At 36.2% G+C, this 57,671-nt stretch carries 59 protein-coding genes, 1 tRNA gene and 2 pseudogenes (2 of these 62 running past the window's edge); 23 read left to right on the top strand and 39 right to left on the bottom strand.

Annotated elements, in window-relative coordinates; translation table 11 throughout:
- Nucleotides 1-365, top strand: the 3' portion of a protein-coding gene (locus F0365_RS10810) for a MarC family protein (RefSeq protein WP_169933699.1). Its footprint begins 259 nt before the window's first position; only the last 365 of its 624 coding nucleotides appear in the window; its start codon lies off the left edge, out of view; the stop codon is at nt 363-365.
- A gap of 256 nt (nt 366-621) precedes the next feature.
- A complete protein-coding gene (locus F0365_RS10805) occupies nt 622-3,807 on the top strand; it encodes an AsmA family protein (protein ID WP_169933698.1) in 3,186 nt (1,061 codons plus the stop codon).
- Between the two features lie 189 nt (nt 3,808-3,996).
- On the opposite strand, the gene F0365_RS10800 is transcribed toward F0365_RS10805, so the two are convergent.
- The 3 genes from F0365_RS10800 to F0365_RS10790 are packed head-to-tail and all read right to left on the bottom strand — an operon-like array spanning nt 3,997 to nt 5,271.
- On the bottom strand, nt 3,997-4,455 hold the full coding sequence (locus F0365_RS10800; RefSeq protein WP_169933697.1) for an OsmC family protein: 459 nt from the start codon (nt 4,453-4,455) through the stop codon (nt 3,997-3,999).
- Nucleotides 4,456-4,465: 10 nt separating this feature from the next.
- The gene (locus tag F0365_RS10795; RefSeq protein ID WP_169933696.1) at nt 4,466-5,044 is read right to left on the bottom strand and encodes a phosphatase PAP2 family protein; all 579 of its coding nucleotides are present in this window, start codon (nt 5,042-5,044) and stop codon (nt 4,466-4,468) included.
- The gene (locus tag F0365_RS10790) at nt 5,044-5,271 is read right to left on the bottom strand and encodes a hypothetical protein (RefSeq protein WP_169933695.1); all 228 of its coding nucleotides are present in this window, start codon (nt 5,269-5,271) and stop codon (nt 5,044-5,046) included. Before F0365_RS10790 ends, F0365_RS10795 begins: the two co-directional genes overlap by 1 nt.
- 107 nt (nt 5,272-5,378) lie before the next feature.
- Between F0365_RS10790 and lptB the strand changes: the two genes are divergently transcribed.
- The gene (lptB, locus tag F0365_RS10785) at nt 5,379-6,125 is read left to right on the top strand and encodes an LPS export ABC transporter ATP-binding protein (RefSeq protein ID WP_169933694.1); all 747 of its coding nucleotides are present in this window, start codon (nt 5,379-5,381) and stop codon (nt 6,123-6,125) included.
- 260 nt (nt 6,126-6,385) lie between these two features.
- Here the strand turns inward: lptB and F0365_RS10780 are convergent, their stop codons facing one another.
- From F0365_RS10780 to F0365_RS10740, 9 genes and pseudogenes are all read right to left on the bottom strand, one after another.
- Nucleotides 6,386-6,685: a type II toxin-antitoxin system RelE/ParE family toxin gene (locus tag F0365_RS10780; protein ID WP_169933693.1), complete on the bottom strand. Its 300-nt coding sequence runs from the start codon at nt 6,683-6,685 to the stop codon at nt 6,386-6,388.
- On the bottom strand, nt 6,679-6,918 hold the full coding sequence (locus F0365_RS10775) for a hypothetical protein (protein WP_169933692.1): 240 nt from the start codon (nt 6,916-6,918) through the stop codon (nt 6,679-6,681). The genes F0365_RS10780 and F0365_RS10775 overlap by 7 nt, the downstream gene beginning before the upstream one ends.
- A 286-nt stretch (nt 6,919-7,204) precedes the next feature.
- A pseudogene (locus tag F0365_RS16470) lies at nt 7,205-7,738 on the bottom strand (REP-associated tyrosine transposase).
- 584 nt (nt 7,739-8,322) lie between these two features.
- Nucleotides 8,323-8,658, bottom strand: coding sequence for a hypothetical protein (locus tag F0365_RS10765; RefSeq protein ID WP_169933690.1), 336 nt, complete (start codon nt 8,656-8,658; stop codon nt 8,323-8,325).
- 278 nt (nt 8,659-8,936) lie between these two features.
- Nucleotides 8,937-9,463: pseudogene (locus F0365_RS10760) on the bottom strand (REP-associated tyrosine transposase).
- Between the two features lie 110 nt (nt 9,464-9,573).
- Nucleotides 9,574-10,149 (bottom strand): hypothetical protein, encoded by a 576-nt coding sequence (locus F0365_RS10755; RefSeq protein ID WP_169933689.1) that lies wholly within the window; start codon nt 10,147-10,149, stop codon nt 9,574-9,576.
- Nucleotides 10,149-10,760: a hypothetical protein gene (locus tag F0365_RS10750; protein ID WP_169933688.1), complete on the bottom strand. Its 612-nt coding sequence runs from the start codon at nt 10,758-10,760 to the stop codon at nt 10,149-10,151. Before F0365_RS10750 ends, F0365_RS10755 begins: the two co-directional genes overlap by 1 nt.
- A gap of 45 nt (nt 10,761-10,805) precedes the next feature.
- Nucleotides 10,806-11,240 carry an RHS repeat domain-containing protein gene (locus F0365_RS10745; RefSeq protein WP_240961606.1) on the bottom strand — a complete coding sequence of 145 codons (435 nt, stop codon included), beginning with the start codon at nt 11,238-11,240 and terminating at the stop codon, nt 10,806-10,808.
- Complete coding sequence (locus tag F0365_RS10740; RefSeq protein ID WP_169933687.1) at nt 11,233-11,994, bottom strand: CDP-alcohol phosphatidyltransferase family protein; 762 nt, start codon at nt 11,992-11,994, stop codon at nt 11,233-11,235. Before F0365_RS10740 ends, F0365_RS10745 begins: the two co-directional genes overlap by 8 nt.
- 117 nt (nt 11,995-12,111) lie before the next feature.
- Between F0365_RS10740 and F0365_RS10735 the strand changes: the two genes are divergently transcribed.
- Nucleotides 12,112-13,182 (top strand): PorV/PorQ family protein, encoded by a 1,071-nt coding sequence (locus tag F0365_RS10735; RefSeq protein WP_169933686.1) that lies wholly within the window; start codon nt 12,112-12,114, stop codon nt 13,180-13,182.
- A gap of 75 nt (nt 13,183-13,257) precedes the next feature.
- Nucleotides 13,258-14,922, top strand: a complete 1,665-nt coding sequence (lnt, locus tag F0365_RS10730) for an apolipoprotein N-acyltransferase (protein WP_169933685.1) — start codon at nt 13,258-13,260, stop codon at nt 14,920-14,922.
- A 435-nt stretch (nt 14,923-15,357) separates the two neighbouring features.
- On the opposite strand, the gene F0365_RS10725 is transcribed toward lnt, so the two are convergent.
- The 6 genes from F0365_RS10725 to F0365_RS10700 form a co-directional block, all read right to left on the bottom strand.
- On the bottom strand, nt 15,358-16,719 hold the full coding sequence (locus F0365_RS10725; RefSeq protein ID WP_169933684.1) for a sugar transferase: 1,362 nt from the start codon (nt 16,717-16,719) through the stop codon (nt 15,358-15,360).
- Nucleotides 16,720-16,777: 58 nt separating this feature from the next.
- The gene (locus F0365_RS10720; RefSeq protein WP_169933683.1) at nt 16,778-17,791 is read right to left on the bottom strand and encodes a glycosyltransferase family 4 protein; all 1,014 of its coding nucleotides are present in this window, start codon (nt 17,789-17,791) and stop codon (nt 16,778-16,780) included.
- A complete protein-coding gene (locus tag F0365_RS10715) occupies nt 17,791-19,164 on the bottom strand; it encodes an O-antigen ligase family protein (RefSeq protein WP_169933682.1) in 1,374 nt (457 codons plus the stop codon). Before F0365_RS10715 ends, F0365_RS10720 begins: the two co-directional genes overlap by 1 nt.
- A gap of 92 nt (nt 19,165-19,256) precedes the next feature.
- Nucleotides 19,257-19,583, bottom strand: coding sequence for a MerR family transcriptional regulator (locus F0365_RS10710; protein ID WP_169933681.1), 327 nt, complete (start codon nt 19,581-19,583; stop codon nt 19,257-19,259).
- A gap of 18 nt (nt 19,584-19,601) precedes the next feature.
- Entirely contained in the window at nt 19,602-19,850 is a 249-nt protein-coding gene (locus tag F0365_RS10705) for a hypothetical protein (RefSeq protein ID WP_169933680.1), read from the bottom strand.
- A 35-nt stretch (nt 19,851-19,885) separates the two neighbouring features.
- The gene (locus F0365_RS10700; RefSeq protein ID WP_169933679.1) at nt 19,886-20,866 is read right to left on the bottom strand and encodes a M23 family metallopeptidase; all 981 of its coding nucleotides are present in this window, start codon (nt 20,864-20,866) and stop codon (nt 19,886-19,888) included.
- 154 nt (nt 20,867-21,020) lie between these two features.
- Between F0365_RS10700 and alaS the strand changes: the two genes are divergently transcribed.
- Nucleotides 21,021-23,642, top strand: a complete 2,622-nt coding sequence (alaS, locus tag F0365_RS10695; RefSeq protein WP_169933678.1) for an alanine--tRNA ligase — start codon at nt 21,021-21,023, stop codon at nt 23,640-23,642.
- Between the two features lie 423 nt (nt 23,643-24,065).
- Here the strand turns inward: alaS and F0365_RS10690 are convergent, their stop codons facing one another.
- Nucleotides 24,066-24,899, bottom strand: coding sequence for a formate/nitrite transporter family protein (locus F0365_RS10690; RefSeq protein WP_169933677.1), 834 nt, complete (start codon nt 24,897-24,899; stop codon nt 24,066-24,068).
- A gap of 244 nt (nt 24,900-25,143) precedes the next feature.
- Here F0365_RS10690 and F0365_RS10685 point away from each other — a divergent pair, with 244 nt between their 5' ends.
- Nucleotides 25,144-26,061 (top strand): GSCFA domain-containing protein, encoded by a 918-nt coding sequence (locus tag F0365_RS10685; protein WP_169933676.1) that lies wholly within the window; start codon nt 25,144-25,146, stop codon nt 26,059-26,061.
- Entirely contained in the window at nt 26,062-26,685 is a 624-nt protein-coding gene (locus F0365_RS10680) for a DUF4230 domain-containing protein (RefSeq protein ID WP_169933675.1), read from the top strand. It abuts the gene before it with no gap.
- Here the strand turns inward: F0365_RS10680 and F0365_RS10675 are convergent, their stop codons facing one another.
- The 4 genes from F0365_RS10675 to F0365_RS10660 all read right to left on the bottom strand — a co-directional run bounded on the left by F0365_RS10675 (nt 26,686) and on the right by F0365_RS10660 (nt 28,701).
- The gene (locus tag F0365_RS10675; protein WP_169933674.1) at nt 26,686-27,024 is read right to left on the bottom strand and encodes a hypothetical protein; all 339 of its coding nucleotides are present in this window, start codon (nt 27,022-27,024) and stop codon (nt 26,686-26,688) included.
- A gap of 121 nt (nt 27,025-27,145) precedes the next feature.
- Nucleotides 27,146-27,619 carry a sensor of ECF-type sigma factor gene (locus F0365_RS10670; protein ID WP_169933673.1) on the bottom strand — a complete coding sequence of 158 codons (474 nt, stop codon included), beginning with the start codon at nt 27,617-27,619 and terminating at the stop codon, nt 27,146-27,148.
- A complete protein-coding gene (locus tag F0365_RS10665) occupies nt 27,616-28,122 on the bottom strand; it encodes a hypothetical protein (RefSeq protein WP_169933672.1) in 507 nt (168 codons plus the stop codon). The genes F0365_RS10670 and F0365_RS10665 overlap by 4 nt, the downstream gene beginning before the upstream one ends.
- Before the next feature lie 30 nt (nt 28,123-28,152).
- Nucleotides 28,153-28,701 (bottom strand): RNA polymerase sigma factor, encoded by a 549-nt coding sequence (locus F0365_RS10660; RefSeq protein ID WP_169933671.1) that lies wholly within the window; start codon nt 28,699-28,701, stop codon nt 28,153-28,155.
- A 117-nt stretch (nt 28,702-28,818) separates the two neighbouring features.
- Here F0365_RS10660 and F0365_RS10655 point away from each other — a divergent pair, with 117 nt between their 5' ends.
- Together F0365_RS10655 and F0365_RS10650 are read left to right on the top strand one after the other, a co-directional pair.
- Entirely contained in the window at nt 28,819-29,547 is a 729-nt protein-coding gene (locus F0365_RS10655) for a Bax inhibitor-1 family protein (protein WP_410505447.1), read from the top strand.
- A 40-nt stretch (nt 29,548-29,587) separates the two neighbouring features.
- Nucleotides 29,588-30,388 (top strand): zinc-dependent peptidase, encoded by an 801-nt coding sequence (locus F0365_RS10650; protein ID WP_169933669.1) that lies wholly within the window; start codon nt 29,588-29,590, stop codon nt 30,386-30,388.
- Between the two features lie 271 nt (nt 30,389-30,659).
- On the opposite strand, the gene ettA is transcribed toward F0365_RS10650, so the two are convergent.
- The 11 genes from ettA to F0365_RS10595 form a co-directional block, all read right to left on the bottom strand.
- Nucleotides 30,660-32,351 carry an energy-dependent translational throttle protein EttA gene (gene ettA, locus F0365_RS10645; RefSeq protein ID WP_169933668.1) on the bottom strand — a complete coding sequence of 564 codons (1,692 nt, stop codon included), beginning with the start codon at nt 32,349-32,351 and terminating at the stop codon, nt 30,660-30,662.
- Entirely contained in the window at nt 32,348-32,731 is a 384-nt protein-coding gene (locus F0365_RS10640; RefSeq protein WP_169933667.1) for a hypothetical protein, read from the bottom strand. Before F0365_RS10640 ends, ettA begins: the two co-directional genes overlap by 4 nt.
- Before the next feature lie 27 nt (nt 32,732-32,758).
- On the bottom strand, nt 32,759-32,938 hold the full coding sequence (locus F0365_RS10635) for a CAL67264 family membrane protein (RefSeq protein WP_015360740.1): 180 nt from the start codon (nt 32,936-32,938) through the stop codon (nt 32,759-32,761).
- 370 nt (nt 32,939-33,308) lie between these two features.
- Nucleotides 33,309-34,076 (bottom strand): TPM domain-containing protein, encoded by a 768-nt coding sequence (locus F0365_RS10630; RefSeq protein ID WP_169933666.1) that lies wholly within the window; start codon nt 34,074-34,076, stop codon nt 33,309-33,311.
- Nucleotides 34,076-34,513, bottom strand: coding sequence for a TPM domain-containing protein (locus F0365_RS10625; protein WP_169933665.1), 438 nt, complete (start codon nt 34,511-34,513; stop codon nt 34,076-34,078). Before F0365_RS10625 ends, F0365_RS10630 begins: the two co-directional genes overlap by 1 nt.
- 2 nt (nt 34,514-34,515) lie before the next feature.
- Entirely contained in the window at nt 34,516-35,118 is a 603-nt protein-coding gene (locus tag F0365_RS10620) for a LemA family protein (protein WP_169933664.1), read from the bottom strand.
- A 70-nt stretch (nt 35,119-35,188) separates the two neighbouring features.
- Nucleotides 35,189-36,025 (bottom strand): ABC transporter substrate-binding protein, encoded by an 837-nt coding sequence (locus F0365_RS10615; RefSeq protein ID WP_169933663.1) that lies wholly within the window; start codon nt 36,023-36,025, stop codon nt 35,189-35,191.
- Nucleotides 36,025-36,177 (bottom strand): SsrA-binding protein, encoded by a 153-nt coding sequence (locus F0365_RS10610; protein ID WP_169933662.1) that lies wholly within the window; start codon nt 36,175-36,177, stop codon nt 36,025-36,027. Before F0365_RS10610 ends, F0365_RS10615 begins: the two co-directional genes overlap by 1 nt.
- 109 nt (nt 36,178-36,286) lie before the next feature.
- Entirely contained in the window at nt 36,287-38,914 is a 2,628-nt protein-coding gene (locus tag F0365_RS10605) for a M56 family metallopeptidase (protein WP_169933661.1), read from the bottom strand.
- A 1-nt stretch (nt 38,915) separates the two neighbouring features.
- Nucleotides 38,916-39,275: a BlaI/MecI/CopY family transcriptional regulator gene (locus tag F0365_RS10600; RefSeq protein ID WP_169933660.1), complete on the bottom strand. Its 360-nt coding sequence runs from the start codon at nt 39,273-39,275 to the stop codon at nt 38,916-38,918.
- A 77-nt stretch (nt 39,276-39,352) separates the two neighbouring features.
- A complete protein-coding gene (locus tag F0365_RS10595) occupies nt 39,353-39,742 on the bottom strand; it encodes a hypothetical protein (protein WP_169933659.1) in 390 nt (129 codons plus the stop codon).
- A gap of 204 nt (nt 39,743-39,946) precedes the next feature.
- Between F0365_RS10595 and F0365_RS10590 the strand changes: the two genes are divergently transcribed.
- From F0365_RS10590 to F0365_RS10565, 6 genes are all read left to right on the top strand, one after another.
- Nucleotides 39,947-40,423, top strand: coding sequence for a hypothetical protein (locus F0365_RS10590; protein ID WP_169933658.1), 477 nt, complete (start codon nt 39,947-39,949; stop codon nt 40,421-40,423).
- The gene (locus F0365_RS10585) at nt 40,413-40,619 is read left to right on the top strand and encodes a helix-turn-helix transcriptional regulator (RefSeq protein WP_169933657.1); all 207 of its coding nucleotides are present in this window, start codon (nt 40,413-40,415) and stop codon (nt 40,617-40,619) included. The genes F0365_RS10590 and F0365_RS10585 overlap by 11 nt, the downstream gene beginning before the upstream one ends.
- Before the next feature lie 362 nt (nt 40,620-40,981).
- Complete coding sequence (gene trmD / locus F0365_RS10580) at nt 40,982-41,662, top strand: tRNA (guanosine(37)-N1)-methyltransferase TrmD (protein WP_169933656.1); 681 nt, start codon at nt 40,982-40,984, stop codon at nt 41,660-41,662.
- Between the two features lie 47 nt (nt 41,663-41,709).
- Entirely contained in the window at nt 41,710-42,072 is a 363-nt protein-coding gene (locus F0365_RS10575) for a T9SS type A sorting domain-containing protein (RefSeq protein ID WP_169933655.1), read from the top strand.
- A gap of 131 nt (nt 42,073-42,203) precedes the next feature.
- The gene (rplS, locus tag F0365_RS10570; RefSeq protein ID WP_169933654.1) at nt 42,204-42,557 is read left to right on the top strand and encodes a 50S ribosomal protein L19; all 354 of its coding nucleotides are present in this window, start codon (nt 42,204-42,206) and stop codon (nt 42,555-42,557) included.
- A gap of 239 nt (nt 42,558-42,796) precedes the next feature.
- Nucleotides 42,797-45,019 carry an NADP-dependent isocitrate dehydrogenase gene (locus F0365_RS10565; protein ID WP_169933653.1) on the top strand — a complete coding sequence of 741 codons (2,223 nt, stop codon included), beginning with the start codon at nt 42,797-42,799 and terminating at the stop codon, nt 45,017-45,019.
- Nucleotides 45,020-45,092: 73 nt separating this feature from the next.
- Here F0365_RS10565 and F0365_RS10560 read toward each other — a convergent pair whose 3' ends face one another.
- Nucleotides 45,093-45,995: an IS3 family transposase gene (locus F0365_RS10560; RefSeq protein WP_206071339.1), complete on the bottom strand. Its 903-nt coding sequence runs from the start codon at nt 45,993-45,995 to the stop codon at nt 45,093-45,095.
- Between the two features lie 151 nt (nt 45,996-46,146).
- Nucleotides 46,147-46,392: a helix-turn-helix domain-containing protein gene (locus F0365_RS16465; RefSeq protein WP_206071276.1), complete on the bottom strand. Its 246-nt coding sequence runs from the start codon at nt 46,390-46,392 to the stop codon at nt 46,147-46,149.
- A gap of 182 nt (nt 46,393-46,574) precedes the next feature.
- On the opposite strand from F0365_RS16465, the gene F0365_RS10555 reads away from it, so the two are divergent.
- The gene (locus tag F0365_RS10555; RefSeq protein ID WP_169933652.1) at nt 46,575-46,976 is read left to right on the top strand and encodes a DUF2306 domain-containing protein; all 402 of its coding nucleotides are present in this window, start codon (nt 46,575-46,577) and stop codon (nt 46,974-46,976) included.
- 149 nt (nt 46,977-47,125) lie between these two features.
- Here the strand turns inward: F0365_RS10555 and F0365_RS10550 are convergent, their stop codons facing one another.
- The gene (locus F0365_RS10550) at nt 47,126-47,920 is read right to left on the bottom strand and encodes an MBL fold metallo-hydrolase (RefSeq protein WP_169933651.1); all 795 of its coding nucleotides are present in this window, start codon (nt 47,918-47,920) and stop codon (nt 47,126-47,128) included.
- Nucleotides 47,921-48,182: 262 nt separating this feature from the next.
- Here F0365_RS10550 and F0365_RS10545 point away from each other — a divergent pair, with 262 nt between their 5' ends.
- Together F0365_RS10545 and F0365_RS10540 are read left to right on the top strand one after the other, a co-directional pair.
- Nucleotides 48,183-49,649 carry an alkaline phosphatase PhoX gene (locus F0365_RS10545; protein WP_169933650.1) on the top strand — a complete coding sequence of 489 codons (1,467 nt, stop codon included), beginning with the start codon at nt 48,183-48,185 and terminating at the stop codon, nt 49,647-49,649.
- Nucleotide 49,650: 1 nt separating this feature from the next.
- Nucleotides 49,651-51,483, top strand: a complete 1,833-nt coding sequence (locus F0365_RS10540; protein WP_169933649.1) for a cytochrome-c peroxidase — start codon at nt 49,651-49,653, stop codon at nt 51,481-51,483.
- 565 nt (nt 51,484-52,048) lie between these two features.
- On the opposite strand, the gene F0365_RS10535 is transcribed toward F0365_RS10540, so the two are convergent.
- Complete coding sequence (locus F0365_RS10535) at nt 52,049-53,068, bottom strand: formimidoylglutamase (protein WP_169933648.1); 1,020 nt, start codon at nt 53,066-53,068, stop codon at nt 52,049-52,051.
- Nucleotides 53,069-53,074: 6 nt separating this feature from the next.
- Nucleotides 53,075-54,325: an imidazolonepropionase gene (gene hutI, locus F0365_RS10530; RefSeq protein ID WP_169933647.1), complete on the bottom strand. Its 1,251-nt coding sequence runs from the start codon at nt 54,323-54,325 to the stop codon at nt 53,075-53,077.
- Nucleotides 54,326-54,453: 128 nt separating this feature from the next.
- Here hutI and F0365_RS10525 point away from each other — a divergent pair, with 128 nt between their 5' ends.
- From F0365_RS10525 to F0365_RS10510, 4 genes are all read left to right on the top strand, one after another.
- Entirely contained in the window at nt 54,454-55,611 is a 1,158-nt protein-coding gene (locus tag F0365_RS10525) for a trans-sulfuration enzyme family protein (RefSeq protein WP_169933646.1), read from the top strand.
- Nucleotide 55,612: 1 nt separating this feature from the next.
- The gene (gene bshB1 / locus F0365_RS10520; RefSeq protein ID WP_169933645.1) at nt 55,613-56,329 is read left to right on the top strand and encodes a bacillithiol biosynthesis deacetylase BshB1; all 717 of its coding nucleotides are present in this window, start codon (nt 55,613-55,615) and stop codon (nt 56,327-56,329) included.
- 119 nt (nt 56,330-56,448) lie between these two features.
- Nucleotides 56,449-56,524, top strand: a tRNA-His gene (locus F0365_RS10515).
- Nucleotides 56,525-57,455: 931 nt separating this feature from the next.
- Nucleotides 57,456-57,671, top strand: the start of a protein-coding gene (locus tag F0365_RS10510; RefSeq protein ID WP_169933644.1) for a M57 family metalloprotease. 627 nt of this gene lie beyond the right edge of the window; the window shows 216 of its 843 coding nt (coding positions 1-216); it begins with the start codon at nt 57,456-57,458; its stop codon lies off the right edge, out of view.

The raw sequence follows: 57,671 nt of genomic DNA, 5'->3' as shown, positions 1-57,671 counted from the left end.
TTGGATTTGAGATGTTACAGTCTAAAAAATCAAACATCAAGCATCTTAAAACCGTCAATATTGATGAAAATATTGCTATTTCTCCGCTGGCAATTCCTATTCTAGCAGGTCCAGGAACGATCGTAACGGCAACTAACTTTGTTGCCAATACTACATCGTATATGAACATAGCCGTTATTATCCTCGTTTTTGCATTGATGTGTTTTCTCAACTACATTGCATTTACATTAAGCGACATCATTGCAAAAAAGATAGGTGATAATGTGATTTCGGTAATCGGGAAGTTGATGGGATTGATCATTGCGATTATAGGAACCAACATGATTATCCAGGGACTTAAATTATCCTTTGACGTTTTTAATTAAAAAGTAAAAAGATCTGATGAATTACAAATGCACTCTCCTTTCAAGAATGTATAATGCTAGAATCAACTGATCCATTTTACTGGCATATATAAACATATAACCTCCTGTAGAAAGAATACACTGCATAGTAGAATGAATCTTCTAAAGGTGGTTTTATAATTTTTACCAACCAGCCTATTAAACTGTCATCAACTATTCATTAAAACCGATAAAATGTAATATTTTTAATTCCAATTTTGATATTTAATTCCAGCACATGAGATTAAAACTTTTTACGCGTATTTTATTTTGGGTTTTTACGATTCCTCTCGCTGTATTTGCTATGGTATTATTGATTATTTATTCAAGACAAGATGCGATTGTACAATCTCAAATCACTGCGCTTAATAGTAATTATCAAGGTGAAATTAGTGTTGGTGATTCCCATCTAGCACCCTTTGCAAACTTCCCAGACATTGCCATTAAGATTGATCATGTAGTGGTCCGTGAGAATAAAGAAACTGACGCAAGTGTCATTTTAGATATTGCTGATATTTTTATAGGGTTTAATTTTTGGGATATGGTAGTTGGCAATTATGACATTCACTCGTTGATCATTCAAGACGGTTTTTTTGATTTAGTACTTCATAAAGACGGGAAAACTAATCTTGAAAATGCCCTCTCTACCACTACTGAGAATAGTGATGAAAAAGCTTTAGATATTCATCTAAAAAAAATAGAACTCAGGAATTTAGATATCCACAAGCGAGATGAATCCACTAATATAGACATTGAAACCCTCGTTTATTGGGCTAAAGGAGGTTTTAATAGTCGTCAGGACAAAATCGCAGCACATATAGACAGTGAATTTGAACTTAACGTTATTAAAGACAAGGATACAACCTACTTTAAGCACAAGCACTTTGAATTTCACACAGATCTGGTTTATAATGAAACAGATGGGTTGTTGGTCTTTGAACCATCGGGCATAAGCATGGAACAAGGAGATTTTCAGCTTCAAGGGAGTGTAGATACCAAGAATGAAATGACATTAGATATTGCTGTAAATGGGACCAAACCCAATTTTGATCTGTTTATTGCCTTTGCTCCTACAGCATTGATCCCTACCTTAGAACGTTATGAAAACCAAGGCAACATTTATTTTAATGCAACTCTTCAAGGACCCACGACTCATGGAAGGCAGCCTTTAATAGAGGTGAAATTTGGAGCATCAGAAGCGTACCTTGAAAATTTTGAAGTAAATAAAAGAATTGATAAAATGGGCTTCTCTGGTCATTTTACTAATGGGAAAGACCGGAATTTACAAACCATGGAGTTTTCGCTAAATGATTTTTCTGCTAATTTGGAGAAAGGGGAATTTACTGGAAACCTACTTGTTAAAAACTTTGAAGCTCCCGAAATTGATATGCAGCTGGACGCTGATTTTGACATTCCTTTTTTAGTTGGTTTTTTAAATTTGACAGAGGCAAAAGATGTAAAAGGCAGCGTAAAAATGAAACTAAGGTTTCATGATATTATTGATTTCAATAACCCTCAAAAAGCATTAGAAGATTTAAATCAAGCATATTATGCAGAACTTAAAATCGAAAACCTCGCATTTAGCTCTGAAAAACTCCCCACTCCTTTAAAAGATTTAAATCTGCATTTAGAAATGAATGGGGAAAAAGCCCAACTCCATAAATTTAATATTTCACTGGGGAACTCTAATCTATCTATTACCGGGTCGCTGTCAGATTTACCCGCCATTATTCATCAAAGTGAAACACCTGTAATTGCACAGTTAGAAATAAAGTCAAGCCTTTTAGATATTGCAGAGCTTACTAAGTACTCTAAAGTCGACAAGGTGGGAGTAAATGAGCAAATGGAAAATCTTAGCCTTATTTTTTCATTTAATACATTAGGAAATGCATTTACAGAGTTTGAGCACTTACCTAAAGGTGAATTTTTTATCGATGATTTCTATGCCGTTTTAAAACATTACCCACATACATTGCATGACTTTCATGCTGATGTTTTAGTGACAGAAGATGATTTGAATATTAAAAATTTCACCGGTTTTGTGGATACTACTGATTTTTATATCAATGGAAATATATACGACTACAGCTCATGGATGCAAGATGAGCTTAATGGTAATGTTGATTTTGACCTGACCCTTACTTCAAATTTATTGAAGTTTGATAACCTGTTTACCTACCAAGGCGAAAATTATGTACCAGAAGACTACCGCCATGAACAAATAGAAGACTTAGAATTACATTTTAAAAGTACCTGGCATTATGAAACCAATACACTGCATAATATTAAGGTAGACCTCGATAAATTTGAGGGTAAGATGCGCGTTCACCCCTTGCGCTTTGAAAACTTTAACGGTACATTTCAATATGAAGAAGATCATTTATTGATTCCTAATTTCAAGGGAAAAATGGGGTTTACTAAGTTTGAGATTAGTATGAATTATTATCTTGGGGAAGATGTTGCTATTCAGAAAAGAGACAACTCATTTACCCTGAAATCAGATTATATCGATTTTGATGCACTTTCAAATTATAGCCTCAAAGCAACTTCTCAATCAAATACTAAACCTACACCTAAAAACAAAAGCGCAGATGTACCCGAGCATGCAGAGGTGTTTAATATCTATGAATTACCATTTACCGATATGCAGTTTAATGTTGATATAGGTCATTTTGTGTACCACAGGCTTGATTTTAAAAATATTTTAGGTCAACTGCGTACCACTAAAGATCATTATATCTACCTAGATAATGTAAACTTAGATGCAGCTGGAGGACACATTTCATTAAATGGCTATTTTAATGGCAGCGACCCAGAACACATCTTTCTAGAACCGAACTTGAAAATGACAAACGTGGACTTAGACCAGCTGCTATTCAAATTTGAAAATTTTGGACAAGACGTTATCCTTTCCGAAAACCTACACGGCAAGTTAAATACAAGTATTACAGGAAAAATTCGTGTGTATCCAGATTTAGTCGTTGATCTTGATCAATCTGAAGTACATATAGATGCAGAAATTTTAAAGGGTCGATTAGAAAACTACGAGCCCGTGAAGATGCTCTCTGAGTATTTTGGAGATAAAGACCTGACTCAAATTAAATTTGACACACTCCAAAACCACATGGATATTGTGAACGGCGCAATCACTATTCCTAATATGACCATTGAATCGACTTTAGGACACATGGAAATATCTGGAACACAAAATATGAACGACGAAATAGACTATTATATGCGCATTCCTTTGCGTGTATTGTGGAATGCAACTAAGAATAAAATATTTGGCGCAAAAGAGAATGATCCTGAAACAAAAGATAAAATCATAAAAGTTGATTCTACAAAAAGAATCAGGTACGTCAACCTCAACATAAAAGGTACTATCGACAACTATGATATAAAACTTAAAAAAGATAAAAATTGAGTTGTAATGTATTTAAGAAATTGCGTGCTTTCTACTTGATGGCAGCTTAGAGTATTCTATTTTCAAACACCTAGTTGACAACTAACCATTACGATTATATCACTGTTTAGCATATCGTAAAGAATATAAATCCTATTTTTTTTGCCTTACGCATTCAAGGCGCTTATGTTTTGATCAAAAAAAATAAAGCTATTCACTTTCTAAAGTTGTAACACTTGGATCAATAACCACCTCAAAATTCACAGAGTTGGCTATAAAACAAAGCTCATGTGCCTTTTTATGCAAATCTAAAGCAAGTGCTTTTTGAGTAACATCTGTAATAGTTGCGGCAGGATGTAATTGAACTTTAGTAAAACCCCCGCTTAAGTCAGTGCGCAGTTCTAGTGTTCCTATGGCGTTGTCATTATAATCTACCACCTCAATTCCATGTTGCTGGCACACATACAAATAGGACATCATATGGCAAGAAGAAAGTGCGCTGAGCAGTAAATCTTCTGGATTGTGTTTGCTGGCTTCCCCTTTGAATTTGCGGGCCGCAGAAATTTTTAAATCTGGTTTTTCTGCAATTTTAGAAGTATGTGTTTTAGCGTTTTTATGGTCTCCTTTTTTCCATTGGGTCAGCACTTCAAATAAGAATTGCTTTTTCATAGATCAGTCTTTAATTAATCGTTGTGGAAACTCCGTATCTCGCTTTCGCGAAAGCGTACACCCAAGCAAAAAATAAACCTAGTAAAGTCCCCATAAACGCTCCCATAAGCACATCGCCTAGATAGTGAACGCCCAGATAAACGCGACTATAAGCAACGAGAACAGCCCAAATAATCATAACAATACCTATGGTTTTATGCTTTCTTCTCAAAATAAACCATAGGAACGTAGCAAACGCAACAGCACTACTCGCATGACCGCTATAAAAACCATAAGTACCACCACTTTTACCGACCTTAGAAATCAATCCTTCTAAAGCTGGCTCTCGAAAAGGTCTTAATCTTTCAAAACTATTTTTAAAAAGGTTGGCTAGTTGATCGCTACAAGCAATTAACAAAGCAATAGCAATCAATGCGATCGCTAAGTTGCGAATACCCAGTTTTCTATAAAGTATAAAAAGAACAAATGCATACAACGGGATCGCATAAAATTTATGCGTGATGATATTAAAAAACAGATCTATCGCATCACTACCCCAATCGTTAAGAAATAAGGTAGCGTCCCAATCTAATTCTTTAATATTTTCCATTATTGCTCGTATAACTTCATTTGCTCATCGTAAAAACGACTGGCTTCTTCAATTAAGTTTTTAGTCTCTTCTTCCAGTTCTTCTGCATCAGCTTCTGTGACTTCTTCCAGGAACTCCACTTCATCATCTTTAAGATTGATGATAAAACGTGGATAATCTAAATGAATGACAAAAATATCTTCAGGATAATGAACGTTATCGCCCATAAGAAATCTAGGAAGTTCCATAAAATGAATAGTTGAATTTCTAATAATAGATGCAATTTAATCATTAGTGAGAATTAAGAAGTCATAACTTGAGTAAAAATTGAATTCAAAACCATTAAATTTGTTCTATGTTAAAGAAATTAAGAGCTGATAATTTACAGAAATCCTATAAAGGTCGCCCAGTGGTAAAAGGCGTTTCATACGAGGTCAACCAAGGGGAGATCGTTGGTCTGTTAGGACCTAATGGCGCCGGTAAAACCACCTCTTTCTATATGACGGTAGGACTTGTAAAACCTACTGGAGGTGATGTATGGCTGGACGATAAGAAGATCACTCAATACCCTATGTACAAACGTGCACAGATTGGTATAGGTTATCTCGCACAGGAAGCTTCTATCTTTAGAAAACTAACTGTAGAAGAAAATATATTAGGGGTTTTACAATTGACCAAGCTGTCTAAAAAAGAACAAAAAGAACGTTGTGAGAAGTTGCTAGAGGAATTTGGTTTACAAGACCGACGCCATAGAAACGGTGATTTATTAAGTGGTGGAGAACGACGACGTACAGAAATCGCACGCGCACTGGCTACAGACCCTACATTTATATTGCTCGATGAGCCTTTTGCGGGAGTAGATCCTGTTGCTGTAGAAGATATTCAAAGAATTGTCGCTCAACTCACTAAGAAAAACATAGGTATTCTGATTACCGACCATAACGTACAAGAAACCCTTGCGATTACCGACCGTACGTATCTTATGTTTGAAGGTAAGATCTTAAAGCATGGATCGCCAGAAGAACTCTCTGAAGATGAAGTGGTGCGTCGGGTTTATTTAGGACAGAATTTTGAGTTGAGGAAGAAGAAGATTTTTGAGTAGGGTCTTTTTTTTAATGCAGGCTTGAACTGAATATGTGAAAAAATTAAAAGACTTCTTTAATACATAGGTGCTTTGCTTTAAATCTATCCTGTAAATAAAAGGAAAGCCTATTTAGACCTTCCTTCTCACGCTGTTTTAGTAGGAATTTCGTGTTGCAAATGCTCAGTTCATACGAACGAGTAGCAAACGCTCGAGACATGGTGCTGCGTGAGCGATGGTAAGCAGACAGCCAAAGCATGTGGGGCTAGAGTCCGTTGGATTTAATCCTCTAATGGCTCTCTACTTGTGTGGCGAACTCGTAAAATTAGAACCTGCATGTCTTTAATTTGGTAAGTTACTCGAAAGCTGTATTTTTCAAAACTCCTAAAACTTCCATCGTTATCTTTTCTAAACCTATCAAAGGCATAAGTCTCGGAGTTTTTTGATAAATCCTTAGCCGTTTTTAATAAGGCACTTTTAACTTTAAAAGCTGATTTAGGTGATTTCTCTTTTAAATACTCCAAGGAATCCTTAAGTTGGAATAATGAATTATCACTCCAAACCACTTGGAGTTTTACCACTCTTTAGCCATTTTCTCCACTTCATCTTGTGTGTGGAATTCACCATTTTCGATTTGAGCAATGGATTCATCTAATTCACGATTGTACTGTTCAATACTTATACGTTCTGTAGACATGGATTGCTTTACTTTTCTCATCGACTGGATCATGTTTTTTACAGCTTTTATAAAGGTTGGGTCTTTAGATTCAGATAGTGCTGCTTCTATCCACTTTATTTCTGATTGTAAATCCATAACTATCGTTTTTACTGTTCACATAACAAAGTTAATCAATATTCTTGATTGCTCATAGATAAGTTTAAAACAGCTATTTAGATATACACATAACGTATCAATAATTATTCATATAAACTGTTCTTAATGCTATTTTAAAGGATGGACCTCCTTGATCTCATCACTTTTTACAGAGCCATTATTATTCACATCCCTTATTAGGAACGGCCTATATTAAAAGAGCCACGTAGATAGCCCCGGCTGGTGCGAGCGTCCCGCTCGTACAAATTATCTAATTTATATCAATTTACAAAATGGTATGGTCATCATTACCATAATTTCTTGCACTGCTAAATTTCCAATCTATTGGGTTGGTCACAAAGCCTGATACAACAGGATTGTTGTGTATGTATTTTAGTTTCTGCTCAAATACGTTTAATGACCAAATCTCTATTGGTTTATTATCCTGCTGCCAAAACTGTTTATTGGCAACATTGCTATTTTTTTTGCCCGCACGTTCAAACATCTAGAGCATCCATTCTTTTCGGCTTTCGTGTGGATTATCATCAATGATTTTAACTATTTTCTTTGAAGTAAACCCTTTAAAATCTCTTATTAATCCTGATGGATCGTTTTATGCTGACCGAAAAATTAAATGAACGTGGCTTGGCATGATACAATAACCATAAAGCTCCATGCCTTTATTTTTTCTGCAAAAATCTAACGATGCTACAATACACCAAAAGTAAGCGTCTCTAGTAAATACATCTATCCAGTTCACAGTAGCAAAGCTTATAAAGTACGCACCAGATTTGTCTGCAAATTTATACTTTCGGCTCATCAACTCTTTTCAGTAAAAATAGATAAAAATCAGTTCACTTTTCTTTGAGGGCACGAGCAAGATGCTCGCGCTAGCAGGGGAGAAAGCCGTTTTAGACTTTCCTTTTTAATCTTAACTCTTATTGTGTAGACCACGAGCGAGACGCTCGCGCCAGCTGGGGCTAGCCGTTCCAGCTAATTATACTCGCACCAGCAGGAGTACAAAAAACTAACTCGACAGCTCTCTGAGTTAGAAAACGCAGAACAGATAAGCTCTGAACTTATTAATGGACTGTTAAACGCTTATCAAGAACTCTCTGTAGATTATTATAAACACAACAATAAGACCAGTACTAAACAAGCTTTACTTTTAGCTAAAGAAATGTATCAAATTAATTTTGATGAGATTATTACTGTTATTGATCAAAAACAGTAAAAGGAAAGCCTATCTAGACTTTCCTTTTATAAATTCAAATACTCTTTAAATAGTCCTTTTCATAACTATCTCTAATTGAATCACATCCCTTATAAAGGACCGTCTATTTTAAAAGAGACTCGTTGGTAGCAGAGCTCCGTTAGTGCGAAAGCGCGCGACTTGGATTACGGTTATATTGGATTCAATTCTCTTAATATATAAGTGATTTTTGGATTAGAAATTGAAAAAGACCGATGTCCAAAAATTATTCTCTGCATACAGTTAATCAATTCATTAAATGAGGTTTCTTGTTTTAAAAAAAGGACAAAATTTATCATTCCATTCTCTACATCTTCAAATTTTCTCAATCCTAATTTTACCGATAGCTCTTCGCTAGATGCATAGTATTCCTCAAAATTAATCATCTCTTTTTTTAAGTAATAAGATAATACTATTCCATCTGGAAACTCCGCTTGTGGCACATCACACCATCCATACCACAGATTCGAATATTTAAGTGACTGCAAAAGTAACAAAGGCTCTTTGTTATAATATAATTCTAATTGTATAGGTGTGTTTGAAGCTTGATTAAGGAATTGTTGGATGTATTCATTCGGAGTTTTTTTTTTGATAAAAATCTATTAATTAAGTACTTTTTAATCTTGTTTAAATTCATAAATATTCATTTGATTATTTTCCTTGTTTTTTATTCTCTCTATTTTGCACGTATTGAGATACAATAACAGATCCAGAACCAATTAAACCTGCACCCCATTTTAAAGCAGCTGGAACGTTCTCTAGCATTTTACCAGTCGTTGCTGTTGCGGCAGTAACTTGCACTGCTAAATTTCCAATCTATTGGATTGGTCACAAAGCCTGATACAACAGGATTGTTGTGTATGTATTTTAGTTTCTGCTCAAATACGTTTAATGACCAAATCTCTATTGGTTTATTATTCTGCTGCCAAAACTGTTTATTGGCAACATTGCTATTTTTTTTGCCAGCACGTTCAAACATCCAGAGCATCCATTCTTTTCGGCTTTCGTGTGGATTATCATCAATGATTTTAACTATTTTCTTTGAAGTAAACCCTTTAAAATCTCTTATTAATCCTGATGGATCGTTTAATGCTGACCGAAAAATTAAATGAACGTGGCTTGGCATGATACAATAACCATAAAGCTCCATGCCTTTATTTTTTCTGCAAAAATCTAACGATTCTCCATACACCAAAAGTAAGCGTCTCTAGTAAATACATCTATCCAGTTCACAGTAGCAAAGCTTATAAAGTATGCACCAAATTTATCTGCAAATTTATACTTTCGGCTCATTAACTCTTTTTAGTAAAAATAGATAAAAATCAGTTTACTTTTCTTTGAGGGCACGAGCAAGATGCTCGCGCTAGCCGTTCTGGCTAATTACGCTCGCGCCAGCTGGAGATTTATAAAATGATAAAATCAAAATCATTAATCTCCATATCTTTTATAGATATACGCGTTAATACTATAACCTCATGATCGCTTTTGAAATTAAAATCATTTCTCAAAATTTCTGGCTTGAAAGAATGATTTTTTATCGAAGTAAGAATTTCTGATATTTTATTATGCAAAACCTCCGTTTCTTCACAATTTCCGTTTTTACATTTATAAATAACCGATGAGTTTGATAAAGAATCTTTTGTGAACAAGTAAACAACTTGTGGGTCGTCATAGTCTTCAATATCAATAAATATAATTTCGTTTTCTTTTAGATCATTATTATTTAAACATTCTAATTTTAGTGATTTACGATAATCATATAATAACTTTAAATAAAATGCAGATGTAGGTTTATATTTATTGTTTTCTGGATTTTGATACCGATTACTATATAAATCTCCTAATCTATCATTTTGAAACAGCTGAGATTCAAAAATATATTCTAATACATTTTTTTTAACTAAATCATTTTCTTTTAGTGAATTGCAACTACATAAAAATAAGAGTGGTGCAATAAAATAGCGAATTTTACACCTCATTATTGTCTAAAATTAAATTGAAAGTAGGAAATTGTACCATTATCAACACTCTTTATTGACCTCGTTTCTCTACTACTACCTTTTGTAGGATAATAAGATGAATTTAGTAGCCTAATTGCTGGTGTTGGTTGTCCATATTCATGAGGAGCATTTGGATAGAAACCGTAGTGAGTGCTAAGTGATATATTATTCGCATGGCGATATCTATTTTCTATGTATGAGGCGAAAAATTCAGATCCATCGACAACTCTCCTGCCTATTTTACCGGGAGATAATGGAGATTTAATATTTAGTGCGTTCATTACTCCATGACCTACTTCGTGAGACAGAGCAAGATTGACATTTGATCTTTGTCTCTCTTTATATGGGTCATCAGTCATTAACTCATCAAATACATCCTTCCCAATAGTAATAACTTGAGCCATACCTTTACCCATTTTTACTGGATCAGTTATTTTTGATCTAGACCCTTTACGTATATTGGTTGTCATTCCACCTTCTTGCATAGAACTCTCTTGAAGAATTGATATTATTTCCTTTCCTTTAACTGTAATATTCGAATCTTGAATAGACTTTAGCGCATTAAATGCTGTTTCTAGAAATCCAGTCATATTACCATCATCATCAAAACCTTCACCAGAAGTATATTCTGTCTCCTATGTATTATCAGTATATAACTTTCCATCTTTATAATAAGCCGCATTGCCTTCACTTATACCGATCCTGATATCTTTACCGTCTGGATCTGTAAAAACTACTGGATTATTTGCCGTATAGTTAAAAGGAGAAAAACTATGATAGCTCTCTGCATGTGGATCAATGTTCATCCAACGTCCAAGAGCAGGATCGTAATTACGAGCAGTAATATCTATCCAGTCTAATCCAAGTTCATCTTGTTCTTCTTTACCACCAAAGCCGTATTTATGGTCACGTCCAGTAATCACGTTATTATACCCTTTGTGTTTAAGTCCAAAAGGATAATAATTATTCTCTTCCTGTATTTGTAGGTTAACGCCAGTATTGCTGGTGTTTTTATAGGAGAGTCTAACGTTTCCTAAGTGGTCTTTATATGGATATACATAGTTAAACACTATTCCTTTCAGCTCTTAAATTATTCACCACACTCATCAATATATAAATAATAATGATACAAGGCACAGCATAAATTTGTAAAGTGATCATCAGTGCGATACAAATCGCTATAAAAACCCAGCGCATCTCATTTCCTTTCCACCCAAAGCTTTTAAACTTTAAAGCAAATAAAGGTAGTTCTGCATTGAGAATGTAAACGCTGAATAAGGTTATTGCTATAAGAATATAGGGATTAGTCAATCCGTAATACAACCAGCTTAAGTCGGTGTCTTGAGCTATAAGGCCTAAGGAGATGATCAGAATGGCATTTGCTGGAGTAGGCACTCCTATAAAAGAATCGGTCTGTCTGTTGTCTATATTGAATTTTGCCAGTCGGTAGCAACTTCCTAAGGTGATAAGGAAACCTAGGATAGGCAGATAGGGATGACTGATCCAATAATCTTGAGATCCTGATGTGAAGCTTTGTTCTTGATCTATCAAATTAAAACCGATCGCATCGCTCAAGAGTTGGTACATCACAATTCCTGGCACGAGACCGCTAGTGACCATATCTGCCAGGGAGTCGAGTTGGGTTCCCAGCTCACTAGAAACATGTAAAAATCTGGCAGCAAGACCGTCAAAAAAGTCAAAAAATATTCCCGCGGCTACAAAAACACCTGCGAGAACAAGCTGGTCGTTAAACGCATAAATAGCTGCAATACATCCACAAAGTAGATTCAGTAAAGTGATGATATTAGGTATCCAATTCTTCATCTTACAAATATGCAGTTTTTTAGTGATGTGTTTTGCTATCTTTTTAGGCAATATCAATAGATTTTCATAGTTATTAACTCAGAAACTAAGATATTTGCTACTTATTAAAAATCCTGCTTGAAAAATTACTTTTATTTATTGATTGTTGTTTGTTCCGCTTTCGCGAAAGCGCAAACCTCTAGAGCATACTCTAACGAATTCCTAAACATAGGAGTCGATGCAGCGGCTTTGGGAATGAGCAATGCGGTAGTGGCAAGCAGTAATAATGTCAACTCCGTATACTGGAATCCGGCCGGATTAATGAAAATGGAAGAACAAGAAGTTTCTTTGATGCACTCGAGTTACTTTGCAAATATTGCTCAATACAATTATGGTGCCTTTGCTATGCCTATAGATGATGTCAGTGCTTTTGGTTTCTCCGTGATCCGTTTTTCTGTAGATGACATCTTAAATACCACTCAATTAATAGACGATCAAGGAAACATCAATTACGATCGTATTTCTACTTTTTCCACTGCAGACTGGGCTTTTACCTTCTCCTATGCACGTGAAGCAAAACTAGACGGTTTCTCCTATGGTGTCAATGCCAAAGTCATACGCAGAGTCATAGGCGAGTTTGCTAACTCTTGGGGTTTTGGGTTTGATGTAGGCTTGCAATTTAAACGTGGCGACTGGCAAGTGGGATTGATGGCTCGTGATATCACCACTACTTACAACACCTGGACTATAAACGAAGAGAAATTTGCCGAAATAAGCGGTGCCGTTGAAAATCAAAATCAGGAATTACCAGAAACAACAGAGATTACGTTACCTAAACTTCAATTAGGACTCGCAAGAACTTTTACCTTTCACTACGATCATAAACTCACCGCAGAGGTGGATCTCAACATGCGTTTTATACAGACCAATGACATTATTTCAAGCAGTGCAGTAAGCGCTACTCCTGCTTTAGGATTGGAATATGGTTTTACCGACCTGGTATTTGTTCGTGCAGGAGTCGGTAATTTTCAAAACATCCAGCAACTGGATGGTAATGACAGCACCACCTTCCAACCTAATATAGGTATAGGCTTTAAATACAAGGGCATTTCCGTAGATTATGCACTTACAGATATAGGAGACTCTAGCGAGGCCTTGTATTCTAATGTATTCTCTGTTAACATTGATCTTTCTGTTTTTAATAGGTAAAATGAATTCAGAATTCCGAACTCAGAATTCGTAATTGATTCCAAAGAACTTAAATTAGCACTTCATTACTTCTACATGAAATTCACCAGTATTTTACTAGCCTTATTATCAGGAATTCTATTGTGGCTGGGCTGGCCTACTTACGGCTTTGCTGGTCTATTACTTATAGCTTTTGTACCGCTACTTCTTTCTGAAAAACGCATCAGAAGTTCTTCCACAAAACGCAAAGCAGGAAAAGTATTCCTTCACTCCTATCTCACTTTTTTTATATGGAATATAGCCACTACTTACTGGTTGTATTTTTCAACCCCTTTTGGAATGTGGTTTGCTGTTTTAGCAAATGCTGCATTGATGAGCTTGGTGTTTTTAGGGTATCATTTACTGGCTCGTAGAGCTACACAAGGAGCCGCTTTGACATTTCTCGCTTGTTTGTGGATCAGCTTTGAGCGCATGCATTTGGAATGGGATTTTTCTTGGCCGTGGCTCAATTTGGGGAATGGATTCAGCGAGATGACTTCTTGGATTCAGTGGTATGAATACACAGGGACCTTTGGTGGTTCTTTATGGATATGGCTGGTAAATATATTTGCCTTTTTAAGTGTGTTAGCCTTTCGTCCTGAGAAACTTCAGGATAAACTTTTATTTAAAAAAATAAAAAGCGGACTTATTTCAAAGCGCAAATTCATTATCAAACGATTTTCTGTACTTCTAGGTTTGATCATCATACCCATTGTTATTTCCCAAATATTAGTTTTTGATATTTTATCCTTTCAAAAAGGCGGTGGAACAAATGTGGTTATCGTACAGCCCAATATAGATCCTTATAGCCAGAAATATTACACCACAAACGACAGTGTGGTAAAGGTGATCATGAACTTGGCGCAACCTGAAATGGATGCATTCACAGATCTTATGATTACACCAGAAACAGTTCTTGCAGATAATGTACGACTGTCTCAACTAGACAAATTAGAATACGATCGCTCTGTGAATCAAATTAGAGCAGCGTTGTACGAGTATCCAAATATGTATTATTTAGGAGGTATTTCCATTGCAGAAATCTTTACAGACACCACTAGAATTACCACGCAAACTAATGTAGCTCGCGACGGTAGAACTCTTTACAATGATTATAATAGCGCTATGTTTTTAGCTGCTACTGACTCTTTACAAGTTTATCACAAGTCTAAATTGGTAGTAGGGGTTGAGAATTTTCCTTATAAAAATATCCTACAGCCTATTTTAGGAGATGCGATGCTGGATTTAGGCGGCACGGTAGCTACTAAAACGACTCAAAAAGAACGTTCTGTTTTTCAAATTAAAAACGGTATTAAAGTAGCACCTATCATTTGCTATGAATCAGTTTACGGAGAATATGTCACCGATTATGTTAAAAATGGAGCGCAATTTCTGGCTATTATTACTAATGATGCCTGGTGGGGAAATACCCAGGGTCATCAACAACATTTAAGCCTTGCCAGACTGCGAGCTATAGAAAACAGGAGATGGATTGCGCGAAGTGCCAATACTGGAATAAGTGCTGTCATAGATGAGCGTGGGAACATCTTAGAATCCTTAGAATACGGTACAGAAGGAGTTATTAAAGGAATTGTATATCCTAAAACTAAAGTCACTTTTTACACCACACATGGGGACTATATTGCAAGAATAGCTAGTCTTATGGGATTGTTTGTATTGCTTTTCAGCGTTTTTAGACGTGGGAAAATAAAGCGGAAATAAGTAGAGCGTTTTCAGACGGAGTTTTCAGACGGAGTTTTCAGACGGAGTTTTCAGACGGAGTTTTCAGACGGAGTTTTCAGACGGAGTTTTCAGACGGAGTTTTCAGACGGAGTTTTCAGACGGAGTTTTCAGACGGAGTTTTCAGACGGAGTTTTCAGACGGAGTTTTCAGACGGAGTTTTCAGACGGAGTTTTCAGACGGAGTTTTCAGACGGAGTTTTCAGACGGAGTTTTCAGACGGAGTTTTCAGACGGAGTTTTCAGACGGAGTTTTCAGACGGAGTTTTCAGACGGAGTTTTCAGACGGAGTTTTCAGACGGAGTTTTCAGACGGAGTTTTCAGACGGAGTTTTCAGACGGAGTTTTCAGTTTTTAGCAAAGCTAAAAACTCACTTCCCAATGTTGACCGAAGCTTCGACTGTTAACGCATTACTGCAATCACTGCCCTTTAAAGAAAATGATGGTACTTAAGGTTTTAACAATGATTCTGATATCAAGAAAAACACTGCGCTTTTTGATATAATACAAATCGTATTGAAGTTTTCTCAGATGGTCTCCATCCGTAACACCGTATTTTGTTTTTACTTGCGCCCAACCTGTTAAACCTGGTTTTACCACATGACGAGTTTCATAAAATGGAATCTTCTCAGAAAGTTGTTCTACAAAAACCTGACGTTCTGGACGTGGACCGATCACACTCATTTCTCCTTTTAGAATATTCCAAAATTGAGGAAACTCATCTATACGTGTCGCTCTTAAAAACTTACCAAATTTTGTTATTCTCACATCATTCTTAACGGCAAATTGAGCTCCCGATTTCTCAGCATCCCTTTCCATAGTTCTGAACTTAACTATTTTAAATAATTTTCTATTGATACCTACTCGTTCTTGGGCATAAAATAAAGGCCCTCGATTGCCGAATAAGTTTCCAATAAGTACAAAGGGTATGATCGCTGCAAATATGATCAAGCCACATAAAGAAGCCACTATATCAAAAAGCCTGTGGTATACTAAATAGAGTCGGTTTTGGTTGTTTCTAGCAAAAGGAAAATACTTGTAGAAATCCTTACCTACGTATTGTACTGGAACTCGGTCTGTCATTTCTTCATAGACCTGAGTATACTCTCTAACTGAATAGCCGTTTTCTACCAATTCAATGAGCCATCTGTATAAATTAGAAGTAATTCCTTCGGCTTCATTACTAGCAACCACAACTTCAGTAACAGATCTATCCTCAAATAAACGATGTGCTTCTTTAATTCCTATGACTTTTAAACCAACAAAATGCCCTGATGCTACCGCTGGTCCAGTGTTTATAAAACCGCTTATTTTATAATTAGGATCAACGTCTTGCAAGGATTGTGCAATCATAGCCGCGTCACTGGCATCTGCTATTAGGATAATATTTTTATTAAATCTAGAACTCGCAAAAAACTTGATATAAATAGATCTCCAAAGCAATAATGGTAAAGTTATCGCTAGATAAAAATATAAAATCTGAATTCTATTTTCTGGTAATACTGGAGTGAAAAATGGAGTAAGCAAATAAATTAACGAGGTAACTGAACCTGTAGTAACGGCACTTCTCAATGTCCCTGTAATACGACTCGCTCGTTGTAAATTATACAATTCAAAAACGGTTGCAAAAAATAATAAATAGGCAGCGAGTATAACAGACCACATCCATTGCTCCTCATTGATAAGAAAGTAATTAAAATGAAATATAACTCCCAGCAAATGCAAGGCACCCAAGACGACAACCACATCGATGATACGCAATAAGATTTTGCGTTCAGACATTTCAAAATGTATGGGAGATAACACTATAAACAGGCTTTAAAAAATGTAAATATACAAGTTATGACTCCAGTAATGAGTTCCATAACTGGCTTACTTCTTTCCAAGAATAATCTAATGACCTTTTCCTAGCTTTTGTAATTATAGTCATAACATCTTTAGGATGGCTTATTAGATGCTCAATATTTTCTACCATTGCTCCTACATCGTTATCTGGAACTAACTTACCGTGGACGTTAGGATGTATTAAGTATGGGATACCTCCTACGTCAGTAGACACGACTGGTAATCCTAATGCCATCGCTTCGATTAAACTTACTGGAAGGTTATCAAAATGGGTGGTATTGATAAAAATAGAATGATCTTTACTTTTTTCTATCCATTGCTTTTTAGAAAGCAACCCGGTAAAATTTACTTCTACTTGTAATTCTTGAGCCAGCAACTTACAGGCTTCTAGTGCCCCATCTTTTTCTGGACCTACCATGGTCAGACTAGCTTTAGGATAATTCTCCCGGAGTAAGTGAAGAACACGAACCGCCATTTGCGGATTGTAAATACCTGCAAATGATCGTACCCAAAGAAGTTTTGGCTCAAGGACAGATCGTTCTAGAAACGCATAGTTTTCTATCTCTATAAAGTTATTGATCTTAGTGACGTTGTGGTAACCCGCTTTCGCGAAAGCGGAACGCAAATAATCACTAGGGCTTACAACAGCATGAGCGTTATTAAGAAAACCTCCCATAACCCTTGGGTTTTTAGATAATCGAATCGGTAAATTTCCGCCGTGAAGAATGGGAATGTACTTTATACTAAATGATGTACATAAACGGGAGATAAGAATCGCAAACCAAAAGTTTTTAGTGCTGTAAGTGTCTATCAAAACTACGTCTGCCCATTTTTTACTCTTGAAAGTCGTGTACATCATGTCTAGCATACGCCTGCTGATGTTTGGAACAGAAGAAGCATAACGCAATTGATACCCTTCTTTTTCCAATAAAGGACCTAAAGTATCTATGCTAGTTGCCGTCTTACCTTTTTGTCCTAGTTGATTACCTATGTAGAGAATATTCTTCATTAAGCTGGAGCAAAATCTGGTGTTTTTTCGATTGGAATACCTTTCTTTTTTACCTTAGGTTTTACGACATAAAGTAATGCCATTCCGTAAAAGAACGCTGGTGCAGCAATACGCATGGCACTGTGATTTATAGTGGCAATCCAGAAAATTAAAAATGCGTAAAAATACACGTTCCCTTTATGACTGAGCCTAAATATAAGCGGAGTAAATATGAGTACAAGCAATGAAAGAATCCCAATGCTACCGTGTTCAGAAAGCAACCTACTGGTCTCATTATGAGAAGCAGCGACTATACCGTCTTTTTTTGCTCGGTAATGTTTTACTTGACCTGCTCCTATTCCCGCAATGGGATTTTCAAGAAATGCCTCTAGTTCGATTGATATAAGTTCTGCTCTACCCGTGGAAAGGTCCTCCTTTGCACGACCAGCAGCATCTTCATTTGCATACCTTTTATCAATTAGACCGCTCGTTGCTAAAGAGGTATAACCCCATGCCATTACTAATCCTAAACCTATCACCCCTAACTTAGGTAAAAAAGAAAATCTAAACTCAGACCGTTTTAAGAAAAATAAGGTGAATATCACAGCTCCTATCATTAAAAAAGCAGTTAACACCCCACCACGTGAAAAGGTGATCCAACCCCGATAAGTCATTCCTAAGAACAAGACAATATCTAATACATTGATCCATGTATTTTTAATACGCAAGAAACGTATAAAACAAATAAACATCCCTATCCCTAAGGCTGTTGCTACTTGATTAGGTCCATATCCCCCAGATGCTGCAAAGTTAGAAGCTGTATTAGTCACTACATCTCTAATATCTGGCGTGACTACAAATAAATAAAAAGCCAGCATGACTATGGGACCTACACATAACTTTAAGATCTCATCCAATCGCGTAGTCGTAATCCTGCGTTGAAAACAGTACATAGCTACCACTCCTAATGTCACAGGACCACTTAAATTAAAAGCTACCGCTTTCCTTAGTGATTCTGAAATCGGGATATTCTGAGAAGCTATGACGATACTGGGGACTAGTAAAAGCAAGTAAAACACAAATGGTATGGACTTGAGAGAAAAGCCCCGTAAAAGGATACCTGCCAGCATAAAAACGATGACCATATACTTAATCATCTCATAGAATAACAAGCCGCCATTCATTTTTAAAAACACCTCCAAACAGGTGATATAGGCACAAGCAAGAATCACCTCTTGATTCTTATCGGCGCTTGTAAAAAGTCGCAACACAAAATAAATAATGGCAGCGTAAAAAAACACCTTTACCAGCAATGGAAGTGCGATCATAAAAATAGTGATCACAATATGTCCAGCGATTAGTATGGGATAAGGCAGTTTTTCAAACTTGATCATTAAAAGCAAATGTATTTAATCGGTCATTTTTATGAATGCAAATCTACTGATTTAAGAAAGAAGCCACTGCAGTTAAGTTGGTATTAGAAAAATTATAATTGTGCTTTAATTTTAAGCAACTCTGCCTTTACATGCTCCAGCTTGCTAATGATATCAAAAGTGTGGAGCTCGCTTTTATGATTTTTCATATAATCTTGAGCACCGTCTAGTGTAAAACCTTTTTCTTTTACCAAGTGATAAATGGTTTTTAGGTTCTCAATATCATCCTTAGAGAATTTACGGTTACCACGCGAATTCTTCTTCGGTTGCAATACATCAAATTCTTTTTCCCAAAAACGAACCAAAGAGGCATTCACTTGAAAGGCTTTAGTTACTTCTCCCATGGAGTAATATAGTTTTTCTGGAAGTTCTATGTTCATAATATGATACAGGTGAAGTTATTTGAGGTAAAGTTCCTTAAAGTAATAGATGCGAGTACCTGGAATTACCAGTTTCCAGATTTTTGTTTCTGGAATAACTTTTTTAGCAGCTAGCCTCTTACCATCTGTATAAGTTCTATAGACTAAAGCATAAAACAAAAGACATCCCACAAACAAAGTAGGATTGATCCATTCCATTTTACTCAACCAAATCAGTATTCCAAAGGGAACTAAAATGTAGCAATAATAAACGATTAAATTTTTCATAATAATTAAATGGCCCTTAAAGTTAATTTTTAAAATTAATCTAAAGAAATATTTTCTATTTGAGATTTCTTTAATAGCGCATTAAACTCTTGTGGTGTTAAATTACCGTAATAGAAATTAATAGGATTGATGCGATCCTCATCTTTAAATACTTCATAGTGCAAATGCGGCCCCTGAGACCTCCCTGTACTACCTACATAACCTATAATGTCCCCTCGTTTCACCTTTTGTCCTCGACGTACATTATAAGGTTTACTTGATCTTAAATGAGCATATAACGATATATAACCAAATCCGTGATCTATTCTTATATGATTTCCATAACCCGAGCTATTAGCATCTGCACGAAGGATAACTCCATCACCAGTTGCAAATACCGGTGTGCCGCGAGGGGCTGTAAAGTCCATACCGTAATGAAATTTCCTGGTTTTATTAAAAGGATCTGTTCGGTAACCATAACCACTCGCCATACGTGTAAGGTCTTGATTACGTACCGGCTGTATCGCAGGTATAGAAGTAAGGAGTTTCTCTTTATCTTCTGCAAGAGCAGCTATTTCATCTAGAGATTTTGATTGTATCGCAGTTCTTTTCTTAAGCTTATCGATGGCTTCCTTAAGTTCAATAATCTTTTTTGCACTATAGCCACCTTCATAATCTATATACCTGTTCACACCACCAAAACCTGCCTGGCGTTGCTCTGAAGGGATAGGGTTGGCATCAAAATAAATACGATAGATGTTGTTATCGCGATCTTCAACATTTTCAATCACTGAGGATAATTGAGTCACATCTTCTCGCATTTCGTCGAGTTGTAACTCTAGATACTCTGCTTTACTACGAGATTTCTTTAATTGTGGCGAGACTAAAAACATGTCTGCAAAAAAGAAACAGACCAATCCAAAACAAAAACTTACTGTCAAAAACAGTAAACTCCTAAAAAAGAGCCTCCTTTTTTTGGTCTCTACCTTTCGGTAAGAAAGAGTTTCAGAATCGTAGTAATACTTGACCTTTGACATATGTTTTATTATGCTATTTTTGTGCGCTCTTAGGATATAAAAATAAGTAGAAAAAAGTTAGTGTTTGTTTCGCTTTCGCGAAAACGAACTTCTAACCTATTTTATCACCTAGAGCAAAAATAAGAAAATTGAATTAACCGCTATTACAGCTAGAATGAAGTCAAAACAAATACGCCAAACCTTCCTTGAGTTTTTTGAAAATAAAAAACACCAAATTGTTCCTAGTGCCCCTATGGTGATCAAAAATGATCCTACCCTGATGTTCACTAATGCAGGAATGAACCAGTTTAAGGAATATTTTTTAGGGAATTCTGATCCTAAAAACAACCGTGTTACCGATTCTCAGAAATGTTTACGGGTAAGCGGTAAACACAATGACCTGGAAGAAGTAGGTGTAGATACCTACCACCATACCATGTTTGAAATGTTGGGGAATTGGAGTTTTGGGGATTATTTTAAGAAAGAAGCTATTTCATGGGCCTGGGAATTACTCACCGAAGTGTACAACATTGATAAGGACTGTCTTTATGTAACTATTTTTGAAGGTGACAAAAGTGAAAACCTCGATCGGGATTCAGAAGCCTACGACTTGTGGAAAGGGTTCATTGCAGAGGACCGCATCCTCAATGGTAACAAAGCAGATAATTTCTGGGAAATGGGCGCACAAGGACCTTGTGGACCCTGTTCTGAAATTCATGTAGATATAAGAAGCGAAGAAGAAAAGGCAAAAGTAGATGGTGCTTCTCTTGTCAATATGGACCATCCACAAGTAGTAGAAATCTGGAACCTGGTCTTTATACAATACAACCGCATGGCAAACGGTTCTTTAAAAAACCTGCCTAATCAACACGTGGATACAGGAATGGGTTTTGAACGCCTTGCTATGGTATTACAAAACGTACAATCCAACTACGATACAGATGTTTTTACTCCTTTAATTAGAGAAATAGAAACCATAACGGGTCATTCTTATGGTAAAACTACCCAAGAAGACATAGCCATTAGAGTTATTGCAGATCACGTAAGAGCAGTTTCTTTCTCCATTGCCGATGGTCAGCTGCCGTCTAATACTGGCGCTGGTTATGTGATACGTATGATCTTGCGTCGTGCGATACGTTATGGATTTACTTATTTGAATAAAAAAGAGCCGTTTATCTACCAATTAGTGAACACCCTTTCTAAGCAAATGGGAGATGCCTTTCCCGAGCTTAAAGCTCAAAAGAACCTGATTCTTAATGTCATCAAAGAAGAAGAAGCTTCTTTCTTGCGAACTTTAGAAAATGGGCTGGCACTACTCGACTCTATGATAGGCAGCATGAAAAAAGAAAGTTCTAAAACTCTGGATGGTAAAAAAGCTTTTGAACTTAATGATACGTATGGTTTTCCAAAAGAACTGACTCGATTAATTTTAAGTGAGCAAGGTCTGGAAATGGATGAAGAAGGATTTGCTTTAGCGCTTAAAAAACAGCAGGACGGATCTCGTGAGGCAAGTGCTACAGAAACAAGCGACTGGACCGTTTTAAAAGAAGATGATACACAGGAATTTATAGGCTACGATAGACTTACAGCAAATGTGCGTATTTCTAAATACCGCAAAGTCATAAGTAAAAAAGATGGCGAGTTATACCAATTAGTTTTTAACATGACGCCTTTTTATGGAGAAAGTGGTGGACAGACAGGTGATAAAGGATACCTAGAAAATACAAGTGGCGATACGGTTTACATCATCGATACCAAAAAAGAAAACGGCCAAACCGTTCACCTGACTAAAAACTTGCCTAATGAAATAAACGGCGCGTTTAAAGTTACTGTGGATGTGAATCAGCGTGCGCGTACTGCCTCAAATCACACGGCTACTCACTTGCTTCATCAGGCCTTGCGTAAGATTTTAGGAACTCACGTAGAGCAAAAAGGTTCTATGGTACGCAGTGCTAGCTTACGTTTTGACTTTTCGCATTTTTCTAAAGTAAGTGCTGAAGAATTGGCCGAAATAGAAAACTTTGTAAACGCCCGTATTAGAGAACAATTACCCTTAGAAGAGAATCGCAGCAACACCTATGACCAAGCTATGGAAGAAGGGGCGATAGGATTGTTTGGTGAGAAATATGGCGATGTGGTGCGTACGATCAAATTTGGTGAAAGTCAGGAACTTTGTGGCGGTACTCATGTAAACAACACCGCAGACATCTGGCATTTTAAAATCACTAGTGAAAGTGCCGTTGCCTCTGGAATACGCCGTATAGAAGCTATTTCTAGCGATGCAGTTAAAGATTTCTTTACAGAACAATCGAAAAAATTTGAAGAGATCAAAAGCATCTTAAAGAACCCAACAAAAAATCCAGCAGAATCTATTGCTGTGCTTCAAGATGAAAATGCTTCTTTGAAAAAAGAAATCGAGCAATTACTTAAAGCTAAAGCTGGAAACTTAAAAGGCGATTTAATAGCCAGTGCAACAAGTATTAACGGAGTCAACTTTATCGCTACAAAAACCGATCTTGATGCTAAATCAGTAAAGGAACTTGCCTTTGACATTGAAAAAGAAATGGAGAACCTTTTCTTAATCATAGGAGCAGATAATGGTGATAAAGCAACCCTTACCGTCATTCTAAGTAAAGATATTATTGAAGACAAGGGTCTCGATGCTGGTAAAATAGTGCAAGAATTAGGAAAACACATTCAAGGAGGTGGCGGTGGCCAAGCACATTTTGCTACTGCTGGTGGTAAGAATCCTGCTGGAATTGATACGGCGCTAGTGGCAGCGAAAGAAATGATTTAATTTGATTTGGTTACGTAGTATCAGTTTATTTAAAAATCTCGATACATTGTGGATTCCAGATAAATGTCAGTTCTCACTCTTTTTTTTAATTCAAATCTCATTCTCTGAAATTTTCTGGAATGACAAAAAGTTGTGGAAAGAATCTGCTCATGTGATCTGTCGTGTTGGAAAATTGGCGTGATTCAAATTTAAAATGATCGAAAATGTTGAAACGCAAATTTGTTCAGTATCCAATAAGTATTCTCAGTTATTTTATTGATTTCGATCTGTAATGGATTCCAGATAAATGTCAGTTCTCACTCTTTTTTTTAATTCAAATCTCATTCTCTGAAATTTTCTGGAATGACAAAAGTTTTGGGATCAATCTATTGACGTACTTTTTGCTTCCTAATATTTACCTAGCTCCACTTTATTAAAAGTAGATTACTTCACTGTGCTATTATTAGCAAGAAAAGCTCCATATTTAAGAATTGCAACAAATACAACACCACCGACCGCGTTACCAACTAATGAAGTGAATTGAAAAGTGAGGTAATCCACAAAGCTAATTTTATCAGATGTTAAAAAGCCAGCAAAGACTTCAATGTTTCCAACTATACTGTGATGAAGGCCGGCTATCGCTATAATAAAGGTGATCATATAGATAATCATGATCTTACCTGACGCCCTTTCCGTAGAGGTGATGATCCATGATAAAAGTGCCATCAACCACCCTGCTAAAACAGAACTTACAAAAATAATATCTCTTGAGTAATGGTTTACATGAGCAGCTAAGTTCTCAATTCCTTGATAAGATATAACTCCCAATTTGGGGCCGATCCAAACTACGGAAGCTCCTATAAGATACCCCCCTACCAGATTACCCAAGATAACAATTCCCCATAGAGACATTAATTCACCTATTGTTTTTTTACCACTTATTACAGGCAAGGATAACAAAGAGGTTTGCTCCGTGAACAATACTGATTTCCCTAAAACCACTAAAATAAAACCAAAAGGATAAACAAATGAAGCGACATAGGGTATATACCTATTTTCTATTTGACCTTCAAACAAGGTATAGACAATAGCTACCAACAAAAAAGTGAAACCAATTTCTAGACCTGCCATAAAACTACTTAGAAATGTAGAAAATCTGTTTTTACGATAGGTATCAAGTCCCTCGCACATTTGTTTTACAAGAATATCGTCTTGGTCTTCTATCACTTCCTTTTGAGACTTATGCTCTATAGCTTCGTCTACTTCTTTATTTTCCATTTACGGCTAAAATTAAGTCGTTACTTTTTATTTTTTCAATATTATTGTCAAACAACGGCTCAATTGAATTGAACTGTATCTAGCTCAAGATAATAAGTTTAGAACAAGCTAGGTATTTATTAGGAATTATTTATAACAATTATTCTTGATAGCCAATGCAGTGATAACTCGTTCTGGAATTTCATTTACTTTTAAGTTTAAAAAAGTAAGATCGTACCTTTGAAATCTAACAACACTGTCTAAAATGAAACTCTCCACACCTGTTCCTATTTCTAATTTGCCAGTTCCTATAGATCACCATTCTAAAGTAGTTTTACTAGGCAGCTGTTTTACAGAAAATATAGGTTCTAAGTTAGCTTACTACGGTTTTGATGTAGCAGTGAATCCGTTTGGAATCGTGTTTAATTCTACTAGTCTGAGAATTCTTGTGGAACGCGCCATTAAAAATCAATCTTTTACTTTGGCCGATTGTACCGATCATTTTTCCTATCTGGTACATTCTGATTTGAATTCTATAGATCCTGAAAAGTTAGTATTTAACCTCAATACTGCTTTACAAAACCTAAGAGAATCATTGAAAAAAGCTACTCATTTATTTATTACCTTAGGGACTTCTTGGATTTATAGGCATGTGGAGAAAGACATGATCGTGGCCAACTGTCATAAACAACCTCAGCAATTATTCCGCAAAGAGTTGCTTTCTATTGATGTCATCCAGAATGATTTGAAACGTATCTATGAATTGGTCACCACCTGGAATAAGGAAATTGCCATTACCTATACCCTATCGCCTGTGCGTCATTTAAAGGATGGGTTTATGGAAAATCAACGCAGCAAAGCTAGACTTCATGAAGCTATTCAAATACATGTGGAGAGCACTTTTGCCAGTTATTTTCCTGCATACGAAATTGCGATGGATGAGTTGAGAGATTATCGATTCTATGCTCGTGACATGGTACATCTCAATGAATTGGGTATTGATTTTATATGGTCTCGCTTTTGCGAAAGCGGTATCAACACCAACACCTTAACTCCACAAAAAGCAGTAGAGAAGTATCGAAAACTGTCGCAACACAAAGCAACCGATCTGGAACTTCACCAACAGCAGTTAGCAAAAATGAAAGAACAATTAAATTCTCAATATCCTCAAATAAAACTCTAAATGAAAACTATTTTTAAATACGTTATTAGCGGATTTATAGCCGTTAGTGTTTTTTATTTTGTTTCTAGTTTATTAGAAAGAAATAGAGATAAAGAGCAGCTTATTGCTGAAACTGCACTGATTGAAAAAGAGATCAACAACGTGAGCAAGCTTGTGGTGACAGAGATGAAGTATGCTAAAGTTTACAATTATGAGAATACAAAATCCTACGGCTGGGATTTTTTCCAGAGTCAAAAAACAGCCTTAATTATTTCCAATGCAAGAGCTCAAATATCCTATGATTTGAAAAAATTGAAATATGAAATCAATGCGCCTGACAAAACAATCATCATCAAGTATATTCCAAAACCAGAAATGATTATAGATCCCAATCTCACCTTCTATCAAATGGATAACGGCTTGCTCAACAGGTTTGAAGGTAAAGACTATAATACTATAACAAGAAAGGTAAAGACAGATCTTAAACAAGAGATTGAAAAAGATGCTGTTATGAAAAATGCTCAAAACAGGTTACTATCTGAATTGAGCAGTCTTTATATAATCAGTAATTCTTTGGGCTGGAAACTCAACTATAAAAAGGCAGAGATCAACAGCACCAAAGAGATGGACAGCATCTTGTTCTAACTATTCTTCCATAATTTTATGAGCTACCGCAGCTTTCTCAAATTCGGCTTCTAGTAATTGATAGTATTTATTAAAGATTTCCTTTTTGACATTACAGGTTTTATTGTTGCGCTCTAAAGCAGCCGCAAATTCTTCTTGAGTGATTTTTTGGTCCATAAAATCTGTAGTAAGCTGTGGACGCTCCATCTTACATGATGCATAGTCATTATATGCGATCACATACTTTTTGTAGATGTCACTACTCGTTATGGGATCACCAGCAGCTGTTGTAGCTTCTGAAGGAGTTTGTTTGCAACACGCAAACAATACGATAGAAAGGATAAGCAGTATTTTTTTCATGATAGTAATTTTATGGGTTAAAAATAGGCACTTGTAGTTTTTAATCAAAACTAGAAGTGATAAAATAAAAAACCCTTTCTGAAATAACAGAAAGGGAATAGACCTATTCGATAAAACCTGGCTAATTTCTACGTTTACGGTCTCGGTATTCTTTAATCATCTTACGTCTGAAATCTAATTCGGCTTTTTTCAATTTAAGAAATCGCTTTGCACCTATGACTTTAATTATTTCCTCGTGTTTATAATCGAGATTAGTTGCCACTATTTTCTGATCTAGAGCTACCATTTGATCCACATAGGATAGCGCCTGACTCTCGCTCATGGTCTCAAATTCACTTTCTAGCTTCTTCATAAGCCTTTTCTTATCCTTCTCTAGTCTATGGTGCTCCTCTTTTACCTTATTGTATAATGGCCAAAATTTTTCAGCTTCTTGAGAGCTAAGGTTTAATTCCTTAGTTATATGAGCAATGGAGAGCGCTTTAATGCGGTCTCTCATCTCTTCTTTACGATCCTGACGGTCTGTATTATCTGAATTTTGCGCATTCATGCCTATCGAGCACAATGTGGTAAATAAGATTATATATATATATTTCATTCTATGATTATTTGATTCAAAGAAGCGTCTTCCATGAGGTAGTCAAAAAGCTCCTTATCTGTTATATTCTCTTCCATTTCTATTTCCTTCAAAATAGTATTGTCAGCAAAAAGTAATGCGACAGACTCCTCGTCTTGCATAAAATCAACATCTACTAAGAAGTCGGTAATTTCTTGGTCTTCTAGATCTGCAAAAGTAACCTTGTCCTGGGTAAATAATCCATTTATAGTTATAAAACCAATAAATAAAGCTGCCATGGCAAGAGCTGGATAAAGCCATTGTTTTGTCTTAGAAACTGGCAACGGTATCACTCTTGTTTCCTGTCCTAACCTACTCATTACTCGATCTTCTAAAGACACGAGATAATCCTCTGGCATTTTAAAACCAGCATGATCTTGTAATTCTTGATCCTGGGTATTTTCCAACACACGATCAGTAAGTTGATCAAAGTAACCGCAGGGAACTTTAAAACCTGCTTGAGTATGTATGCTATTCTTTTTCATATTGTTATGACTCTTATAAAGTCACTTAGTTTAATCTTCTTTAATAAATTGCTCTACTTTTTTTGCTGCTATGTGATAGGTGCTTTTTACAGCTCCTTCACTTAAGTCTAATAGTTGTGCAATGATCTTGAATTTAAGATCGTCGTAGTATCTAAGGTTAAAAACCTCTCGCTGTCTTTCTGGTAATTGTGCTAATGCCTTTTTCAAAGCAAGCTGAATTTCATCACTAGTAAAATACACATCAGCTTCTAACTTATCAGTTAAATGATCTTGTAATTCTTGAGAGGATAGCTGCAGTCTTTTAGCTTTATTATTGAGAAAGGTGACACTTTCATTATATGCAATTCTAAACATCCATGTAGACAGTTTACTATCGCCTTTAAAGTTTTTCACTCCTTTGAATATCTTGATAAAAACGTTTTGCAACACATCGTCTGCATCATCATGAACGATAACCATTTTTCTAATTTGCCAGTAAAGTTGTTCTTGGTATTGAGCTAGCAGTGCTCTAAACCCTTGGTTGGTCGTAGACTTATCAAGGATCAAAGAAATTAGTTCTTTATCTGGTGTTGTACTCATGTTTTTCTAGGACTCTACTAAACAAGAAAAGTTTAATCATTTTAAAAATAATTTAAATCTTTCATTAACGTTTAGGAATCTACATAATAATTATATTCACGTTTTATTTATATGACTATGAATCAGGATAACTTTCCACCATACAATCGCTCTTTTGAAGCCCTTTCAATAGTAAACGATGAGACTAGAGCTCTTTTTTATAAAAAGACTTACGGACACGTTGCTATAGCGGTACTTTTATTTATAATAGTAGAAACACTTTTACTACAAGTAGAGCCATTGGTCAACTTTATGTTTAGTCTTGCACAAGGCTGGTCATGGTTGTTAGTTCTAGGCGCTTTTATGTGGGCCACTTCTTATGCTGAGAAGATGGCGCATACCTCTCATGATCGCAACCAGCAATATTTAGGCTTGTTTCTTTTTGTACTCGCTGAAGCTGTTATATTCCTTCCTCTTATTGCAATGGCATTACAATATCAAGCTATGGCTGGTGAGGAAAGTAATTTATTAAGTCAAGCTGCGATAGTCACCTTGTCCTTATTTACTGCCTTAAGCGCTGTAGTTTTAATTACTAAAAAGGATTTTTCCTTTCTCAAGAGTATTCTTGCGGTAGGTTTTATAATTGCAATAGGTTTGATCATCGCAGGGATGATTTTCGGTTTTGACTTAGGTCTTTTCTTTAGTGGTGCCATGGTCGTTCTAGCGGCAGGGACCATTTTATATCAAACTTCAAATTTGGTACATAAATACCATACCGATCAGTATGTAGGAGCAGCACTAGGTTTATTCTCCTCTTTAATGCTTTTATTCTGGTATATTTTAAGCATATTTATGTCACGCGATTAATACAATCACTTCCATATTAATAGAAAACAAGGCACAATGGATGGCACCATACGCCTTTGCTGTGGTAGGATTTGGATTTTTATCCATTTTTGCCCACCTCATATTGCGCGGTCTTCAAAGAAAACGTGACTTTCTATGGTACAGACAAGCCTTAAGTTATCGCAGGTTACCGATTTCGCGAAAGCGAGTTCTAGAAACATACCCCTTTTACAAGCAGCTTTCCTATAAGTATAAAAAGCAGTTTGAACATCGAGTAGCTGCGTTTATTGTAGACAAAGATTTTAGAAATAGATATGAAGGTGCTGTTACTGACCAACAAGTGGTATTGATTTCGTGCGTTGCTTGCCGATTGAGTTTTGGACGCCGCAGCTATTTGTACCCAATGCTGAATACGGTTTTATTATTTCCTGAAGCCTTTATGAGCCCTGCTAATAAAGCCTTGCATAAAGGCGAATTTAATCCGCTGGCTAAAGTGCTAGCGATCTCATGGAAAGATTTTAAGGAAGGAATGGATATAACTAATGATAATCTTCACTTAGGCCTGCATGAATTTACTCATGTCATGCATTTTGAAAGTGACCGCAGCAATGATATAGATGCCGTTCGATTCAAAAAATATACCAATAAAATCCTGCGAGAATTGATGAAACCGGAAGTGCGCAGCAAACTGGATCAAACACAATTCTTTAGAGCTTACGCCTTTATCAACCAATATGAATTTATGGCGGTACTTTCAGAATACTTCTTTGAATCAAATGCTGATTTTAAAAAAGCATTTCCAATAATATATGGGCATCTTATTAAAGCATTGCTTTATAAGGAAGAATGGATCTTGAGGTAGGTGTTGTTTTTGAGATTTAGGATTTCTTTTTAATTAAAAATCCCATTACATAATAAATACTGGACAACCTTGTGATCTAGCTCTTTAGTTCAGTTAGCACTTATTCACGCCAATTTTCTAATAAGACAAAATCAAAGTATATAAATTTCAGCTTGTCTTCTCGCTGTTTTCAAAGCTTAGGATAACTCTATCAGATCTCTGAGATAACGCCTACAAAAAATCCCAAAGATTTTGAAAATCTTTGGGATGGTATCATTTAAAAAGCAATCTTCTAGTCTCTCGTCAATTTCTTATAACGGATTCTCTTAGGAGCATGATCACCTAGTCGTTTTCTCTTATTTTCTTCGTACTCCGTAAAACTACCTTCAAAAGAGTAGATTTGAGAATCACCTTCAAACGCAATAATATGCGTACAAACTCTATCTAAAAACCACCTGTCATGCGAGATAATCACGGCACAACCTGCAAAGTTATCCAGTCCTTCTTCAAGTGCTCTTAATGTGTTTACATCAAGGTCGTTAGTAGGCTCATCCAGCAATAATACGTTTCCTTCTTCCTTAAGTGTCATGGCAAGGTGCAAACGGTTACGCTCTCCACCAGAAAGAGCCGATACCTTCTTATTTTGCTCACTACCTGAAAAATTAAAACGACTTAGATAAGCTCTAGAATTCACCATTTTCCCTCCCATCATGATCATGTCCTGACTATCTGCAAAGTTTTCCCAGATGGACTTCTCTGGATCTATATTAGAGTGATCTTGGTCTACATAAGCTAGCTGTACTGTTTCACCTACTGTAAAAGAACCTTTATCTGGCTTTTCTTGATCCATGATCATTTTAAAGATAGTGGTTTTACCAGCACCGTTAGGACCTATAATCCCTACAATTCCATTTTGAGGTAATACAAAATTCAAATCTTCATAAAGCAGCTTGTCACCAAATGCTTTACTCACTCCAGAAGCTTCAATCACATTAGTTCCTAGACGTGGGCCGTTAGGAATATAGATCTCCAGCTTTTCTTCTTTGGCTTTTTGATCTTCATTTAAAAGCTTGTCGTAATTATTCAAACGCGCTTTTTGTTTGGTCTGTCTCCCTTTTGCTCCCTGACGTACCCAGTCCAGCTCTCGTTGAAGGGTTTTCTGTCTTTTAGATTCGGTTTTTTCTTCTTTTGCAAGTCGGTTTCCTTTTTGCTCTAACCAACTGGAGTAATTCCCTTTCCATGGAATTCCTTCACCTCGATCTAATTCTAAGATCCATCCAGCAACATTATCTAGAAAGTACCTGTCGTGAGTTACAGCGATGACCGTTCCTTTGTATTGAGCAAGGTGTTGTTCTAACCATAATACAGACTCTGCGTCCAAGTGGTTGGTTGGTTCATCTAACAACAGTATTTCTGGCTGTTGTAATAACAATCTACATAGCGCTACCCTACGACGTTCTCCACCAGATAGGTTCTTAATTTCAGCATCCCCAGGTGGCGTGCGCAATGCATCCATTGCTATTTCTAGTTTGGTATCCAGCTCCCAAGCATTTAATGCATCGATTTTATCTTGAAGAACCGCTTGACGATTCATCAATTTCTCCATTTTATCAGCATCTGTGTATACTTCTTCTAGGCCAAAATCATCATTTATTTTATTGTATTCATCAAGAACAGCAACCGTTTCTGCCACACCTTCACGTACAATTTCCATAACAGTCTTTGTCTCGTCTAGTAGTGGTTCTTGCTCGAGATAACCTACGTTATAACCCGGTAAGAAATCAATATCTCCTTGATAGTTCTTTTCAATCCCTGCAATAATCTTCAGTAAAGTAGATTTACCAGAACCGTTAAGACCTAGAATACCAATTTTTGCACCGTAGAAAAAACTAAGATGAATGTTTTTTAATACTTGTTTTCCAGTACTTTGATAGGTCTTCGAAAGACCCGACATGGAAAAAATAACTTGTTTATCGTCGCTCATTTGATGTACTTTTTTTCTTGTAAAATATTATGTAATTGGGTTAGGGAATTGTCTTCATATCGCTTTCGCGAAAGCGTCACCGCATCCATCCCCTTTGATTTTATATAAAGACCTTTATCAGAAAGGTCTAGTTTTTCTAATTCTTTAAAACTAAAACCGAATGTTTTTCTACCTACTAATTTAACCGTTATTGAGGTACGGCTGTAAGAAGCAGAGTTGCGTGTTGAAAACCCCTCGTAACTATTAAAGTAGAATAATGTTACTGCCGTAAGAGCAGCGATCGAACTATAAAGTGTTAAATTGTTTAAAAAGAAAACTCCAGCCATGACCAACATGAAAACTGCCAGCCCAAGTATGATCTTGTAGCGCTGTGTATTCATATCTTTAAAGTGGATCACTTCTTTCACTTATACCCTTCCTTTAAGCGCATTAAACACCCAAGCAATCGCAAAGAAACCTACACCTATTGCTGCAAAACCAAATCCTACATCTGTATATCTATAAGCTCCTAATGCGATCAAGCCAATTCCTATAATGATCATGATCAAAGTTGCCCATCCTAATACTCCATTCTTATTCAATGCCATAGTTCTCAAAATTATTTGCAAAGATACATAGTTAAACCATGTTTATCGCCTTTTAGACTACCGACTAACGCCAATAAGCTGCGTCGTTTTTTTGATTTAAAAAGCAGCTTCTATGATACTTAAAAGAGTTCGCATCTTATTTCTAATGAATAAGCGCTTCCCCTCATACTTATTGGAATACAGCAAAACATACATGACCTGTGTTTGTTGTATTAATTCATTTCTGAAAGTCATTTTAATCCAGTGACGCATGGAACTAAAACGCTACTTAATATAGGTGGATCTTTAATCGTGTTATTTAAAAATAGCTCTTCTATTTATCATCTTCTCATTGATGGATATGTTGCGTTTAGGCAAATGATACTTTCTACTACCAGCTGCCACCAGCGCCACCACCACCGAAGCCGCCACCGCCGAAGCCGCCGCCAAAACCACCACCAGAACTACCGCCGCCGCCAAAACCGCCTCGTCCCAAGCTGCTTAAAACGATAATATCTAGTAGAGAGCTATTGGAATTTCTACCGCCAGAGTCACCACCACCTTTATTTTTATTGCGCAAATTGAGAATAACAACCAAAAGAAACACCCCAATGATCAATAAAAAAGACCAAGGAATGCGATCACTAGCAGCAGCAGAGCCTTTAAACTCACCTTGTAGGCCCTGAAAAATAGCATCTGCTCCTTGATCCAGACCTGCATAGTAATTTTTACTCCTAAAATTGGGAACCAGTACTCGGTTGACGATACGTTCTGCATCAGAATCAGATAACCTAGATTCAATACCGTAACCTGTATTGATATCTACTTTGCGATCTTTAACTGCGAGAATTAGTAAAATACCATTATCTGCATCTTTCTGACCTATACCCCATGATTCTCCCCACTTTGCTCCTAGTGCATCCAGTTCTTCCCCGTTAGCACTATCTATAATGGCAAATACAATTTGTGTAGAGGTCGTATCAGCATATCGTTTTAATTTGAGGTTAAGCGCTTCCTTTTGTGCCTTAGGCAATATATCTACATAATCGTAAACAAAAACTTGTTTCCTATCTGAAGGACGACTAGGAATGTCAAACTGTGCTTGAGCAAAGTTAAAACAGCTTATAAAAACTACAAATATGTATAAAAAATACCTCATCAGCTTACAGATATTTCGTCAGAAAGTTCATTGGTATCATCCGTATCCCATGGGAAATAGGCAGCGAGTTTTTCACCTACTAGTTCTATTCCTGCGATGAGTCCGTTTTGAAACTCGCTTTCACGAAAACGAGACAAAACCTCATCTCTAACAGCACTCCAAAAATCATCTCCTACTCGAGCGTGAATACCGCGATCACCTATCAAAGCAAACTTTTTATCATCTACAGACACGTAAAAGAGAATTCCGTTTTCTTCTTTAGTATTATCCATTTTAAGCAAATGAAATAATTCTTGGGCACGTTTCACAGGCTCTTTGCATTGGGATTCCAGATGCACGCGTATTTCTCCACTCGTAAGCAATTCTGCTTGACGTATGGCTTCTATAATAGCATGCTCTTGTGAAGCGGTGAGAAAGTCCTCTACTTTAACTGCCATCCTTAATTATTTCCTAATAAGTTGTCTACATCTGGTGCTTTTTCTGCACCTTCATCTGCCTTATAAAATGCCGCTTCATCAAAACCAAAAACACCTGCCATTAAATTTCCTGGAAAGCGTTTGATCTTTACATTATAAACTTTTACAGCATCGTTATATCGTGTTCTGGCAACACTAATTCTGTTTTCAGAACGGCTTAACTCATTGATTAATTCCTTGAAATTTTCGTTTGCTTTGAGATCAGGGTAGTTTTCATAGGTGGCTAGCAGTCTCCCCAATCCTGTGCTGACCGCACTTTGCGCTTTAGAGTAAGCCGCTATATTTTCTGCTGTGAGTTTAGAGGCATCCACTTTGATAGACGTAGCATTAGAGCGTGCTTCTATCACTCCTATCAAAGTTTCTTGTTCAAACTCAGCATACTTCTTAGCCGTCGCAACAATATTAGGAATCAAGTCATTACGCCTTTGATAGGTAGTTTCTACATTTGCCCAGGAACTCGTTACTCCTTCATTAGTCCCTATAGTACTGTTGTACCAATAGATGCCGTAAATAACTAACAATCCTGCTATAATTGCTGCAATACCTAATCCGCTTATTTTTTTCATTTTATAATTCTTTAATTGATTTGTATCAGTTATAAACTCAAAGTTACAGGAAATATAGAAAAGTGTTGTCTTAAAAAGTCAAATCGCTTTTCTTAGGCTGTAAGCTTTGTAAATACTCTGGAGTCTTTAATAACCTTGATCCATACCAAGAAAACAACTCACCGTCAACTACCTTAAAGTCTGGAATGACGTTTGGTTTAATCGGGCTTTGCGATGGAGCTGTAAGAAATGCTAGTTTCAACTCGGCGATATCATCAGCAGTAAAAGGGTAAGGTTCTGAGGATAAAAATACAGCTTCTGGTTGAAGCTTGATCATGGCATCCACATCTAGTTCTGGATATCTGACAAAGTCTTGAGCAGCATTTATAAATCCCGCTTTCTCAAGCATGTCATTGATAAAAGTACCTTTTCCAACACTCATATAAGGTTTTTTCCAAATAAGATACAAGGCTTTATGATCTAGCTCTGGTTTTTTTAAGGTCTTAAAAGAACTGGAAATATTTCTGATCAATGATTTTGCTTTGAATTTGGATCCTGTGATCTCGCCTAGATCAGCTATCATTTCTAGTGCTTGTTCTAAGTTATCGATATCAGAAACATAAGTAGGTGCAATATGATCACAAAAGGAAACGATGGCAGGTGTATTTTCTTCTCGATTACAAATAATAAGATCTGGCTGTAATTCTAAAATACGAGATTCTACTATTTTTTTAGTACCTCCTACAACCTTTTTTTTATCTATCAATCCAGCTGGATGTATACAATAACGGGTAAGTCCCACAAGCCTATCTTCCAGACCTAAGTCTATTAATAATTCTGTTTGAGAGGGTACTAAAGATATGATGCGTTCTGGTAGTTGATCAAGCGAGATCATTCTACCTAATTGATCTGGTATATTACAAAACATTAGTCTAGCGAGTTTTTAGTTACCCATAATTTGTACCCAAAAACTGCCATTTGCAATCTACTTGCTTTTGCAAGGTCTAGTCTTCTTTTTGTAAAGCTGGGTAAAACTGCTTTATTGATTTTAGACAGGATTTTGAATACTTCTTTCTTCATAGCTCAAATGTAAGGTTTTGAAAGCTCGAACTGTATTAATAAAACGCAAAACCCATTCTGAATATTTAGAATGGGTTTTGTGGATAATCCTAGTAAAAATCTATATTTTCTAATAAGGAATAGTAGTTATTGTGGGGGTTTTTTCACCTTTCATAAATTTAATCTGAAGTTCCTTTATTCCTTTATTAGTTTCATAGGTATGCTGAGAACCGTTTATTTTATATTTCAATTTCACCAATCGATCACTTTTCATGTGGTGGGTAATTAATTTAAAAGTATGTCCTGCTTTTTCTAGCTGTTTCTGAAACTTTTCAAAACTTTCTTTAGACATGTCTGTGATGTAAAAAGTTTCCTTTTTATCTGTAGCAAGGCGACCATGACCTTTATGATCAGTTAGAAAGTCAATTGTGACATTTTCAAATCTGTCAGCCATAGTCTCTTCTCTTTTCAATAAGGCTTGCGCTCGTCGCTCCTCCATTTCCTCAGATCTGTTTACTAGAAGAGAATCTCTTGTTATATACATTTTTTGTTTTACAGAATCCAAAGATTTTCTTTTGCCCTGAACATAAAACCTTCTTTCTTCTAGTTCTTTCTGTTTTCCTGAGGCCGTTTTTATAAGCATAACCCCATTTTTTCCTTTCTCTCCATATTTTATAGTGGCGGCACTATCTTCTAAAACGGTTATGCTTTCAATAAAATTTGGATGTATTAACTTCCATTCTTCCTCCTCCATTTCTTTTCCATCAACAATCGTAAGAGGTGGGTTTTTTCCTAAACCTTGTTTGATTTGAGCGGCTGTAGTGGGTCTAGTAGAAATACCATTTTCAAAAGCATGCGCTGTTTGTGGATTTTTAAAATGGAACATCTTTAACGTATTCGTCAACGAATCCATGTTCATCTTCTTAAATTGAATTTGCAATTCATTTTGTAAAGAATCTATGTCGAGATTTTTCATTTGAATAGATGCCTCTTTAAGAATAATATCCATCTGGATATTTTGCAAATCTAGATGTAGTTCCTCTAGATTGATGTTCTTAATTTGCTCCTTCACCTGCTTCATTAAACTATCCATATCAATGGAAGAAGCGTTTTTGGATACCGAATAACTTACCCTACTAGGTAAGGAATAAGATTCACGAGGAGTATTAGCCTTACAAGCACCCATACTCCATGACTGAGAATCTTCTTTAATAACTCCTGTCACACATATTTCAGGTATTCCGTCATCATTAGAATAGGATTGGGAACTGGTATAGCCATCATTATCGTCTAGCGTAATTTTAATTCTTACGACCTTTGCATTTTTTATTTTCAATCTACTGTAGTCAAAATCTACCTTATATTCCTTTTTTAAATACGCCTTCTTTTCATCGAGATATTCTTTTGTAGATGTTGCATCTATTTTAAAAGTAATGCTATGATCAAAATCTACGATTGGTTTTGTAGCTTCTTCTGTAACCTCCGGTGCATCTCCATAAAGATCCGTTTCCGGCACGAGTACTTTACTTCCATTTTGATCTATTGATAGTGTGATTTTATCTTTTGGAATATGCAAGGAAATCTTATCAGGGTAAGCCATTAATAGAATCAAATCCTTATCGGTAAGCAACACGGTAAAACCTTTTTCCCATTCTCTATCAGGAAACTTTGCAGACACACTCATTTTTTTCAAAAGATCGTTTACATCTCTATCTAAGTCATCAAACCTCAATTGGTAATCCATCTTAGACTCTATGAGCTTTCTATACTTTTCTAACTGTTTATCATCAGTTTTACTAGTAATATCAAAAACTAATTCCTCAAATTTAGAATCCTTTTGATGGACCATTCGTGTTTTGGTATTTTCCACATATTCAATCTCTTCCACCACATTAAAACTGTAAAGGAAAATCACGATTACGGGCAATATCAAGGCATATTTATAGACATTCCATGTTGCTGAGGCTTCTTTTTGTAACATAAGAATTCGCTTTTTAATAAAAGGAGTAAAGAAATTATTTGCCAGTGCTGGCTGTTTATAGCTGGCAACGGCGCTTAATAAAGTACGCTCATAGCTCATTCCTGTGGTATTTTGAGTTGCGGCCTTTGAGTCGGCTATAAATTCTAGATTTTCTCCTATTTGCCTTTTTAATACCCACACCAGCGGATTGATCCAGAATAGAGCTTTAAAAACATGCGATAGCAGTAGGTCTATAGAATGCCATTCTCTTGCATGGACTTTCTCATGATCGAGAATTAAATCTAATTCTGGTGTATTTTGATCTTCTTGAGAATAACATATATAGTTAAAGAAACTGAAAGGTGTCAGCTTTCGCGAAAGCGTCACCATCATAAATTTACCAGATCGAGTCTTGTTTCCAGCTTTAATTAAACTTCTTAGCGAGCTCAGTTCTACAAGCATTTTACCAAGAAAAAATAGAGAAATAGCTGCGTAAATGTAAAAGGCTAACAAAGCATAATCGTATGGATGTGTGGACTCCACTGGAGTTTGCTGCAATATCATGGCCATGGAAGTTGACAGTTGTTGCGGTAAATAGGTGAGTTGCTCTGGCTGCTCTAGGTAAACGGTTTGAGTAATTTCTACAAAAGGGAAAAGGATACTTGCCACAATTCCTGATAGTAAAAACCAGCGGTTAGTATTGAAAAAGGTCAGTCTGCGCAACAGAAAATGATAGATAAGTACGAAGATACTAAGTACTCCGGCGCTTTTTAAAAGGTATTCTAGAGCTGTTTCCATCTTATTTCTCTTTAGATTCTATCATTTCTAAAATCTCGCGTAAGTCGGTCGCGCTTATTTTCTCTTCTTTGGCAAAAAAGGAAACCATGTTCTTATAAGAATCATTAAAGTAACTGGTCATCGCATTATTGACAAACTTGTTGCGATAGGCTTCTTTTTCGACCACAGGGAAATAACGATGCGTCTTTCCAAATGCTTCATGAGCTGCATACCCCTTCTCTTCCAGCTTACGAACAATAGTAGAAACAGTATTGTAATGATTAGCACCCTCTAATTGGGGAACGATTTCTTTAACAAAGGCTTTCTCCAGGCTCCACAGTGCCTGCATTACCTCTTCTTCTTTTTGCGTTAATTTGTCCATGATGGTATGTATTATTATTTATTACTTATTATTTGAAGTTAAAAGTGCTTTTCTAGAGCAATTATCTTTTTAAAGACCTACACTTTGATGGTTATCTGTACTTCTTCCACTTCTATATCGGCAATTTTATCAATCATCCTTTTAAGCTTAGAAGTCATGTTATCTATATGAGATGTTTTTCCAGTTAATTTAAAAGTGAAATTATCTAGTCTCTTTTTTGATGTAACGATTTGAGAATTATTGACAAATTCAAATTCCAAAGTAATTTCTTGATCCTCATCATTTTCTTTAAACATTTCTTTTACAGTTTGCCAATCAAAATTTTTCAATTCATCTAAATTTTCGGCTTTCACCTTAAATGCCGTTACAGCAGTTTCAGATTCTATTAATCCCTCTTTTTCAAATTGAATGCATGAGGCTAAAGCCATAAAAAATATAATGCTGAATGAAATATTTTTTGTTTTCATGATTTTTAAGTTTGCTTGGTACCATTCCAAATATATAACTATTATTATAGTTATCAAACTATTTTAATAGTTGTTAAACTAGTGACATAGTTAATTAGTGATTTTTTAAAACCTTGTATTGTAAATCTTATTTTACTTTTTGTATGGTTTAATTTACTTATAATCAAATTTATTGTACATTTAAATTCCTAAATGCTACGTATTATGAAAAATTATTTATTTCCGAACAAGTATAAAAAAGCAGGTCTGCTCTTATTTATAGTTGGTTTTACCCTTTTTATAATGGGGTTGTTTTTTAATGTTGATGTGGAATTATCTTTTCTAGACATCAGAATGCCTGTAATTATGACTAATCCTCTTTTTTCTGAGCGACAGTATTTTCAGATGGTAGAAACAAATATTAGTATACACCTTATCATTTTATCTATCATTATCGGCGGATTGATGTTTGGGTTCTCTAAAGAACGTATTGAAGATGAATTGATAAGCGATATCAGAAAAAGCTCTTTGATATGGGCTATTTACTTTAATTATTCCATATTGATATTATCCTTATTCTTTTTGGCCGATTTTGATATGCTTATGATGACTGTTTTTAATGTATTTACCTTATTGTTATTTTTCATTATTCGGTTTGAATGGAAAAAACACCAACTTAAAACGGCGAGTCATGAAGAATAAATTAAAAGTATTGCGTGCTATGAATGATCTAACACAACAAGATCTCGCTGATAAAATTCAAGTAAGCCGCCAGACCATCAATACGATAGAAAAAGGAAAGTATGTACCATCTACACTACTTGCTTTAAAAATGGCTAGCGTTTTTCAAGTAAACGTATTAGAGATATTTGAGATTGAAGAAAGTGACTGGAGCTGATCGTTTGTTAGATTTGAAAATTTAGTGTCACTTATGAAGTATTACGCAAAAAGAAAGTGCAAGGTTTAAAAAGATATTTAGAATTTGAGATTTGGATAATAGCGTTTAGCGCTTAAAAAACGTCTGTCAAAAATTCATAGGCGCAGCCTTCCATGAGAATCGGCAATTTTGTGATATAGAGATAAGGGATTTTTCTCAAATAGACAATCAAGAATCTAAAAGCGCGGCGTCGAGCGACTAATTGGCAATTTTAGAATTTGGCGCTTCGTATTTATAAAACATCAGTTATTGATCGTTAACAACTTTTAATTTCTAACCTATACCTCTATCAATTGGCTTAACTTTGCTATAAAACAAGTACCGTGCGCATAGATATCATCACCTTATTACCCGAATTGATAAGAAGTCCTTTTGAAGCTTCCATTTTAAAACGAAGCATTGAAAAAGGTCTTGTAGAAGTGCACATGCATAATTTAAGAAAGTTCGGACTTAATAAATACAATCAAGTAGACGATTATCAGTACGGTGGTGGCGCAGGAATGGTCATGATGATTGAGCCATTGGATAAGATGATCCACGAACTGAAGGGAGAACGAGATTACGACGAGGTGATTTATATGACTCCAGACGGTGTAACCTTAAATCAAGGAATGGCTAACCATTTATCCCTTAAAGAAAACATCATGATTATATGTGGGCATTATAAGGGAATCGACCAACGGGTGCGTGACCTTTATATTACTAAAGAAATCTCCATAGGTGATTATGTACTGTCAGGAGGCGAGCTAGGAGCTGCTGTTTTATGTGATGCCTTGATCAGATTAATTCCTGGCGTGATTAGTGATGAGACTAGTGCATTGACCGATAGTTTCCAAGACGGATTACTGGCTCCACCTGTTTACACCCGTCCGGCAGACTATAAAGGACATAAAGTTCCTGAGATATTATTGAGTGGTAACCTTGGCGCCATAGAGTTATGGAGAGAAGAAAAAGCCTTTGAAAGAACACAAGAAAGAAGGCCTGACCTTTTAAGCGAAGATTAACACTGATAATTGGTTAAAAAGTTTTAACTTTACAAGACAATATTATTATGAGAAAAACTTTACTCTTTTTATTACTAAGCGTTTTTACGTTTTCCTTCAGTACTGCTATCTTTCAAGATAGTGTTAATAATACCGTTGTTACCACACCTATTCAAAAAGAAAAGGAAAAACTCACGATCCTTACAAATCCAGTAAAAGACGGTTATTTAAAACTTACCTTCTCCAGCTCTACAAGTAACGATTTGAATCTAACCATCATCAACTCCTTGGGTAAACAAGTGTATAATGCAAAAAGAAGCATTAACAGTGATGTACAAACCTTTGATGTTTCTAAGCTCAGTACTGGAATGTATTTTCTCAGAGTAAGTACTAACTCCTCCAATTTTGTGAAAAAACTGATTATCAGGTAAGCCCTTTTAAAAACTTCTTATTTTATTTGTCAGTTTACTACAAGGTTGTATTTTTGCAACTCGTAAAAATTAACCTCTGACGATAATCGTGAACGTTAGTAAATTACTTAAATAAATTAATTCCTAGTAACATGGAACAATTAGTAAAATTCGTACAAGACGAATTCATAGAAAAAAAAGATTTTCCTAAATTCTCAGCTGGAGATACTATTACTGTATTTTATGAGATCAAAGAAGGGGAAAAAAGCCGTATACAGTTCTTCCGTGGAGTTGTTCTTCAATTAAGAGGTACTGGTTTATCAAAAACATTTACTATAAGAAAAATGTCTGGTGGCATAGGTGTTGAGCGTATCTTCCCTATCAACCTTCCAGCTCTTCAAAAAATAGAAATAAACAAACAAGGAGCTGTACGTAGAAAACGTATTTTCTACTTCAGAGAACTTACTGGAAAGAAAGCACGTATCAAAGAAGCGCGCAGAAAGTAATCCTTTTCAATTGCATAAAAAAAGCTGTCCAAATCGGGCAGCTTTTTTTATGCGATAAGGTTTTATAGACTTATTTATTGATAGGAGATGTTTCTTTCAAAAATTGACACTTTAAGTGCTAAGCCTGAGTGAAAATCTTTCAAAAATAGCCTCATTTCTTTATATTTGCAGGCTGATCAAATAGATCGTAAACGATGCAGTATCCTATCGTTTTATTACAAATTAAAATCCAATTCATCATGTCAGATCAACCCAAGATCATATATACTAAAACAGATGAGGCACCAGCCTTAGCAACATCTTCTTTCTTACCTATCATTAAAAAGTTTATCGCTTCTGCAGGAATTGATGTTGAAAGCAGAGATATCTCACTTGCCAGTAGAATTCTTACTGTTTTCCCAGAAAGATTAAAGGAAGGTCAAAAACAAGAAGACGCACTTGCTGAATTAGGTAAGCTTGTAAAGCAACCTGATGCAAACATTATCAAATTGCCTAATATATCTGCTTCTTTACCACAACTGATCGAAGCTATTAAAGAATTACAAGCAAAAGGATATGATATTCCTGACTATGTTGAAGAACCAGTAACCGAGGAAGAACAAGAGGCTAAAACACGTTATAATAAGATAAAAGGTAGCGCCGTAAATCCAGTTTTACGTGAAGGTAATTCTGACCGTCGTGCTCCTAAACCTGTTAAGCAATACGCGAGAAACAATCCTCATTCTATGGGTGCTTGGAGTAAAGATTCTAAATCTCATGTGTCCACAATGACTGTTGGAGATTTTGCTCATAACGAGAAAAGCTTTACTACAAAAAAAGACACTACAGTCGACATACAATTGATCGATAAAGCAGGTAGAGTTCATGTACTTAAAAAAGGACTTTCTTTATTAAAAGGAGAAATTCTAGATGCAACATACATGAGCAAATCCGCTTTATTGGACTTTTTAGAAGAACAAATAGACGATGCTTTAGAGAAAGATGTTCTTTTTTCTATACACATGAAAGCTACGATGATGAAAGTATCCGACCCAATCATATTTGGTCATGCGGTAAAAACATTCTTCAAACCACTGTTTGACAAACACTCTAGTGTATTTAATAAAATTGGTGTAGACGTTAATAACGGACTAGGCGATCTATTAAGCAAACTTCACGAACTTCCAGAATTGGAAAGAGAAAAAATTCAAGATGAACTGCGTGACGTGTATAAATATAGACCTCAACTGGCTATGGTAAATAGTGACCACGGTGTTACTAATCTCCACGTGCCTAGTGACGTGATTATAGATGCCTCAATGCCAGCTATGATCAGAAATTCTGGACAGATGTGGAATAAAGATGGAAAATCCCAAGACACAAAAGCGGTTATTCCAGATAGTGCTTATGCTGGGGTTTATGATGCTACTATAGAGTTCTGTAAGAAGAACGGTGCATTTGATCCTACTACTATGGGAACTGTTCCTAATGTAGGCCTCATGGCTCAAAAAGCAGAGGAATACGGTTCTCACGATAAGACATTTGAAATTGCATTTGGCGGTAAAGTACAAGTAGTTGATACAGCTGATGGTATGGTATATTTAGAACATACTGTAGAAGCTGGGGACATATGGAGAGCTTGTCAAACTAAAGATGCTCCTGTTCAGGATTGGGTAAAGCTTGCGGTTACAAGAGCTCGCGCAACTAATGATCCTGCTATTTTCTGGTTGGATAAAAACCGAGCACATGATGCTCAGATTATCAAAAAAGTAACTCATTATCTTAAAGATTACGATACTCAAGGACTTGATATTACGATCGCTTCTCCTATAAAAGCTACCGAACGTACGCTGAGAAGAATGAAAGATGGAAAAGACACGATTTCTGTCACTGGAAATGTATTAAGAGATTACAATACAGACTTGTTCCCTATTCTTGAAGTAGGAACTAGTGCAAAAATGCTCTCGATCGTTCCATTAATGAATGGTGGTGGATTATTTGAAACCGGTGCTGGTGGTAGTGCTCCAAAACATGTGCAACAATTTGAGCAAGAAAATCATTTGCGTTGGGATTCTCTTGGAGAATTTCTAGCACTTGCAGTTTCATTAGAACATCTTGCTATATCTTATAAAAACAAAAAAGCGCAGATCATCGCTGATGCACTGGAACGAGCAACAGAGAAATTCTTGACCAATAGAAAATCTCCTTCCCGTAAAGTAAATCAACTGGATAACAGAGGTTCTCAATACTATCTTGCTACCTACTGGGCACAAGAACTAGCAGATCAAGATATTGATGAAGAACTTGCGGCACAATTTGCGCCATTAGCGAACAAACTTGTAGAAAACGAAGAGAAAATTACTAGTGAACTTCTCGCTGTACAGGGCAAGCCTATGGATATAGGTGGTTACTATTTGCCAGATCCTGCTAAAGCAGAAGCTGCCATGAGACCGAGTAAAACTTTTAATGAGATTATAGGGTAATATAATTCTTTAGAAACCTGATGTCTAGTCCTAAATAAACGATACAGATTATTATAAGGATTAAATTTATGATTTAAAGCTTAACGATGCTAGCATCGTTAAGCTTTTTTGATTTGTACTGTTTTCTTTTCAGTTTATTTTGCTTGTGCATTTCTCTTGGTGTTAGCATGTGGTTAGATAAATGTGGTCTTAAATTATTATAGATTCCGATTGCATTTTTGATTAGTTTTTTCTTTAAATCAAGATTTTTAATATTTCGGGCAATGTGGAACTCTTGCTTTAGTATACCATTAATCCTTTCTGCAATAGCATTTTCATAAGGGTCATACTTTTCTGTCATACTAGCTTTTATGTTGTTGTTTCCTAGCAAGGCCTGGTAGTCATTTGAGCAGTATTGTAATCCTCTATCTGAATGATGGATTAAGGGTTCTTCTTCGCTATCCCTATTATTCAAGGCCATTTCCAAAGCTTGTAACGAGCCGTCAACAGCTAGACTTTCACAAACATTGTAACCCATTACTTTTTTAGAGTACGCATCTGTAATCAGTGCTAGATAGGATGGATTTGTTCTTGTTCCTACATAGGTAATATCGCTTACCCATATTTGTTCTGGTCTGTTTATATCAAGGTTACTAACTATATTCTTATGTTTTCTAAATCTATGGTGTGAATCAGTGGTTACATGATAGCTTCTTTTAGGTTTTATAAGCAGATGATTGGCTTTAAGTATTCTAAAGAGCTTGTCCCTTCCCACCTTCAACATTGATAATTCCATTTTGAGCATATGATATAATTTTCTTGTACCCAGCTTGGGCATGATATTACGAACTCCACGCACCAAGGTTATGACTTGTTGTGTAATGGACTGTTTATCGGCTTTTGATTTCAGTGCTCTATAGTAGACTTGTCTGTTCAGCCCGAGTAAATCACAGGTAGAAACTAACGTTTCTTTGTGTTCTTCTTTATAGTCTTGGATAACTCGGGCGTGTAGTTTTTTCTTATCTGAATATCATATTCCTTCTCAGCCATATCAACCAACATATCGAAGGTGATGACTTTTTTATCGGCTCGCTCTGCCAGATGCTCTGCTCTCGCCTTTTGTTTCTCAAGAAGCTTGACCTTAGCCTCTAACTCAAGTATTTTTGTTCTGGAGTCTTTACCATAGTAATTGGTAATTGATTTTCCCAATCAAAGTTACCATATTTTCTGAGCCATTCTCTAATAGTAGATTTTGCTTGTATTCCATATTTAAGACAAGCTTCAGTTCTACTTAATTCACCAAGTTCCATTTCTTGAACCACTTGGAGTTTAAAAGAAACGGAGTAATCTTTTTGGGTACGCTTCACGTAACCCGCTTTTTCTGAGGTTTTCATTACACTGAGGTTTTAGTGTATCGCTATTTTAGGACGTGACCTGATTAACATTTTAAAAACCCTCCAGCTGCGCTCGAGGGTTTTTTGATTACAGACAGTTTACCAATCAAAGTACATAGCTACGGTTAAATTATGGTAGCTCTTAAAATAAATCCAGTTATATTGTATTCAAATTTAGAATCATGGAAAATTACTCTTTCCTGTACAGATCATTGATGTATACGCATCTGATCACGGTAATACCATGTGTTTTCGTAGGAGGATACCTGCTATTATTCAGTAAGGGAACTAAATGGCACAGATCATTAGGTAAGTATTATATGGTTTCCATGCTCATTACCGCTACTGTTTCTCTATTTATGCCTGCGATGGTAGGACCTCAGGTTCTAGGACATTTCGGGTGGATTCATTTGTTTAGTTTTTTGACACTTTGGTCAGTTCCTACAGCTTATATAGCGATTAAAAAAGGCCAAGTAAAAAAACACAAAATTAAAATGATACTGCTCTACATTGGTGCATTAATGATTGCTGGCGGCTTTACCTTCGTTCCAGGACGTTATATGTATGAAGTATTTTTTGGATAGGTTTTTTATTCTCGCTTTCTGTGGTATTTTAAAACAGAAGTTGATGCCGTACTTGATTCTGTACTAAAGAGATCACACCAACAATTTAACACATAAAAAAAGGGAAAACTTTGGCAGTATTCCCTTTTTAAATATGGATTCTAGAATGGTTATTCTGCCTTAACAGGATACCAGTCCATAAGGGTTACCTTAATATCACTATTGGTATCGTCAATCATTTGCTTGAATTTTTCTACATCTTGAAACCCTTCTGTACCCCTGTAGTGATACGGGATTACCTGCTTAGGCTGAAACTCAAGAACAGCATTTGCCGCTTGGTCGATATCCATCGTGTAAGGTAAGTTCATACATAAAAATGCTTTGTCTATATTCTTTAAGGCTCTCATCTCAGGAATATCCTCTGTATCTCCAGAGATGTAAACACGATAACCATTTTTCTCTAATACATATCCATTTCCTCTTCCTTTAACATGCATCTCTAATCTACCTTCGGTAAGGTTGTACATAGGGATAGCTGTTATATCTATTCCTAAAATAGTTTTAGTTTCGCCGTTATTAATAATGTTAGAAGGTTTAAAACCTACCATCTTATCAGCTACAGCTTGTGGAGTAATTATCTTACTATCTCCTTTTACGGCAGCAAGCGTTTCCTCATCTAAGTGATCATAATGTACATCTGTAATCAAAGTTAGATCAGCTGCAGGCATACCTTCAAAAGCAGCAACTCCGCCTGTAGGATCTACATAAATAATCTGACCGTTCCAGTCCATTACAAATGTCGCGTGAGATAGAGGCGTTACTTTTATATTGTTAGGCTCTGGCAATGTTTGCTCTTCTATTGTTTCGGTAGTGGATAGTTCTTCTTCTACAGTCTCCCCCTTGTTGTCTTTACAAGAAATAGTCATCATAGAAATAGCAAATAAGGCAATAAATACTTTTTTCATTTCATTTCATTTTAGGTGTGTTCAAATTTACATTCTACTACTTTCATTTCGTACAAAATAAAATTAAAGTTACGTAATTAAGAAATAAAACCCTGAATAGCAAAATGTTAAATACACTTCAAAAACTTTAAGTTTAAATAGACAACCTTCTCCTAACACCATTTTGTCTGACAGCTAACACAATTGTAAAACAAGCATCATATTAAATTTCCAAAATTACAGCGTCTTAGAAATAGCTTTGTAACAACTAAAAAACATAAAAATGAAATCAAATTACCTCCTTTTTGCAGCAGCTGGAATGCTAGCTATAACTGCTTGTAATGATGAAGAGTCCCTAAGAACAAATCCACAAGCTGATGAAGTTGTTCTTAGAGCACACTCTACAACCCCTAACTTTTTAAAAACAACAGCTGAATTTTCTTCTGTAAATGTGTACCCTATTCTTTCGAGTGCAGACCAGCTGATAGAAACACCTGAATTCGTTTATGGCTCCATGGCAGATGGATGTGGATTGATCTACAATACGGATCAGGAAAACTACACGCTTATCAATAACATCGAGGCAGATTATTCTATCGCACGCATTACACTAGATAAAACCTTCAAACCAGTTGCAGGTGAATACATCCTTAATGCACAAGCTACAGGATCTACCGCACAATGTTCTGGTTCTTTAATTACTCCAGAAGAGCACGGCTTCGGACCCTTATACCTCTCAGGTGGAGAATGGGGCGGCGCTTCAAAAGGAGTTTTTGCAACAGAAGTTACCAAACATAGCTCCTCAAGAATGTTTCCAGAAATGCTTACCGCAATGGGACAATGGAGTACAGAGAACGCAGTCGCCATAGGAAAAAATGCCTATGATGATAAAACAGTTGTATTTATAGGAGATGATGATTCTGATAATAGTATTCCTTCTGGACAGCTAGGAATGTACGTTGGAGATCGTGGAGATCTTTACAATGGTAATCTTTATGGACTTAAGGTAACAGCGGCTGGGATTAACTTTGAAATGGATATGCAAGAAGGACAATCTTATGATGCAGAGTTTGTACAGCTTAATGAGAGGAATATAGACTTACTGGATGCAGAGGCTAAAACTAAAGGTGTCATGGGATTCTCTAGGCTGGAAGATATCGACTGGAGACGTGGAGACGATAATAACCAAAGAGAAGTTTACTTTGCAGTAACTGGCCGTCAGAGAGCTGCATTAGTCGGTAAAGGTTCTCAATATGGTCGCATTTACAAAGTAGAATTAAATGAAACAGACCCTACTGGACCTGCTAAAATCACTTGTGTTCTTGACGGCGATAAAATAGGTGGCAAAGCATGGGGATTTCACAGTCCTGATAATATTCTAGTCACTACCAACTATGCTTACATTCAAGAGGATCCCAATGGCTATTTTGATGATGCTGTTAGAACTCATTATGCAAGATTGTATCAATACAACCTAAATACTGGCGTATTGAAAACCGTTCTAGAATGCGACCAAGTAAGTGCGGCTGCCGCTGGAATAGGAAGTGAGACCAGCATTTGGGAAATCACAGGAATGATAGACGTTTCTGATCAAGTAGGAATAGACGGGACATTTATGGTTATAACACAAAATCACGGTTGGGAACCTGCAGACGGTAGTGCATTCTCTGATCCTAACGCCGTAGGTGATGTTACAAGTAGCCGTAAAGAAGGAAGTATGATGTACGTTTTAACCGGGCTAGACCGATAAGATGGGTTTACTGACCTCCACTTTATTAAAGAAGACCTGTTTGATTACAGGTCTTCTTTTGCTACTGATCTCTTGTAAACAGGAACAGAAAGAATATGTTGAACAAATAGATCTACAACCGTCTTCTGCACTCCAGAATATGTATCTAAATGATCTGCAAAATTGTGCCAATTATATAGATTCTTTAACCCTAACTTCCCATATCGACAGCCTGAGGGATTATTTCAAAAAAGCACGCACAGCGTTTAAAAAAATAGAGCCTGTACTGTCTTTTAATGATCTAAACAACTACAACTTTCTGAATGCACCTAATATTCTCAAAGTAGAGGAAGAAGATCTTACAGATATTAAAATAAATGAACCCTGTAGCTTTCAGACCTTAGAAGAAAACCTTTTCAGCGATACACCAGAAATTGCATCTGTGCAGAAAATAGCTGGTAAAATTCATTCGAGATTGCTGGTTCTTTTAAGAAATACAGACTTAGCATTTTTTAAGCCCTACCATGTTCTTTGGCTGGTTCGCAAGCAATTCATACGCACCGCCACTGCAGGAGTTACCGGTTTTGATTCTCCTGTTTTAGAAAGTAGTTTGATGGATGCGGTTACTGCTTTCGCGAAAGCGGAGCAAATACTAGAGCTCTACGACCATAAGTTTACGAATAGCCAGCTCCAATTATCTTGGAAAGAAAAATTTAGACAATCAAAACAGTTTTTAAAGAATAGCAACTTTGAAGATTTCAATAGGTATGAGTTTATTAAGTCTCATATCGATCCAATGCTTGTTTTGTGGAACGACACTGCAAAAGACTGGAACGTAGCATTCCCTTTACAGATGGCCATGGATAATAATGCTTCCAGCTTGTTTTCTAAAGAAGCATTATCACTAGATTTTTTTGCAGACCAAAAAGTAACACCGCTTACAGAAGAAAAAATTGCCTTAGGAAAACGCTTGTTTAATGACCCGCAACTTTCCACTTCTCAAACGATTAGTTGCTCTACCTGTCATAAAAGCGAGCTGGCATTTACCGATGGACTTGTTACCTCTTCTGGATTAAATCGCAACAGTCCAAGTCTTACTTATAGTGCTTACCAACAAGGTTTTTTTTATGACAAAAGAGCTGGTAGTTTAGAAGGTCAGATCGTTTCGGTTATTAATAACTCACAGGAATTCCATTCTGATCTTAAAAGATTTTCAGCACATATTGATACAGATGTTACCTACATCAAGGACTTTAAAAAAGCCTATGCTACTCCTATCAATCAGCATACGATAAGAACTGCCATTGCAGATTATGTGCGCAGTCTTAATTATTGGAATTCAAAATGGGATCGCAATATTAGAAATGAGATCAACACGTTAACGGCTTCAGAAATTAACGGATTTAATCTTTTCAATGGTAAAGCAAAATGTGCTACCTGCCATTTTGCACCTGTTTTTAATGGTACTGTACCACCAGATTTCATGGAAACAGAAATGGAACATATAGGAGTACCCCAAATAGCCACGACAGAAAATGCGACCATCGATCCTGATTTAGGAAGGTTTGAACTTTTTAAAACAGATAATAGAAAACACTTCTTTAAAACACCTAGCATAAGAAATATAGCGCTTACCGCTCCTTATATGCATAACGGAGCCTATAAAACGCTGGAAGAAGTCATAGAGTTTTATAACTTAGGTGGTGGTTACGGTATAGGAATAACAGATCAAGAGTTCCAGACATTACCACCAGATTCCTTACACTTAACAACTCCAGAAAAAACAGACCTTATCAACTTTATGAAAACACTTACAGATGAAGCGTTTTTAAAAAAGGAATATACTGAAAATTAGAGGTGTATTTAGCTCCTCTTAAAGCGCATCTTTTACCAGTGCGCTTTTTTACTTTCTTGTATATTTCTAGGATATAGCCTCCAGACATATAGCTCTTAGATTGATACCATTTTAGCATTCAAATGTTGCGTATAAATCGTTTCTTTTTACCTTTCTTATTCGTTAAAAAATAATTCCATGACACAAGCTAAGCAATTATTTTTCGCCTCCATAAACATAAAAAAAATCATTTTACTTCTAAGCTATTCACAAACTAAATTGGTTTTATTTAGTCTTTCTTTTGACTTTTCTCAACCTTAAAATTCTCAAAATCATAGAAAATCTACATTTATTGCGTATGATAAAAAGCCAAATAAAAGCCCAGACAAACGATCAAAGCAATAACAGATCGCCACATATATTTCTTTTGTACGTCTTTGATAAATAGCTTACCTAATTCTGAGGAGCGCTCTTTTCTGTCCCTCTTTTGAAATTCCTTTCTAAAAGAGGATAAGTTCTTAAGCGCAAACAGCAACCAAAAAATAATCAGAAAAACAGGAAGAAAAGTAAACTGCCAGCTCATAAATTAAGGAAGACCATTAACTAAAGTTGCCAGTGCTTTACCTACTTGATTTTCATACCCATAACGAGGTGCTGCCTCACAAATATGAATGTATTTAGGGAATTGACGCGCTTTTTTGAGAATTTCATTCATCATACGCCTCAGTTCTTGAAAGGAGTAACCCAATGGCGCTTGCGCACTAGAAGGAAAATGAGCCACCACATCCATATCTATTTCTAGCGCAAAATTGGTGGTATCGACATGCTTTATAGCTTTTAGAACTTCTTGTTGAAGTTTAAAATCTTCAAAATCATAGGAACTGTAATCTATCGCATCACTTTGCGCGATCAGATCAATCATCGGTTGACTCAAGTAATTTTTTTGTATTCCTATCATATAATAGTTTTTCAAGTACCCTTCTTGAATCGCATAGCGAAAACCATTGCCACTATGTCTTGCTTTTGCAGCTCTTAAATCAGTATGTGCATCTATATTGATACAATCTACTGGAACAGAATAACCACTAGCTCTCAATAGCGGATAACTGTTATTATGACCACCGCCTATGACTATAGGTGTTTTTCCTGCTGCTATAATTAAAGAGGCGATTTCACTTACCCGTTGATCCAGCAATATTACTAGATCACTTAATTGCTTTCTATCCTTATGAGAAGATGCTGCTAAATTTTGAGCCTGCAGCATTAAATCTTCTGTATAAACCGTTCCCAAAACACAAAATCGCCTTCCATCATTTAAAGAAGTCTGTTGTAAACTTAAAAAAGATTTTAAAAAGGACTCCCAAGCTTCACTCGCTCCTGCCCTACCCAGATTAGCACGTACCCCAATATCTTCAGGAATACCTAGAATAAGGTATTTTGCCTTTAATTTAGAAAGTTTCTTTAAATCTTCACAAACTTCCATGGACTGCGCAAAGCAAACTGCCTCATCTTCCAATGTTGAAAGGCCTTCTTTATTTAAATCATACCGATGAGAAACGTAATGCTCTCGTTTTTGGTTTGTAAATAGTTTAAAATGCTCCTTCATATCTTTCTAAATAAATTGACCATCAACAACAACTTGATCGATAATAACCCGTCCGAAATTATAGGGTATAGCAGCAATACTCTCTATATTTTTAAAAATCATAAGATTAGCTTTTTTACCTTTAGTGATACTTCCTAGTTCTTCTTGAAGTTCTAATGCATGAGCAGCATTTACCGTAAGCGCATTAAAAGCACGTTGTGGTGTCATCTTCATTTTTATACAAGCCAAAGAAAAAACAAAGTTTAAATTACCTGAAGGCGTACTTCCCGGATTGTAGTCACTTGCCAAAGACACGGCGATATCCCGATCTATCATTTCATTCACTGGCGCATAATCAAGTCCCAGAAAGAAAGAACAACTAGGTAAGGCAGTTGCAATGGTTTTTGAACTTGATAAGGCAGTAAAATCTGAGGCGTCCATAACTTCGAGATGATCTACACTTACCGCTCCAGCTGTTACCGCTGCTTCTACCGCTCCTATAGAGTTGAACTGATTCACATGTACTTTTGTTTTAAGCCCATAAGCACTTCCTGCTTCTATAATACGCAGCATCTCCTTAACTGTAAAATAATTTTGCTCACAAAAAACATCTATATAATCGGCAAGATGTTCTTCTGCTATTTTAGGTAACATCTCCTCTATAATGAGTTTGATATAAGCTTCCCGATCCTCCTTGTATTTCAATGGAAAAGCATGTGCTCCTAGAAAAGTTGACTTTATTGGGATTTTATGATGGTTATTTGTTCCGCTTTCGCGCAAGCGAGATACCACTCTTAGTATTTTTAATTCGCTTTCTAGATTTAGTCCATAGCCACTCTTTATTTCTATGGCTGTAGTACCTTGGGCAACCACTTGGTCCAGTCGCGATCGCGCTTGTTCAAACAGCTCCTCTTCGGTCATTTTTTCTAAAGCAGCGGCACTATTTAATATACCTCCACCTCTAGCGGCAATTTCTTCATAGGAAAGTCCGTGAATCCTATCCTCAAACTCCTTCTCACGAGTACTTGCAAAAACCAGATGCGTATGACTATCGACATAACCTGGCGTGATGATCTGACCGGTACAATCATAGACCTCCTCGGCAGGATGAGGATGGTAATTATCCATACTGCCGTAATCTTTAATCAGACCATCTTCCAACCACAAATAGGCGTTTTTAATCGATGGCAGTTCATCCATTTGACGGCCACGTAATGGTTGATCTGTTTGTTCCCTGACTTGAACTAATTCCCTAATATTTGTAAAAAGCTTGCTCATACCGTGAAGATAATTAACTCCTGAACAATAAACGGAAATTTAAGACGAGCATTTGATGGAGGGTGGCACCTGTTTTATTTCACATTTAATTTACTTTTAATCCTTACAATCTTACTAATTTCGGCAATATGAAAGAAAATAGAAATCCCAACTACGTTTGTGTGCATGCAGGACAGTTAAAAGATGAAGTTTATGGCGGTGCAACGGCCCCTATTTACACATCCACTGCTTATGATTACAGAGGCGAAGGAACCAATTTATATCCGCGTTATTTTAATACTCCTAATCAAGTGGCTCTTGGTAAAAAGATGGCGGCATTAGAACATACGGAAGCTGGAATGATATTCGGTAGTGGGATGGCAGCTATTAGTGCCGTATTTATGGCTTTTCTTAAAACTGGAGATCACGTCATCATGCAGCGGGCTATTTACGGTGGTACTGCTCATTTTGCAGCGGCAGAGTTTGAAAATGTAGGTATTCAATACACCATGATCGAGCATGTGGATCAAGAAAGTCTGGAAGCAAGTTTGAAGCCTAATACTAAGATGGTGTACATAGAAACACCTAGCAACCCATTGTTAGAGGTTACAGATATGGCTTTGGTTTCCGCTTTCGCGAAAGCGAATTCCTTAACAACCGCAATAGATAACACATTTGCCTCCCCTATCAACCAGACTCCTGCCGATTTTGGAATTGATATCGTCATACACAGTGCGACTAAATATTTAGGCGGTCACAGCGATATTTGTGCAGGTACGGTAAGTTGTAGCCAAGTGCATATGGATAGACTCTGGAAAACTGCCAAGAATTATGGCGGTAGCTTAAGTGATCAAACGGTATGGCTGTTAGAAAGAAGTATCAAGACTCTAGCTTTAAGAGTAAAGGCACAATCTAAAAACGCTAAAAAACTAGCTAAATTTTTAGATCAACATCCAGACATTAAAAAAGTAAATTATCCGGGGTTAAAATCGCATCCACAACACCAACTCGCTAAAAAGCAAATGAATGCCTACGGTGGTATGATGTCCTTTGAACTTAAAAAACACATCAATTACACCACTTTCTTAGAAGAACTAGAAGTGATTATGCCTGCCTTAAGTCTTGCAGGTGTAGAAAGTACTATTCTAGCACCTAGTACCACTTCACACAGCCTGCTGACTCCTGAAGAAAGAGAAGAACAAGGTATTTCTGATGGCTTATTAAGGTTTTCTGTAGGTATTGAAGAACCAGAAATTCTTATCGCTGATTTAGAAAATGCGATTGGAAAAAGTCGTAAAAAAAACTAATATGAAATTAGACATACTTGCCGTAGGAGCGCATCCAGACGATATAGAATTGAGTTGTGCAGGAGTTTTACTGAAAGAACAGTCTTTAGGTAAAACAACTGGTGTTCTAGATTTAACTAGAGGCGAGTTGGGCTCCAGAGGCAGTGCAGAAATAAGAGATCAAGAAGCAGCTGCGGCGGCAAAAATCCTTAAACTTTCTGTTAGAGAAAATCTAGCCTTTAAAGATGGTTTTCTAGTAAATGATGAGGTGCATCAACTAGAAGTTGTCAAAATGATCAGGAAGTACCGCCCAGAAATAGTTTTGTGCAACGCTATTAAAGACCGACACCCAGATCATGCAAAGGCATCTGAGTTGACAAGTGTCAGCTGTTTTCTCTCTGGTCTGAAACGTATAGAAACTAGTTTAGACGGGGAAATTCAAGAACCTTGGAAACCCAAACAGGTGTATCATTACATACAATGGCTGGATATAGCGCCTGATTTTGTGGTGGACATTACTGGTTTTATAGATGATAAAATGGCAGCAGTACAAGCTTACGGAACCCAATTCTATCAGCCTGGAGATAAAGGTCCTCAAACACCTATCAACTCAAAAAACTTTTTAGAATCTATAAAATACCGCAGTGCCAACTACGGCAGACTTATAGGAACGGAACATGCTGAGGGCTTTACGAGCGAGCGACATCCGGCTGTAAAGAGTATTTTTGATTTGATTTAAATAAATTGAAAAAAAACTAATATTTTACACCCAGTTTTCAGAATTATATTAAATTTGCATCCGCTAAAGGCGAGTGGTTGAATTCTTGAGATCCACTTAAATAAAACTCACATCGATATGGTGATTGTAGCTCAGTTGGTTAGAGCGCTGGTTTGTGGTGCCGGAAGTCGCGGGTTCGAGTCCCGTCCTTCACCCTTAAGAGTCCTAGAGAAATCTAGGACTTTTTTTATTCTCATAAATTGTTGAAAACAAAGAACTAGGGACGAGAAGTTTATGCTGAATTTAGTTCCGTAAGTCCCGTCCTTCACCCTTAAGAGTCCTAGAGAAATCTAGGACTTTTTTTATTCTCATAAGTTGTTGAAAACAAAGAACTAGGGACGAGAAGTTTATGCTGAATTTAGTTCCGTAAGTCCCGTCCTTCACCCTTAAGAGTCCTAGAGAAATCTAGGACTTTTTTTATTCTCATAAATTGTTGAAAACAAAGAACTAGGGACGAGAAGTTTATGCTGAATTTAGTTCCCTAAGTCCCGTCCTTCACCCTTAAGAGTCCTAGAGAAATCTAGGACTTTTTTTATTCTCATAAATTGTTGAAAACAAAGAACTAGGGACGAGAAGTTTATGCTGAATTTAGTTCCCTAAGTCCCGTCCTTCACCCTAGTTATGTAAAAGTCTTTTATTTTATGCTTTTACTCTTCACGGTACTCTTTATGTGCGTACTAAATAATTATATACCTGCTGTACTAGAAACAGCAAATGCTTCGATAAAATAGGTAGTATCGCTATGTAAATTATGAGTAAATAATTGTCGATAGGTATCTCATTTGCCTTTTTACCAACATACTAGAGCTTTTACTCTATTAAAAAGATAGGGTTTACACTTTATTTAATTATCATTTGTTCAAACCATTCTATGAAATACATCCTAAAACGCCTATTGATAACGTATTTCATCGAATAATAAAAATACTATATAAGTAACTAATGTTTAATAAACAGCTGCTATAACTGGGTAAAATACTTTAATTCGCTTATTTTATAGATGAACGATACATTTTTATTTATTAAAAATTATGAAAAATAGTTCTAGTTTTAGATCGTTAAATAATTAATCCCTAAATCTTTTATTATGAAAAAATCATTTTTCAAAGTCTCTTTACTAGGATTTGCATCAATTGCAATGGTTCTTACCTCTTGTGAGCAAGATCAAGAAATTACAGTTGATCAGACTAAAAGCACCTTAGAACTTGCTAAAGAACACGCAAAAAAAATCGGATACAATCCAGACGATATTGAAATTCGCGATTTCTATTTTCCCGATGGAAAAACTGGAGAACGCATTTTT

It is taken from the genome of Nonlabens sp. Ci31, from assembly GCF_012974865.1.
Lineage (GTDB): Bacteria > Bacteroidota > Bacteroidia > Flavobacteriales > Flavobacteriaceae > Nonlabens.
Note: the sequence above shows the minus strand (reverse complement) of the source record. Positions and strands in the feature narration are given on the sequence as shown.

What these genes read in the sequence shown, in the direction of transcription:
- F0365_RS10675 (WP_169933674.1), bottom strand. Translation starts at nt 27,024, where the DNA reads ATGAAAAAAATACTGCTTATCCTTTCTATCGTATTGTTTGCGTGTTGC.
- F0365_RS10575 (WP_169933655.1), top strand. Translation starts at nt 41,710, where the DNA reads ATGAGAAAAACTTTACTCTTTTTATTACTAAGCGTTTTTACGTTTTCC.
- F0365_RS10795 (WP_169933696.1), bottom strand. Translation starts at nt 5,044, where the DNA reads ATGGAAAATATTAAAGAATTAGATTGGGACGCTACCTTATTTCTTAAC.
- F0365_RS10655 (WP_410505447.1), top strand. Translation starts at nt 28,819, where the DNA reads ATGAATCAGGATAACTTTCCACCATACAATCGCTCTTTTGAAGCCCTT.
- F0365_RS10710 (WP_169933681.1), bottom strand. Translation starts at nt 19,583, where the DNA reads ATGAACATAGAACTTCCAGAAAAACTATATTACTCCATGGGAGAAGTA.
- F0365_RS10805 (WP_169933698.1), top strand. Translation starts at nt 622, where the DNA reads ATGAGATTAAAACTTTTTACGCGTATTTTATTTTGGGTTTTTACGATT.
- F0365_RS10690 (WP_169933677.1), bottom strand. Translation starts at nt 24,899, where the DNA reads ATGGAAAATAAAGAAGTAGACGAAGCTATAGAGCATAAGTCTCAAAAG.
- F0365_RS10725 (WP_169933684.1), bottom strand. Translation starts at nt 16,719, where the DNA reads ATGTCTGAACGCAAAATCTTATTGCGTATCATCGATGTGGTTGTCGTC.
- F0365_RS10610 (WP_169933662.1), bottom strand. Translation starts at nt 36,177, where the DNA reads ATGAAGAAAGAAGTATTCAAAATCCTGTCTAAAATCAATAAAGCAGTT.
- ettA (WP_169933668.1), bottom strand. Translation starts at nt 32,351, where the DNA reads ATGAGCGACGATAAACAAGTTATTTTTTCCATGTCGGGTCTTTCGAAG.
- hutI (WP_169933647.1), bottom strand. Translation starts at nt 54,325, where the DNA reads ATGAGCAAGCTTTTTACAAATATTAGGGAATTAGTTCAAGTCAGGGAA.
- rplS (WP_169933654.1), top strand. Translation starts at nt 42,204, where the DNA reads ATGGAACAATTAGTAAAATTCGTACAAGACGAATTCATAGAAAAAAAA.
- F0365_RS10705 (WP_169933680.1), bottom strand. Translation starts at nt 19,850, where the DNA reads ATGAAAAATTTAATCGTTTATTATTGCTACATTTTAGTTCCCTTTGGA.
- F0365_RS10625 (WP_169933665.1), bottom strand. Translation starts at nt 34,513, where the DNA reads ATGGCAGTTAAAGTAGAGGACTTTCTCACCGCTTCACAAGAGCATGCT.
- F0365_RS10615 (WP_169933663.1), bottom strand. Translation starts at nt 36,025, where the DNA reads ATGTTTTGTAATATACCAGATCAATTAGGTAGAATGATCTCGCTTGAT.
- lnt (WP_169933685.1), top strand. Translation starts at nt 13,258, where the DNA reads ATGAAATTCACCAGTATTTTACTAGCCTTATTATCAGGAATTCTATTG.
- F0365_RS10685 (WP_169933676.1), top strand. Translation starts at nt 25,144, where the DNA reads ATGAAACTCTCCACACCTGTTCCTATTTCTAATTTGCCAGTTCCTATA.
- F0365_RS10545 (WP_169933650.1), top strand. Translation starts at nt 48,183, where the DNA reads ATGAAATCAAATTACCTCCTTTTTGCAGCAGCTGGAATGCTAGCTATA.
- F0365_RS10540 (WP_169933649.1), top strand. Translation starts at nt 49,651, where the DNA reads ATGGGTTTACTGACCTCCACTTTATTAAAGAAGACCTGTTTGATTACA.
- F0365_RS10555 (WP_169933652.1), top strand. Translation starts at nt 46,575, where the DNA reads ATGGAAAATTACTCTTTCCTGTACAGATCATTGATGTATACGCATCTG.
- F0365_RS10750 (WP_169933688.1), bottom strand. Translation starts at nt 10,760, where the DNA reads ATGACTGGATTTCTAGAAACAGCATTTAATGCGCTAAAGTCTATTCAA.
- F0365_RS10640 (WP_169933667.1), bottom strand. Translation starts at nt 32,731, where the DNA reads ATGAATACACAGCGCTACAAGATCATACTTGGGCTGGCAGTTTTCATG.
- F0365_RS10660 (WP_169933671.1), bottom strand. Translation starts at nt 28,701, where the DNA reads ATGAGTACAACACCAGATAAAGAACTAATTTCTTTGATCCTTGATAAG.
- bshB1 (WP_169933645.1), top strand. Translation starts at nt 55,613, where the DNA reads ATGAAATTAGACATACTTGCCGTAGGAGCGCATCCAGACGATATAGAA.
- F0365_RS10800 (WP_169933697.1), bottom strand. Translation starts at nt 4,455, where the DNA reads ATGAAAAAGCAATTCTTATTTGAAGTGCTGACCCAATGGAAAAAAGGA.
- F0365_RS10620 (WP_169933664.1), bottom strand. Translation starts at nt 35,118, where the DNA reads ATGAAAAAAATAAGCGGATTAGGTATTGCAGCAATTATAGCAGGATTG.
- F0365_RS10700 (WP_169933679.1), bottom strand. Translation starts at nt 20,866, where the DNA reads ATGTCAAAGGTCAAGTATTACTACGATTCTGAAACTCTTTCTTACCGA.
- F0365_RS10720 (WP_169933683.1), bottom strand. Translation starts at nt 17,791, where the DNA reads ATGAAGAATATTCTCTACATAGGTAATCAACTAGGACAAAAAGGTAAG.
- F0365_RS10565 (WP_169933653.1), top strand. Translation starts at nt 42,797, where the DNA reads ATGTCAGATCAACCCAAGATCATATATACTAAAACAGATGAGGCACCA.
- F0365_RS10790 (WP_169933695.1), bottom strand. Translation starts at nt 5,271, where the DNA reads ATGGAACTTCCTAGATTTCTTATGGGCGATAACGTTCATTATCCTGAA.
- F0365_RS16465 (WP_206071276.1), bottom strand. Translation starts at nt 46,392, where the DNA reads ATGAAAACCTCAGAAAAAGCGGGTTACGTGAAGCGTACCCAAAAAGAT.
- F0365_RS10600 (WP_169933660.1), bottom strand. Translation starts at nt 39,275, where the DNA reads ATGGACAAATTAACGCAAAAAGAAGAAGAGGTAATGCAGGCACTGTGG.
- F0365_RS10670 (WP_169933673.1), bottom strand. Translation starts at nt 27,619, where the DNA reads ATGAAATATATATATATAATCTTATTTACCACATTGTGCTCGATAGGC.
- F0365_RS10635 (WP_015360740.1), bottom strand. Translation starts at nt 32,938, where the DNA reads ATGGCATTGAATAAGAATGGAGTATTAGGATGGGCAACTTTGATCATG.
- F0365_RS10665 (WP_169933672.1), bottom strand. Translation starts at nt 28,122, where the DNA reads ATGAAAAAGAATAGCATACATACTCAAGCAGGTTTTAAAGTTCCCTGC.
- F0365_RS10585 (WP_169933657.1), top strand. Translation starts at nt 40,413, where the DNA reads ATGAAGAATAAATTAAAAGTATTGCGTGCTATGAATGATCTAACACAA.
- F0365_RS10535 (WP_169933648.1), bottom strand. Translation starts at nt 53,068, where the DNA reads ATGAAGGAGCATTTTAAACTATTTACAAACCAAAAACGAGAGCATTAC.
- F0365_RS10595 (WP_169933659.1), bottom strand. Translation starts at nt 39,742, where the DNA reads ATGAAAACAAAAAATATTTCATTCAGCATTATATTTTTTATGGCTTTA.
- F0365_RS10680 (WP_169933675.1), top strand. Translation starts at nt 26,062, where the DNA reads ATGAAAACTATTTTTAAATACGTTATTAGCGGATTTATAGCCGTTAGT.
- F0365_RS10740 (WP_169933687.1), bottom strand. Translation starts at nt 11,994, where the DNA reads ATGAAGAATTGGATACCTAATATCATCACTTTACTGAATCTACTTTGT.
- F0365_RS10590 (WP_169933658.1), top strand. Translation starts at nt 39,947, where the DNA reads ATGAAAAATTATTTATTTCCGAACAAGTATAAAAAAGCAGGTCTGCTC.
- F0365_RS10775 (WP_169933692.1), bottom strand. Translation starts at nt 6,918, where the DNA reads ATGGATTTACAATCAGAAATAAAGTGGATAGAAGCAGCACTATCTGAA.
- F0365_RS10630 (WP_169933666.1), bottom strand. Translation starts at nt 34,076, where the DNA reads ATGAGGTATTTTTTATACATATTTGTAGTTTTTATAAGCTGTTTTAAC.
- F0365_RS10550 (WP_169933651.1), bottom strand. Translation starts at nt 47,920, where the DNA reads ATGAAAAAAGTATTTATTGCCTTATTTGCTATTTCTATGATGACTATT.
- F0365_RS10715 (WP_169933682.1), bottom strand. Translation starts at nt 19,164, where the DNA reads ATGATCAAGTTTGAAAAACTGCCTTATCCCATACTAATCGCTGGACAT.
- F0365_RS10650 (WP_169933669.1), top strand. Translation starts at nt 29,588, where the DNA reads ATGGCACCATACGCCTTTGCTGTGGTAGGATTTGGATTTTTATCCATT.
- lptB (WP_169933694.1), top strand. Translation starts at nt 5,379, where the DNA reads ATGTTAAAGAAATTAAGAGCTGATAATTTACAGAAATCCTATAAAGGT.
- F0365_RS10525 (WP_169933646.1), top strand. Translation starts at nt 54,454, where the DNA reads ATGAAAGAAAATAGAAATCCCAACTACGTTTGTGTGCATGCAGGACAG.
- F0365_RS10605 (WP_169933661.1), bottom strand. Translation starts at nt 38,914, where the DNA reads ATGGAAACAGCTCTAGAATACCTTTTAAAAAGCGCCGGAGTACTTAGT.
- F0365_RS10755 (WP_169933689.1), bottom strand. Translation starts at nt 10,149, where the DNA reads ATGAGGTGTAAAATTCGCTATTTTATTGCACCACTCTTATTTTTATGT.
- alaS (WP_169933678.1), top strand. Translation starts at nt 21,021, where the DNA reads ATGAAGTCAAAACAAATACGCCAAACCTTCCTTGAGTTTTTTGAAAAT.